Annotated in this window: 46 protein-coding genes, 1 tRNA gene and 1 pseudogene (1 of these 48 running past the window's edge); 27 read left to right on the top strand and 21 right to left on the bottom strand. The window is 34.0% G+C overall.

Going from position 1 to position 57,671, the window contains the following annotated elements; all coding sequences use genetic code 11:
• Positions 1 to 198: 198 nt before the first annotated feature.
• From IHE43_RS09475 to IHE43_RS09440, 8 genes are all read left to right on the top strand, one after another.
• On the top strand, positions 199 to 1,626 hold the full coding sequence (locus IHE43_RS09475) for an L-serine ammonia-lyase (RefSeq protein WP_192187705.1): 1,428 nt from the start codon (positions 199 to 201) through the stop codon (positions 1,624 to 1,626).
• A gap of 94 nt (positions 1,627 to 1,720) precedes the next feature.
• Positions 1,721 to 2,917 carry an SH3 domain-containing protein gene (locus IHE43_RS09470; protein ID WP_192187704.1) on the top strand — a complete coding sequence of 399 codons (1,197 nt, stop codon included), beginning with the start codon at positions 1,721 to 1,723 and terminating at the stop codon, positions 2,915 to 2,917.
• 61 nt (positions 2,918 to 2,978) lie between these two features.
• A complete protein-coding gene (gene panB / locus IHE43_RS09465; RefSeq protein WP_192187703.1) occupies positions 2,979 to 3,797 on the top strand; it encodes a 3-methyl-2-oxobutanoate hydroxymethyltransferase in 819 nt (272 codons plus the stop codon).
• A gap of 179 nt (positions 3,798 to 3,976) precedes the next feature.
• A complete protein-coding gene (locus tag IHE43_RS09460; protein ID WP_192187702.1) occupies positions 3,977 to 4,666 on the top strand; it encodes an RluA family pseudouridine synthase in 690 nt (229 codons plus the stop codon).
• Between the two features lie 75 nt (positions 4,667 to 4,741).
• A complete protein-coding gene (locus IHE43_RS09455; protein ID WP_192187701.1) occupies positions 4,742 to 6,070 on the top strand; it encodes an aldehyde dehydrogenase in 1,329 nt (442 codons plus the stop codon).
• A 121-nt stretch (positions 6,071 to 6,191) separates the two neighbouring features.
• On the top strand, positions 6,192 to 6,983 hold the full coding sequence (locus tag IHE43_RS09450; protein ID WP_192187700.1) for a hypothetical protein: 792 nt from the start codon (positions 6,192 to 6,194) through the stop codon (positions 6,981 to 6,983).
• 90 nt (positions 6,984 to 7,073) lie between these two features.
• Positions 7,074 to 10,757, top strand: a complete 3,684-nt coding sequence (locus tag IHE43_RS09445; RefSeq protein ID WP_192187699.1) for a response regulator — start codon at positions 7,074 to 7,076, stop codon at positions 10,755 to 10,757.
• 91 nt (positions 10,758 to 10,848) lie between these two features.
• A complete protein-coding gene (locus tag IHE43_RS09440) occupies positions 10,849 to 11,697 on the top strand; it encodes a neutral zinc metallopeptidase (RefSeq protein ID WP_192187698.1) in 849 nt (282 codons plus the stop codon).
• Between the two features lie 243 nt (positions 11,698 to 11,940).
• Here IHE43_RS09440 and IHE43_RS09435 read toward each other — a convergent pair.
• The 5 genes from IHE43_RS09435 to IHE43_RS09420 all read right to left on the bottom strand — a co-directional run bounded on the left by IHE43_RS09435 (position 11,941) and on the right by IHE43_RS09420 (position 14,434).
• A tRNA-His gene (locus IHE43_RS09435) sits at positions 11,941 to 12,014 on the bottom strand.
• Between the two features lie 76 nt (positions 12,015 to 12,090).
• Positions 12,091 to 12,807, bottom strand: a complete 717-nt coding sequence (bshB1, locus tag IHE43_RS09430) for a bacillithiol biosynthesis deacetylase BshB1 (protein ID WP_192187697.1) — start codon at positions 12,805 to 12,807, stop codon at positions 12,091 to 12,093.
• Between the two features lie 107 nt (positions 12,808 to 12,914).
• Positions 12,915 to 13,520: a chorismate-binding protein gene (locus tag IHE43_RS24030; RefSeq protein WP_370526724.1), complete on the bottom strand. Its 606-nt coding sequence runs from the start codon at positions 13,518 to 13,520 to the stop codon at positions 12,915 to 12,917.
• Positions 13,471 to 13,998: a hypothetical protein gene (locus IHE43_RS24025; protein WP_370526723.1), complete on the bottom strand. Its 528-nt coding sequence runs from the start codon at positions 13,996 to 13,998 to the stop codon at positions 13,471 to 13,473. The genes IHE43_RS24030 and IHE43_RS24025 overlap by 50 nt, the downstream gene beginning before the upstream one ends.
• Positions 13,999 to 14,002: 4 nt before the next feature.
• Positions 14,003 to 14,434 carry a PaaI family thioesterase gene (locus tag IHE43_RS09420; protein WP_192187696.1) on the bottom strand — a complete coding sequence of 144 codons (432 nt, stop codon included), beginning with the start codon at positions 14,432 to 14,434 and terminating at the stop codon, positions 14,003 to 14,005.
• 234 nt (positions 14,435 to 14,668) lie between these two features.
• On the opposite strand from IHE43_RS09420, the gene IHE43_RS09415 reads away from it, so the two are divergent.
• From IHE43_RS09415 to purL, 3 genes and pseudogenes are all read left to right on the top strand, one after another.
• Entirely contained in the window at positions 14,669 to 16,183 is a 1,515-nt protein-coding gene (locus IHE43_RS09415; protein ID WP_192188190.1) for a hypothetical protein, read from the top strand.
• Positions 16,184 to 16,466: 283 nt separating this feature from the next.
• Positions 16,467 to 18,314: an endonuclease gene (locus IHE43_RS09410; protein ID WP_192187695.1), complete on the top strand. Its 1,848-nt coding sequence runs from the start codon at positions 16,467 to 16,469 to the stop codon at positions 18,312 to 18,314.
• A gap of 345 nt (positions 18,315 to 18,659) precedes the next feature.
• Positions 18,660 to 22,342: pseudogene (gene purL / locus IHE43_RS09405) on the top strand (phosphoribosylformylglycinamidine synthase).
• Between the two features lie 157 nt (positions 22,343 to 22,499).
• Here the strand turns inward: purL and IHE43_RS09400 are convergent.
• Positions 22,500 to 22,784 carry a hypothetical protein gene (locus IHE43_RS09400; RefSeq protein WP_192187694.1) on the bottom strand — a complete coding sequence of 95 codons (285 nt, stop codon included), beginning with the start codon at positions 22,782 to 22,784 and terminating at the stop codon, positions 22,500 to 22,502.
• 245 nt (positions 22,785 to 23,029) lie between these two features.
• Here IHE43_RS09400 and IHE43_RS09395 point away from each other — a divergent pair, with 245 nt between their 5' ends.
• From IHE43_RS09395 to IHE43_RS09385, 3 genes are all read left to right on the top strand, one after another.
• Positions 23,030 to 25,435 carry a TonB-dependent receptor domain-containing protein gene (locus tag IHE43_RS09395; RefSeq protein ID WP_192187693.1) on the top strand — a complete coding sequence of 802 codons (2,406 nt, stop codon included), beginning with the start codon at positions 23,030 to 23,032 and terminating at the stop codon, positions 25,433 to 25,435.
• 141 nt (positions 25,436 to 25,576) lie between these two features.
• Positions 25,577 to 26,008, top strand: a complete 432-nt coding sequence (locus IHE43_RS09390) for a hypothetical protein (RefSeq protein WP_192187692.1) — start codon at positions 25,577 to 25,579, stop codon at positions 26,006 to 26,008.
• Between the two features lie 179 nt (positions 26,009 to 26,187).
• The gene (locus IHE43_RS09385) at positions 26,188 to 27,966 is read left to right on the top strand and encodes a long-chain fatty acid--CoA ligase (RefSeq protein WP_192187691.1); all 1,779 of its coding nucleotides are present in this window, start codon (positions 26,188 to 26,190) and stop codon (positions 27,964 to 27,966) included.
• A gap of 54 nt (positions 27,967 to 28,020) precedes the next feature.
• Here the strand turns inward: IHE43_RS09385 and IHE43_RS09380 are convergent, their stop codons facing one another.
• The 3 genes from IHE43_RS09380 to IHE43_RS09370 are packed head-to-tail and all read right to left on the bottom strand — an operon-like array spanning position 28,021 to position 29,392.
• On the bottom strand, positions 28,021 to 28,566 hold the full coding sequence (locus tag IHE43_RS09380) for a 3'-5' exonuclease (protein WP_192187690.1): 546 nt from the start codon (positions 28,564 to 28,566) through the stop codon (positions 28,021 to 28,023).
• A gap of 33 nt (positions 28,567 to 28,599) precedes the next feature.
• Complete coding sequence (locus tag IHE43_RS09375; protein ID WP_192187689.1) at positions 28,600 to 29,064, bottom strand: hypothetical protein; 465 nt, start codon at positions 29,062 to 29,064, stop codon at positions 28,600 to 28,602.
• Positions 29,027 to 29,392, bottom strand: coding sequence for a hypothetical protein (locus IHE43_RS09370; protein WP_192187688.1), 366 nt, complete (start codon positions 29,390 to 29,392; stop codon positions 29,027 to 29,029). Before IHE43_RS09370 ends, IHE43_RS09375 begins: the two co-directional genes overlap by 38 nt.
• Positions 29,393 to 30,318: 926 nt before the next feature.
• On the opposite strand from IHE43_RS09370, the gene IHE43_RS09365 reads away from it, so the two are divergent.
• Positions 30,319 to 31,194 carry a hypothetical protein gene (locus IHE43_RS09365; protein ID WP_192187687.1) on the top strand — a complete coding sequence of 292 codons (876 nt, stop codon included), beginning with the start codon at positions 30,319 to 30,321 and terminating at the stop codon, positions 31,192 to 31,194.
• 138 nt (positions 31,195 to 31,332) lie between these two features.
• On the top strand, positions 31,333 to 31,731 hold the full coding sequence (locus tag IHE43_RS09360; protein ID WP_192187686.1) for a helix-turn-helix domain-containing protein: 399 nt from the start codon (positions 31,333 to 31,335) through the stop codon (positions 31,729 to 31,731).
• A gap of 85 nt (positions 31,732 to 31,816) precedes the next feature.
• Here the strand turns inward: IHE43_RS09360 and IHE43_RS09355 are convergent, their stop codons facing one another.
• The 5 genes from IHE43_RS09355 to IHE43_RS09335 form a co-directional block, all read right to left on the bottom strand.
• Complete coding sequence (locus IHE43_RS09355) at positions 31,817 to 32,032, bottom strand: hypothetical protein (RefSeq protein ID WP_192187685.1); 216 nt, start codon at positions 32,030 to 32,032, stop codon at positions 31,817 to 31,819.
• Positions 32,029 to 34,110: a UvrD-helicase domain-containing protein gene (locus IHE43_RS09350; RefSeq protein ID WP_192187684.1), complete on the bottom strand. Its 2,082-nt coding sequence runs from the start codon at positions 34,108 to 34,110 to the stop codon at positions 32,029 to 32,031. The genes IHE43_RS09355 and IHE43_RS09350 overlap by 4 nt, the downstream gene beginning before the upstream one ends.
• Positions 34,100 to 35,887 (bottom strand): ATP-dependent endonuclease, encoded by a 1,788-nt coding sequence (locus IHE43_RS09345; protein WP_192187683.1) that lies wholly within the window; start codon positions 35,885 to 35,887, stop codon positions 34,100 to 34,102. Before IHE43_RS09345 ends, IHE43_RS09350 begins: the two co-directional genes overlap by 11 nt.
• A gap of 215 nt (positions 35,888 to 36,102) precedes the next feature.
• Positions 36,103 to 36,915: a hypothetical protein gene (locus tag IHE43_RS09340; RefSeq protein ID WP_192187682.1), complete on the bottom strand. Its 813-nt coding sequence runs from the start codon at positions 36,913 to 36,915 to the stop codon at positions 36,103 to 36,105.
• Positions 36,916 to 37,070: 155 nt separating this feature from the next.
• Entirely contained in the window at positions 37,071 to 38,492 is a 1,422-nt protein-coding gene (locus IHE43_RS09335; RefSeq protein WP_192187681.1) for an RtcB family protein, read from the bottom strand.
• A 93-nt stretch (positions 38,493 to 38,585) separates the two neighbouring features.
• On the opposite strand from IHE43_RS09335, the gene IHE43_RS09330 reads away from it, so the two are divergent.
• From IHE43_RS09330 to IHE43_RS09295, 8 genes are all read left to right on the top strand, one after another.
• On the top strand, positions 38,586 to 39,200 hold the full coding sequence (locus tag IHE43_RS09330) for a hypothetical protein (RefSeq protein WP_192187680.1): 615 nt from the start codon (positions 38,586 to 38,588) through the stop codon (positions 39,198 to 39,200).
• A gap of 981 nt (positions 39,201 to 40,181) precedes the next feature.
• Entirely contained in the window at positions 40,182 to 41,213 is a 1,032-nt protein-coding gene (locus IHE43_RS09325; RefSeq protein WP_192187679.1) for a YafY family protein, read from the top strand.
• 227 nt (positions 41,214 to 41,440) lie between these two features.
• Positions 41,441 to 41,899: a MarR family winged helix-turn-helix transcriptional regulator gene (locus IHE43_RS09320; protein ID WP_056193743.1), complete on the top strand. Its 459-nt coding sequence runs from the start codon at positions 41,441 to 41,443 to the stop codon at positions 41,897 to 41,899.
• Between the two features lie 61 nt (positions 41,900 to 41,960).
• Positions 41,961 to 44,351, top strand: coding sequence for a 3-hydroxyacyl-CoA dehydrogenase/enoyl-CoA hydratase family protein (locus IHE43_RS09315; RefSeq protein ID WP_192187678.1), 2,391 nt, complete (start codon positions 41,961 to 41,963; stop codon positions 44,349 to 44,351).
• A gap of 95 nt (positions 44,352 to 44,446) precedes the next feature.
• Positions 44,447 to 45,628: an acetyl-CoA C-acyltransferase gene (locus tag IHE43_RS09310; RefSeq protein ID WP_192187677.1), complete on the top strand. Its 1,182-nt coding sequence runs from the start codon at positions 44,447 to 44,449 to the stop codon at positions 45,626 to 45,628.
• A gap of 128 nt (positions 45,629 to 45,756) precedes the next feature.
• Positions 45,757 to 46,122, top strand: a complete 366-nt coding sequence (locus IHE43_RS09305) for a four helix bundle protein (protein ID WP_192187676.1) — start codon at positions 45,757 to 45,759, stop codon at positions 46,120 to 46,122.
• Positions 46,123 to 46,154: 32 nt separating this feature from the next.
• On the top strand, positions 46,155 to 47,960 hold the full coding sequence (locus IHE43_RS09300) for an acyl-CoA dehydrogenase family protein (protein WP_192187675.1): 1,806 nt from the start codon (positions 46,155 to 46,157) through the stop codon (positions 47,958 to 47,960).
• Positions 47,961 to 48,287: 327 nt separating this feature from the next.
• Positions 48,288 to 49,382, top strand: a complete 1,095-nt coding sequence (locus IHE43_RS09295; RefSeq protein ID WP_192187674.1) for a glycoside hydrolase family 18 protein — start codon at positions 48,288 to 48,290, stop codon at positions 49,380 to 49,382.
• 72 nt (positions 49,383 to 49,454) lie between these two features.
• On the opposite strand, the gene IHE43_RS09290 is transcribed toward IHE43_RS09295, so the two are convergent.
• The 4 genes from IHE43_RS09290 to IHE43_RS09275 form a co-directional block, all read right to left on the bottom strand.
• On the bottom strand, positions 49,455 to 49,943 hold the full coding sequence (locus IHE43_RS09290) for a hypothetical protein (RefSeq protein ID WP_192187673.1): 489 nt from the start codon (positions 49,941 to 49,943) through the stop codon (positions 49,455 to 49,457).
• An 84-nt stretch (positions 49,944 to 50,027) separates the two neighbouring features.
• Complete coding sequence (locus tag IHE43_RS09285) at positions 50,028 to 50,945, bottom strand: transporter (protein WP_192187672.1); 918 nt, start codon at positions 50,943 to 50,945, stop codon at positions 50,028 to 50,030.
• A 42-nt stretch (positions 50,946 to 50,987) separates the two neighbouring features.
• Entirely contained in the window at positions 50,988 to 51,509 is a 522-nt protein-coding gene (locus IHE43_RS09280; protein ID WP_192187671.1) for a DUF4251 domain-containing protein, read from the bottom strand.
• A gap of 36 nt (positions 51,510 to 51,545) precedes the next feature.
• Positions 51,546 to 51,971, bottom strand: a complete 426-nt coding sequence (locus IHE43_RS09275) for an META domain-containing protein (RefSeq protein ID WP_192187670.1) — start codon at positions 51,969 to 51,971, stop codon at positions 51,546 to 51,548.
• Between the two features lie 213 nt (positions 51,972 to 52,184).
• On the opposite strand from IHE43_RS09275, the gene IHE43_RS09270 reads away from it, so the two are divergent.
• Both IHE43_RS09270 and IHE43_RS09265 read left to right on the top strand, forming a co-directional pair.
• Positions 52,185 to 52,712, top strand: coding sequence for a superoxide dismutase family protein (locus IHE43_RS09270; RefSeq protein WP_056193722.1), 528 nt, complete (start codon positions 52,185 to 52,187; stop codon positions 52,710 to 52,712).
• A 104-nt stretch (positions 52,713 to 52,816) separates the two neighbouring features.
• On the top strand, positions 52,817 to 54,019 hold the full coding sequence (locus tag IHE43_RS09265) for an LETM1-related biofilm-associated protein (protein ID WP_192187669.1): 1,203 nt from the start codon (positions 52,817 to 52,819) through the stop codon (positions 54,017 to 54,019).
• Between the two features lie 35 nt (positions 54,020 to 54,054).
• On the opposite strand, the gene can is transcribed toward IHE43_RS09265, so the two are convergent.
• The 3 genes from can to IHE43_RS09250 form a co-directional block, all read right to left on the bottom strand.
• A complete protein-coding gene (gene can, locus IHE43_RS09260; RefSeq protein WP_192187668.1) occupies positions 54,055 to 54,693 on the bottom strand; it encodes a carbonate dehydratase in 639 nt (212 codons plus the stop codon).
• Between the two features lie 122 nt (positions 54,694 to 54,815).
• On the bottom strand, positions 54,816 to 56,468 hold the full coding sequence (locus tag IHE43_RS09255) for a SulP family inorganic anion transporter (protein WP_192187667.1): 1,653 nt from the start codon (positions 56,466 to 56,468) through the stop codon (positions 54,816 to 54,818).
• Between the two features lie 499 nt (positions 56,469 to 56,967).
• Positions 56,968 to 57,447 carry a Dps family protein gene (locus IHE43_RS09250; protein ID WP_192187666.1) on the bottom strand — a complete coding sequence of 160 codons (480 nt, stop codon included), beginning with the start codon at positions 57,445 to 57,447 and terminating at the stop codon, positions 56,968 to 56,970.
• Positions 57,448 to 57,554: 107 nt separating this feature from the next.
• Between IHE43_RS09250 and IHE43_RS09245 the strand changes: the two genes are divergently transcribed.
• Positions 57,555 to 57,671: the beginning of a LysR substrate-binding domain-containing protein gene (locus IHE43_RS09245; RefSeq protein WP_192187665.1), read on the top strand. The gene runs 825 nt beyond the window's last position; the window shows 117 of its 942 coding nt (coding positions 1–117); its start codon is at positions 57,555 to 57,557; its stop codon lies beyond the right edge, outside the window.

The raw sequence follows: 57,671 nt of genomic DNA, 5'->3' as shown, positions 1-57,671 counted from the left end.
TTCTAGTAATAGCTATTTACAAAAATACCTAAAAAAATCCCGAACTTTTTACGAAAGCCCTATATTAACTAATTAAATTTACTTCTTTGCCAAATTATTAATATTTAATATTTATTTTAACAAAACCGCAAGATTTCTAATTGAAATTAAAACATCATTGCATTATTCAATTATCTTTGTCTTAATAAAAATTGAACAATGGAAGAATGTATCTCTGTTTTTGATATGCTTAAAATTGGCGTTGGTCCTTCAAGCTCACATACTTTGGGGCCATGGCGCGCTGCTGAACGTTTTTTAGAAGAGTTAAAAAACGAATCTATTTTAGAACAAGTTACCAGAGTTAAAGTTGATTTATATGGTTCACTTTCACTGACAGGAAAAGGTCATGCTACTGATTTGGCCGTAATGCTAGGTCTGAGCGGACAAGATCCGGAATATATTCCGGTAGACAATATTGCCGGAATTATCAAAACGATTGAAACCAAAAATGAAATCAATTTAGGTAATCAGCTTACGATTCCGTTTTACTTTCTTCAGGATATTGTTTTCAATAAAGAATTTCTTCCTTTTCATGCCAATGGGCTAAAATTCACAGCATACAAAGCAGATAATTCTGAATATGAATCTACTTTTTATTCTATTGGAGGTGGTTTTGTCGTTAAGGAAGAACGTATCAATGCCAAAATAAAAGAAGAGATTAAATGTGCTTTTCCGTTTCCCATTCAAAATGCGGTGGAGCTTTTAAATTATACGATTTCAGAAAATAAATTGATCTCAGAGATTGTTTATGAAAATGAAAAATCGATGCGTCCTGAAGAAGAAATTCACTCTGAATTAATGCGCATCTGGAATACAATGTTAGAATGTATGTATATTGGCTGTCATACAGGAGGAATTCTTCCCGGCGGTTTAAATGTTCGCAGAAGAGCTTTTGACATGCATCAGAATTTAATTGGATTATCTAATTACTCCGATCCTCAATCCTGGTTGGAAGAAATCAGAAAAACGGAGGTTAAATTTCGCCAAATCTTAAAATGGGTAAGTTGTTTTGCACTTGCCGTGAATGAAGTAAATGCCTCTTTAGGCCGTGTTGTTACAGCACCAACTAACGGAAGCGCTGGTGTAATTCCGGCTGTTTTAATGTATTATTTGGTGATTGAAAACCATAATGCGGGCGAAAAAGAAATCAAACAATTTTTAATGGTTGCCGGAGAAATTGGAAGTATCTTCAAAAAAGGATCTACCATTTCAGCAGCAATGGGTGGTTGTCAAGCCGAAATTGGCGTTTCGTCATCAATGGCTGCAGCAGCACTTTGCGAATTAATGGGCGGAACTCCTGCGCAGGTTTTAATGGCGGCAGAAATTGCCATGGAACATCATTTAGGACTTACCTGCGATCCAATTGGTGGTTTGGTTCAGATTCCGTGTATCGAAAGAAATACTATGGGTGCCATAAAGGCTATAAATGCAGCCGAATTGGCCTTAGAAACCGACTCTAAAAATGCAAAAGTTCCTTTAGACAAAGTGATTAATACGATGTGGCAAACCGCAAAAGATATGAATTCTAAATACAAAGAAACTTCTGAAGGAGGATTGGCAATTGCTGTAAATATGGCCGATTGTTAAAATTCGAAAATAATTATTGCCACATATTAAAAGATTAGCACAGATTAAAAATCCTTTTCAATCTTTTAATCTGTGGCAAAAACTAAAATACTTCATGAAAAAAATCTACTTTCTAATTGCCTTATTCTCTTCGGTCTTATTGCATTCACAAGAACGCTATTTTCTAAATTCAGATACCAGACTTTATACAGCTGCAAATACTTCCGCAGCTTTTTTGGGTTACTTTAAATATGGTGCTGAAGTTCGATTATTATCCGAAAGTAAAAATGGCTGGTATAAAGTACAAGCTGATAATTTTAATGAAGGATTTATTGAAGAAAAATTCGTTACAACAAGATTAAATGCAAAAGACATAAAAGTTAAAGACAATGAAAATCCTATTATTGAAGGCGGTGATGCCTATTATGGAGGCAATCATTTATTTGTTCTTGTTGCAAGTTTAAAAGCACGAGCCCTGCCTGATAAAAACTCAAAAATTAAAGAAATTCTTTATACCGGCGATCCCGTTGCTGTTAATTATCTTCCGAAAAACCAGGAAGACTGGGTAAATGTAAATGGCAATTTTACTGAAGAAGAGGCAAAATATACTTTACGAAAATTTATTGGTATAAGACCCAATTTTGATGCTTTAGTAAAAGAATTTGATAAACTTGATGTTAATGCCATGGCGGATCGAAAAACGGTCAGCGAAAGAATGGTAGAATTGGCATGGAACAGCGATTACGCTAAATTAGCTCCTGCTTATCAGCGCTATTACGAAGTTGTCAAACAATTAAACGATCCAAAACTTATTACTGAAACCGACTTAAATATGGCTATTGCCAAAGGTTTAGCAAAGCATAAACTACCCGAAGAAATTGTTGCCTTTACTCAAAAAGCCGAATTTGTTTTAAAAGGAACCAAAACCAAATCGCTTTTTTTAACACAAAAAGATTTAGTAAAAACATTTGGACAGCCTTCTAAAAAAGCAAACATTGGAGACGAATGCGGTGTGTATTTAAGTGACTTGTTTTATTATTACCCGGATCTGGAAACTTCTGTTGAAGAAAAGAAAAATCAGGCAGAAATCGTCAAAGTTTATATCAATGAAAACAACAAATTCATCATAAACGCAAATTCGGTTTTAGATAATTCTGTGTCCGAAAAAGCTTTCATTGAAAAATATGGTGCCTATATCGAGGCTTCTATAAAGTCACCGCATAATTATTCTATCCTTGTGGAAGACAGTCAATTTAAAATAGAATTTAAAAACGGTAAGCTTTTCAGCATTGAAATATTCTTCTATTGCTGATTCTCAAGTTACAATTATTCAATACTTTTACATTATCAAAAAAAAATAAACAAAAAACAAAATGTCAGTAGCTAAAAAAGATTATAAAAGAATAACTACAAAATCGCTAATCGAAATGAAAAGTAACGGAGAAAAAATCTCTATGCTTACTGCTTACGATTTTACGATGGCAAAAATTGTTGATACTGCAGGAATCGATGTGATTTTAGTAGGTGATTCGGCATCAAATGTTATGGCGGGACATGAAACGACTTTGCCAATTACTTTAGACCAAATGATCTATCATGCTTCATCTGTAGTTCGTGCAATTGAAAGAGCTTTGGTTGTAGTTGATTTGCCTTTCGGAAGCTACCAGTCTGATCCAAAAGAAGCTTTACGATCTGCGATCAGAATCATGAAAGAAAGCGGCGGACATGCAGTAAAGCTCGAAGGTGGAAAAGAAATTAAAGAATCGATCAAAAAAATATTAAACGCCGGAATTCCAGTAATGGGACACTTGGGTTTAACACCACAATCTATTTATAAATTCGGAACTTACAGCGTTCGCGCCAAAGAAGACGAAGAAGCCGAAAAATTGATTGAAGATGCAAAAATGCTTGAAAAAGTAGGTTGTTTTGCTGTAGTTTTAGAAAAAATCCCAGCTGATTTAGCTGAAAAAGTAGCCAAAAGTATTTCGATTCCGGTTATTGGGATTGGTGCGGGAGGTGGCGTTGACGGTCAGGTTTTAGTAATTCATGACATGCTTGGAATGAACAATGAATTTAGCCCGCGTTTCTTACGCCGCTACTTAAACTTATACCAGGAAATGACCTCAGCAATTGGTAAATATGTTGCTGATGTTAAGTCAAGTGATTTCCCGAATTCTAGTGAACAATATTAATCTAAGGCTCTAAGTTGCTAAGATTCTAAGGGACTAAGTTTTTTTTTTTAGGCAAATACATCCAAAGCAACAAAGGCAAAGGTTTCATGAATTGCCTCCGGCTTTAGCTGGGGGTATATTTTTTAAGCCCTATAGAGGGGCTTTAGCCAAACTTTTCCCAATCTAAATTTCACATCAAAATGAAAATTCTCTCCGACAAAAACAATCTCCAAATCCTGCACGAAGACAACCACATCATTGTGGTAAACAAGCGTGTGGGCGATATTGTACAGGGCGATAAAACAGGTGATAAACCTTTATCTGATGTTGTAAAAGAATACATTAAAGACAAATACAATAAACCTGGCGACGTGTTTCTGGGAGTGATTCATCGTTTAGACAGACCTACAACCGGAATTGTTGTTTTTGCCAGAACAAGCAAAGCTTTAACACGAATGAACGAAATGTTCAGTAATCGTGAAACACAAAAAACCTATTGGGCAGTTGTGAAGAATAAACCTCAGGAAACAACTGCCAAATTGGTTCATTTTTTAAAAAGAAATGAAAAAAATAACACTTCAAAAGCACATTTAAAAGAAGTTCCGGATAGTAAAATTGCCAGTTTAGATTATACTGTTTTTAAAGAACTTCAGAATTATGTTGCTTTAGAAATTAATCTTCATACGGGTCGTCATCATCAAATTCGTGCGCAATTGTCTGCTATTGGTTCTCCGATTAAAGGAGATTTAAAATATGGTTTTGACCGAAGCAATCCTGACGGAGGAATCCATCTTCACGCCAGAAAACTGGTTTTTGTTCATCCTGTTTCTAAAGAAAATATTACGATAGTCGCACCAACACCTGATGAAACCATTTGGAATGCCCTATGATTTTATGATTTATTTGTTATTTTTTTAATTTTTATCAATTAACTTGCATAGAGAAAAAACAAGTTGATCAGAAAAATGGACTATAAAAACGACATCGGATATAGAAAAGAAACGCTCAAAAAGTTATTGTATAATATACAAAAAAGCGAAGATTTAATTGTAAAAGCTTTATACGATGATTTTAAAAAGCCGGAATTCGAAGCCGTTCTAACAGAAACAAATTACGTTATTTCTGATCTGAAAGACACCATCAAAAACATTCATAAATGGGCAAGACGCAAACGTGTTTTTCCATCGATTCTCAACTTCCCTTCCATCGATTATATTTACAAAGAACCTTATGGAAAAGTTTTGGTAATTGCTCCTTGGAATTATCCTTTTCAACTGGCTTTATGCCCTCTTATTGCAGCGGTTGCAGCAGGAAACAGAGTCATTTTAAAACCATCTGAACTTACTCCAAATACATCAGCAATTATTTCAAAAATTATTGAAAAGACATTTCATATCAATCATGTTGAAGTTTTTGAAGGCGGTGTTGAAATCTCTAATAAATTACTGGCTCAGCGTTGGGATTATATTTTCTTTACCGGAAGCGTTGCTGTCGGTAAAATTGTCGCCAGGGCAGCAGCAGAAAATCTAACTCCGGTAACTCTTGAGTTAGGAGGAAAAAACCCATGTATTATTGACGAAACGGCTAATTTAAAATTGGCCGCAAAACGAATTGTCTGGGGAAAATTCATCAATGCCGGACAAACTTGTATCGCTCCCGATTATATTCTGATCCAAAAAAACATGAAAGTCAATTTTATTACTTTTTTGATCGAAGAAATTATAAAAGCTTATGGTAAAAAAATGGAAAAATCTCCTGATTTTGCCCGTATCATCAACACTAAAAACTTTCTTCGGCTAGACAGCATGATCGAACGTGAAAAAGTGATTTTTGGAGGAGAAACGGATGCTAACAAACTATTCATTTCACCCACATTAATTGAAGAACCATCTCTTGATAGTCCTGTAATGAAAGAAGAGATTTTTGGTCCAATTTTACCTATTCTTACTTATGAAACAGAAACAGAAATTCAGAACGTCATAAGTAAATATGAAAAACCTCTTGCTTTTTATATTTTTAGCGAAAATCATTCTTTTGCTAAAAAGCTAATTGAAAATTACTCTTTTGGAGGCGGTTGCATTAATGATACTGTTGTTCATTTTTCAAATAAAAGATTACCTTTTGGAGGTGTCGGCCATAGCGGAATTGGTGCTTATCACGGCCAATTAAGTTTTGATATTTTCTCTCATCATAAAGCGATTGTTAAAAAAGGAAACTGGTTAGATCTGCCTATGCGATATGCTCCTTATAAAGATAAATTAACGTCTATCAAACGATTATTAGACTGGATGTAAACAGGTAGAAATCAACTTATGTATATTTTGTAGATTTTCATATGTAATTAATTAAATATATTATATTTACGTTTTAGTATTTAACCTAAATATAAAAGTATAAAGCAATTCTACCAGTAAAATGAAATCTACATCTGATCAAATCGAAGACATTAAAAATCATGGCTATTCCTTAGATTTTTCAACTGTTTTTAACCATGCATTCGAAAACTATAAAAAAATAGCACTTTATTCAGGGCTTATCATTTTAGTATTTTCATTCCTCTTTTTATTCGCATTTTTTAGTGTACTTGTTGCCTATTATGGTGTGGAAAGTATGAGTAAAGATTTTTTTGAGAATCTTGAAAATCAAAAATTATCCTATATCGAACAATTAATTTCTACACTGGGAATTTCACTTTTAAGCGGTGTTTTGGCTCCTTTTGGTGCCGGATTTCTAAAAATGGCAGATTGCGCTGATAAAGATGAGGAATTCAATGTTTCTACTATTTTTACTTATTACAAAGCGCCTTATTTTGCTCAGATATTCACAGCCACTTTCATTATCGCAGTCGTAGGAACTGCTATTTCAAATGTCCTCGAGAGTATTGGATTAGGACTTCTGGGAGGTGTCATTTCAATATCTATCAACTTTTTTACTTATTTAGTTATTCCGTTAATTGTTTTCGGAGATTTAAAAGCCTTAGATGCAATTAAATCAAGTATCATTGTTGTAAGTAAAAATCCATTATTAATTTTTGCTTTTTTCATTGTTGGCCTTATTGGAGCAATAGTGGGTGTATTTGCATGCTGCGTACCAATCTTGTTCACACTTGCTTTTAATACATCAATGAATTACGCGACTTATTATGGAATTTTTAATATGGATGAAGAAGATCCAATTGATGCGATAGGTCAATCGGATTTAGAATAAAACGAAGATTCTAAGTAAACAAAGAGCTTAACCTACTCTGTTTAGAAAATTCAAAATGCTATTTACTAAACCAAACATACCCAAACTACTATGGTAGCAAACTATAGTTTTTATAATTCATTGCTTTCAGGCATTACCCATTTTGGTAGTACCCTGAAAGCAGTTGTCACAAATTGGTATGTCTTTAATCCGGATATTATTTTTTATAACAATCCTAAACTTATTATTTTAGGGTTATCTCTTTTGGGTTTTTTAAGCATTCTGGTTTATCAGTTTTTCAGAATAAAGGCTAAAATTGGAAATTTCATTGAGAAAAAAAGAGAAAATGACACTGTCAATAAAGAGTACGAACTTTATGTTTTGTTTTTTGGAATTGCTATAATTTTAATTGAAATTATCAATGAAATTTTTAAAATAAGACCAGCCAGTTTATTAATTTCAAATGTTTCAATCGGCTCTATAGTTTTGGTTATCTATTTTCTTACAGATAAGGTCAAGTTTTTAAGAGAACGGGTTCAGCAAAACTTCATAATAGCCTTTTTTATTTACATGATCTATATTGGGAAAAATATTATTTATTTCCCTAATGATGTGGTACCCATTATCACTTTTTTGATCGCATTTTTCTTTTCCTATAACATATTAAAACCCATAAAAGTATATTGGTTTTTTGTTGGAATACTCTTTACTTACTTAACGATAACTATCGTTTTTAATTTAATTCCAATTAAATCGTCCATTTTACTAGTTAACTTTTCTATTTTAATTTTTATTATCAATCAGGTAAAATATGCCGTTTTATTAAATAACCGCGATAATTTTAGATTCACGAATGAAATTGTTCATAAAGGAAATTCTCTGACAATTGCTACAAATGAAAAAGGGGAATTACTTTTTTGCAGTGAAACAATTACTTCAATTTTAGGCTATCAGCCTGAGGATGTGAGGGGAATGGAATTTTGGAGACTTACTGAAGATCAGGAATTCAGCAAAGAAAATTATCAGAAAAACTACATTGATAATAAACTATACATCAGAAAATTAAAAAATAAAAGCGGAGAGTTTAAGTACATTCAGTGGAAGGATAAAAAATTCTCAGAAAATTTAATTATCAGTATTGGCCAGGATGTTACGGAACAAATAATTGTTCAGGACCAATATAAAAACCTTATTCAGACCGCTACAGATATTATTTTTGAAATAAGTGTTGATGGCTATTTTACGTTTATAAATGAATTTGGATTTTCGATTTTAGGATATGCTGAAAATGAAATCATTCTACAGCATTATTCTAATTTCATTCACGAAGATTATATTAAAAATGCAGTAGATTTTTACGAAAATCTGGAAAAAAACGGAAACAGTTACCCTACAATTGAAATCCCGATTATAAAGAAAGACGGAAGCGAGATATGGATCTCACAAAAAGTAATCGTACGTAAAAATGATCTGGACGAAATTATTGGTTTTGCCGGTATCGCCAGAGATATAACGGAGATGAAAAATATTGAAAATGAGAAAAAAAGACGTCTCGAAAAAATTGAAGCTTATAATAATTCGACCAAAAAATTATCGACAACAGATTTTCGTGAATATCATAATCTGCAAACGGTAATTGATTCTATTATAAAAGAAGCTGCAACAGTTTCAAAAGCAAACAGGGTAAGTTTCTGGAAGTTTACAGACGATGTAATTATTTGTAAAAATTTATTCAGTAGTGATGATCAAAACTTAAGTGATAAAAACATTCTGGACAAGGAATCGTATCCTATTTATTTTGAAACCTTAAAAAACAAAGCCATCATAAATGCTCCTGATGTTTTTGATAAATTAGAAACTTCTGAATTTCAGGAAATTTACTTTACAAAAAACAAAATAAAATCAATGCTTGATGTTCCTATTTTTTCAAATGGACAATTAGCCGGTGTTGTTTGTTTTGAAAGTACCGGAGAAAAAAGAGATTGGGACAATGAAGACATCAACTATGCAAGAACTATTTCTGATGTTATTTCGTTAGCTATTTCTTCTCAGATGCGACTTAAAGCGGAGAAAAAACTGGAACATAAAAGTGAACTGCTTTCGGCATTAGCCCTTTGTACAGAAAAGTTTCTATTGAGTAAAAGTTTGCAAAAGATGTTTCAGGAAACCTATGACATTATAGGAAAAGCTTCAAAAGTAGATCATATTTTTTATTATGAAAAAGATCTGGAAACCAATACTATTAGTCAGCAATACAAATGGTCAAGAGAAGGAATTGAGCATCAAATAACCACATTGCAAGTTTTTTCTGAAGAAAATTTAAAGGAAATTATTTCCCATTCTCAAAATAGAAAAGTTTTAAACACGCGAACCAGCGATCTCGAAGATACTTTTTTTAAAAAACTGTTAGTTAACAATAATATTAAATCGATATTAATTTTACCGCTGTTTACCAACAATATTTTTTCAGGTTTTATCGGATTTGATGATTGTACTAAAGAAAGAAAATGGACTGACGATGAAATTTATATTTTTCAGACGCTGGCCAATAATATTTCCTCGGCTTTGGACCGAAACAGAAATATAGCTAAAATTAAAGAAAGCGAAGACGCCATAAAAGCCAAAGAACTGGCAGAGGCAGCCAATAAATCTAAATCTGATTTTCTGGCCAACATGTCGCACGAAATTAGAACGCCTTTAAATGGAATAATCGGATTCACTCATTTATTAATGAAAACTAATCTTGAAGAAATTCAGGAAAAGTATATGACAACCATCAATCAATCGGCTCATTCCTTACTTGAAATCATCAATGACATTCTTGATTTTTCTAAGATTGAAGCGGGAAAACTGGAGCTTTTTATTGATTTATATGATGTTCAGAAAATACTCGGACAAATATTTGATCTGATTATTTACGAATCCAATCAAAAAAATCTTGAACTTGAATTAAATCTTGATCCATCTGTACCAAAATACATCTGGACAGATATTGTTCGTCTCAAACAAATTTTGATTAACCTTTTATCCAATGCAATTAAGTTTACAAATGAAGGTTCAATCAAACTTAATGTGACCGTTCTGGATAAAAAATCAGATGAAAATTATATCATTCGTTTCTCTGTAACTGATACCGGAATTGGAATATTGGAAAAAAATCAGAAAAAAATATTCAAGGCTTTCTCACAGGAAGATAGTTCAACAACGAGAAAGTTTGGTGGAACTGGTTTAGGGTTAACCATTTCGAATCAATTATTAGCTTTAATGGAAAGTCGTTTACAACTTAAGAGTAAAATAAACGAAGGCAGTAATTTTTATTTTGACCTGAATTTGAAAACTAGCCATAAAAGTATCAATGAAAAATTCAAGCAAATTTCAAAAAACAGAAATCCGGAATATGCTTTAAGTTACAATTCAAATCAGAAAAAAATAAGCATTTTGATTGTTGAAGATAACAAAGTAAATATGCTCCTGTTAAAAACGATTGTAAAGAACTTAAATATGAATTCTATTATTTTCGAATGCGAAAACGGTTATGAAGCCGTCAAACAAATCGAAAATATAAATCCAGATCTTGTTTTTATGGACATTCAGATGCCAATCATGAATGGTTATGAAGCGACAAAAGCAATCAGAATTACTGAAATTGGTCAACACATTCCAATAATCGCTGTCACTGCCGGAGCTGAAAAAGAAGAACGAAACAAATGTTTATCAGCCGGAATGAACGATTATATCTCAAAACCTATCATAAGAGGAACCGTTGAAGAAGCGATGCGAAAATGGCTAAAATAATTTGAAACTAAATTGTTTCTGTTAATGTGTAATTCCCAAAAAAAACATAAATTCGTATGAAAGAAAACTTAAAAAGCTTAAATAGAAAGATATGAAATGGTTAGGCAGAAGACAAAGTGATAATGTTGAAGACCGAAGAGGTGTTTCTGGAGGAAAAGTTGCCCTTGGAGGTGGAGTTATTGGTATAATCATTTTACTGCTGAATGTTTTTGGAGGTGAAACCGGCCAAACTGTAGGATCTGCATTAGAGCAAATGCAGGGTGGTCAGCAACAAACTGAAGCTGTAGCCCCATTAAGCAAGGAAGATGAAGAAATGGGGAATTTTGTTAGAGTAATCCTGGCAGACAACGAAGATATCTGGAGCAAAATATTTAAAGAACACGGTATGACGTATAAAAACCCAAAACTGGTACTTTTTAGAGGTTCTGTACAAACGGCTTGTGGTGGTGCATCATCTGCATCAGGACCTTTTTATTGTCCGGGTGATCAAAAGGTATATATGGATTTAGGCTTCTTTGAAGAGTTAAAAACTAAATTTGGCGCCAAGGGTGGCGACTTTGCTATTGCGTACGTTATCGCGCATGAAATTGGGCATCACGTACAGACATTACTTGGAACCTCAGCAAAGATGAGAGAAGCTCAGGAAGGGAAAAGTGAAGCCGAAGCGAATAAGCTTTCAGTAGCACTAGAATTGCAAGCTGACTTTTATGCCGGAGTATGGACGCATTATAATAAAGAAAATTTAGATACCGACGATATTGACGAAGCTTTAAGCGCTGCGAATGCTGTTGGTGATGACGCGATTCAGAGTAAAATGAGCGATCAGGTTGTTCCGGATTCGTTTACGCACGGAACATCAGAACAAAGAATGTACTGGTTTAAAAAAGGTTTCAAAACCGGTGATATTAAACAAGGAACTACATTTGAAGAAATTCGATAATTCACAAACCAAATATAATAACCAAATGTAAGCATGACTTAACCGTCATGCTTTTTTTTTGATAAATCAAAAAAAGTAAATTCCAATAAATAAATTCCAAATTCCAACTTTCCTCGTTCACGCTTTTGAAATAAAGATTTATTTAAAAGTAGTTTTAAAAATTTGGAATTTAAAATATTGGAATTTGTTTTTGTAATCAAAAACAAAAAAAGCCTTGAATTTCTTCAAGGCTTTAAATTTCTGGGTGGCTGACCGGGTTCGAACCGGCGACCCGCGGCACCACAAACCGCTACTCTAACCAGCTGAGCTACAACCACCATTTTGCTTAGCGGTTGCAAATATACAACTAATGTTTACTTCCGCAAATAAAAAAATGAAAAAATATTCATCTTTTTAAATCAAATCATCTAAGCTATTGACTGCCAAACATCTTTCAACAGTAAAACCTTCGGCAAAATCCTTCCCTACAAGTCTTCCTAAGTCCTTTGCACGGTAATTTAAGCTTTCAAAAAAGTTTTTACTTGTAATTGGTGTGGCAGGCTCTTTTGAATCTGGATCATAAAATTGTGTTTTATAAGCCGCAATTGCTTCTACCTTTTTGTCCTCAAAGCCCGTAATATCTACAACGAAATCTGGTTCGATGTTTTTCCACTGAATATAATGATAAACCACTTTCGGTCTCCAGGCTTCTAGTTTTTCACCATCAATTGAAGTCTCTATTTTCATCAATCCGGATAAAAAACAAGCATCAGAAACCAGCTTACTTCCTTTTCCGTGGTCAATATGACGGTCATCAATAGCGTTACATAATACAATCTCCGGTTTATATTTTCGAATCATTTTAATAACCTCTAACTGATGTTTTTCATCGTTTACAAAAAAACCGTCACGTAAACCTAAATTTTCACGAACCAAAACACCTAATATTTTTGCTGCAGCTTTCGCTTCTTCATCTCTGGTCTGAGCTGTTCCGCGTGTCCCTAATTCTCCTCGGGTTAAATCTACGATCCCCACTTTTTTACCCAGAGATACTTCTTTTAAAATTGTTCCGGCACAACCCAATTCTACATCGTCTGGGTGTGCGCCAAAGGCTAGTATATCTAATTTCATTTTTGTTTTGTTTCTGGTTTCAGGTTTCAGGTTCAGTCACAGTGCCAGTCACAGTTTTCAGTCACAGTATAACACTGAAAACTGTGACTGGCACTGAAAACTTTTCTCTAACAACTACTATTCTTTTTTATATTCAAAACTCTTTTCATCGTCATCGATTTATTGACGCTTTCCTCCCACTCTTTTTCAGGAATACTTTCTTTGATAATACCGCAACCCATGTACAAAATAGCTTTATTGTCCTTGATTTGCATGCTACGTAAATTTACGAATAAATCAGAACTATTGGCATTGCGTGCAAAACTACTATTCAATTCACCCAAATATCCAGTGTAAAAAGTTCTGTCGTAGTTTTCATTTTCAATTATAAATGCTTTTGCTTTTTTCTTTGGCAAACCGCAAACGGCTGGCGTCGGATGAAGTGTATCAATTACTTCCTCTAAAGTTGAATTATCATTCAAAACTCCGGAAATATCTGTTTTAATATGCCAGATTGATCCGGCCTTTATGCTGTAAGGTTCTGTAACCACAACTGAAGAAGCTACTTCACGCAATCTTTTTACAATAAAATCGGTTACGTATTGCTGTTCGTCTTTTTCTTTTTGCTGCCAGGAAATCTCTGTTTCTAAAGTTGCTTTCTGTGTTCCTGCCAAAGCTGTTGTTTCAAAAATATTTCCATTTGCTTTCAGTAATTGTTCTGGTGTTGCTCCCATCCAAAGCCCAATTTCCGGATGAAAAAAAACAGTATGCAAAAGTCGACGGATAAAGATGAATCAAACGCTTAAAAGTGACAACAAAATCGAAATCGATCAAATCAACTTTTTCACTTCTGGATAAAACCACTTTTTTGAACTCGTCGTTTTTAATGGCTTCAATTCCTCTGGAAACCAAATCCTCATATTGACTTTTAGCTTCCGGGTCAACAGATAAATCATCAATTTCGTTGAAACTAAAACCAACAAATGTTTGTTCGGCGCTAATAATTCTTGATTCTTCTTCCGGAATTATAAACAGCTGTTTTTCATCAAAAGAAGCAAAAACAAAACCTTTCTCACTATAATCTGTGACTTTGTATAAGGTATCATTCTGCTGCAAAAGCGCATAAATACTTGAGGAATTAGGTTTGGAATAGATTACAAAAGGCAATTTCTGCTCTTGGTGTTTTCTTATAGTGGAGAAAAAGTCGTTCATATTTTTATTCGGTTTTCTTTTTATCCAAAACCATATTAGTTAGTTTGCAAAGCGAAATTAAGTTTCCTGCTTCATCGGTAATTTTAATTTCCCACAAATGAATACTTCTTCCTTTATGAATAATTCGTGCCGTTCCGAAAACCCAGCCTTCGCGAATACTTTTTAAGTGATTTGCTGAAATTTCGATTCCGCGTACTTCCTGTTCTTTTGTATCGATAAAAAAGAATGATGCTGCGCTTCCAACACTTTCGGCCAAAGCCACTGAAGCTCCACCGTGCAGCAATCCCATAGGTTGATGAACACTTGGATTTACCGGCATCTTTGCAGTTAAAAAATCTTCTCCTGCATCTATATATTCAATTTTCAGCGTTTCCATCAAAGTGTTTTTAGAAAACTGATTGCAACGCTCTAATATTTGCTCTTTGGTATAATTCATTTAGAATAGGCTTTAAAATCGTAAAATTAAAGAAAAGATGAGATACAAATTAGAAAATCCAATTCTAATATTAAAAATCATTTATGAACCTGTCCCTTTTTTGCTATTTTTACAAAAACAATCAAAATCTGCTGGTAATTTTTTGCCACAGATTGCACAGATTCTCACAGATTAAATATGTACGCAAAGAGTAACGATCCTTTTAATCTGTGGCAAAAAACTAAACCAATTCAAATGCGTCAATACTTTGTCCTTTTCATTTTCGGCCTAATTCTGGCTTTCAGTTCATGCCGAACTGATTTTGATACTGTTGCAAGCACAGGAGATTTAAAGTTTTCAAAAGACACTGTTTACCTGGATACTGTTTTTAAAAATATCGGCTCGAGCACCTATCAACTGAAAGTATACAATAAAAGTAAAAACGATATTTCAATTCCGGTTATTCAACTCAAAAAAGGATTGAATTCGAAATACCGCATGACCGTTGATGGAATGACCGGAAACAATGGGAAAATTTTCAACAATGTTACGCTTTTAGCCAAGGATAGTTTGTATATTTTTGTAGAAACCACAGCTGATATTACAGATGCTAATCCAGCTGATTTTCTTTATACTGATGAAATCCAATTTGATAGTGGAGCAAATCTTCAACAAGTTGCTTTGGTCACTTTGATTCAGGATGCTGTTTTTTTATATCCGAAACAAAATCCGGATGGAACCAAGGAAAAAATTAAAATAGACGGTAAAGATGTTGATGGTTTTTATTTGGATGATAATGATGCTGTAAACGGAAATGAATTACTTTTCACAAAACAAAAACCTTACGTAATCTACGGATACGCAGGAGTTCCTGAAAATAAAACAGTTACTTTTGAAGCCGGAACACGCGTATACTTTCATGCAAACTCGGGACTTTTTGTTGACAAAAAAGCTTCATTAAAAATAAACGGAACTGCATCATCAACTGAAAAACTGGAAAAAGAAGTTATTTTTGAAGGCGACCGATTAGAATCGCTTTACGATGCTATTCCGGGACAATGGAATTCGGTTATTCTGGCTGACGGAAGTACAAATCATTCGATAAATCATTTAACACTTAAAAATGCTGTAATTGGTTTGTCTTTCAAAAATCAGGATGCCACAACTGTTTCCATTAAAAATACGCAGATTTACAATTGTGTTGAATATGGAATATTGGCTCAAAATGCTAAAATCACAGGAGAAAATATTGTAATCAATTATGCAGGATTAGCAAGTTTATCCTGTGTTTATGGGGGCAATTATAGTTTTACTCATTGTACTTTTAATAACAACTGGCAAAACAGTACGCACTTCGCAGTAAACATAAGTAATAGTTTAGCCAGCGCAACTCCGGAAACAAATCCGTTGACTCAGGCAACTTTCAACAACTGTATCATTTATGGTTCCAATACCAACGAATTCAATTTGAGTAAAAATGCCAATACCGCTTTTGTTTATCAATTGAATAATTGTTTGCTGAAATTCAATAGTTCAACTACAAATCCGGATTATCAATTTAAAACAGATGCTGTTCATTATAATCAGATTATTCTAAATGAGAATCCGAAGTTTTATAATGTTTCTCAAAATAAATTCAACATTGATAATACTTCTGCCGCTTTCGCGAAAGGAAATCAGACCTATATAATTCCGTTGGACATTTTAGGAATTACAAGAACGACTCCACCGGATTTGGGTGCTTATCAGAGTGCTGCTTTCCCTAAATAAAGGGAACTTGCCACGAAGGCACTAAGACACGAAGTTTTTTGTTTCACGCAGATTTAAGCAGAATTAGGCAGATTTTTTATAATCACTTTAATCTTCTAATCTGTGGCTATAAAAAACTTCGTGGCTTTGCGCCTTAGCGGCAGAAAAGCGACGCGTAAGAAAATATATCTAAAAATAAACATTCCTTAACGCAGCGTATTCTTAAAAATAGTAAATTTGATTCAACAAACAATTAAGATTCTTAAAATCAATTTGTTATCAAACCAAATCAAAACTATTTTTTATGAAAAAACTCTACTCTTTTTTCTTATTACTCGTTATTACAGCAAGTTTTGCTCAAATTCCGAGCGGATATTACAACACTGCAACCGGAACGGGTTATACCTTAAAAACACAATTGTACAACATCATTAAAGGGCATACTGATAACGGTTATGCCGGTTTGTACACGACGTATCAAACTTCTGACGTTGATAATTTTTATGAAAATGACGGAACTGTTTTAGACATGTATTCTGAAAATCCTTCCGGAACAGATCCTTACAATTACAGCACAGGAAGCACACAACGTTGTGGAAACTATTCTGTAGAAGGCGATTGTTATAATAGAGAACATATTATTCCGCAATCCGTATTTAATGAGCAATCTCCAATGGTTGCCGATGCCCATTTTATTACACCAACAGATGGAAAAGTAAACGGAATCCGCTCCAACTATCCTCATGGAACTGTAAGTTCAGCAACTTATACCTCTCAAAACGGAGGAAAATTAGGTTCAAGTTCTGTATCCGGCTATTCAGGAACTGTTTTTGAACCTGTAAATGCTTTTAAAGGCGATATTGCCAGAATGTACCTTTATTTTGCAACCCGTTATGAGACTACGGTTGCAGGATACTCTTATCCTATGTTTGACGGTTCCAGCAATAAAGTATTTACAACTGCTTTTTTAAATCTTCTTTTGGCCTGGCATACGCAAGATCCAGTAAGTGCAAGAGAAATTGCCAGAAACAATGCCATTTATGCACGTCAAAATAACAGAAACCCCTATATTGATCATCCGGAATATGTGAATCAAATTTGGGGTGGTACACCTTCCGGAGATACTCAGGCACCAACTACTCCAACGAGTTTGGCTTCAACATCAAAAACTGCAACTTCAATCACAGTTGCCTGGACAGGTTCAACAGATAATATTAGTGTTACCGGTTATGATGTTTATGCCAACAGTGTTTTAAAAACAACCGTTTCAGGAGTAACAGCAACGATAACCGATTTAACTGCTTCAACAAGTTATTCCATTTATGTAAAAGCAAAAGATGCTGCCGGAAACGCTTCTGCCTCCAGTAACACAATTGCCGTAACGACCAACAGCAGCGGAACCGGAACAGCAACCGATTTGCTTTTCTCTGAATATATTGAAGGTTCAGGAAACAATAAAGCGCTTGAAATCGCTAATAATACAGGAAGTTCAGTGAGCTTATCTGCTTACACTATAAAAAAACAAACCAATGGTGCAGGTTCCTGGAGCACTGGTTTAACCTTGAGCGGAACTTTAACGACAGGAAGTAAGTTTGTAATCGTAAACAGTTCTATCTCTTCAGCTTGTTTTTCTACAAGCGCGGCTAATATTTCGACTACAGCAACTGAATTAACTTTTAACGGAAATGACGCTGTAGGTTTATTTAAAAATGGTGTTTTGATTGATATCATCGGAACTTTCTCTGGCGGAACAGCTAACTTTGCAATTGATGTGACTTTAAGAAGAAAATCGACTGTGACTTCTCCATCAACAACATTTAATTTAAGTTCGCAATGGGATTCTTATACTACAGATACCTGCAATAATCTGGCAAGCAAAATGGTACAACCAGTTGAGGAAGAAGTTACTGTTCTGGATTCAGATGAAATCGTACTTTATCCAAATCCATCAGACGGAAATTTCTATGTTGGTTTTTCTACTTTAGACGAACCTTACTCCATTGAGATTATTTCTTTTGCAGGACAAAAAGTTTTTGAAAAACAAAACACTTCGGATCCTGCAATATCAGTGCATCATCTTTCTAAAGGAATTTATCTGGTAAAAATCATAAAAGGCTCAAAAACGACTATTAAAAACATAGTAATCAAATAAAGTTTCACCATATAAGTAATATAAGAAATTGAAGTATATTTTGCTCGCGAAGTCATGATGGCTTTGCGAGCATTTTTTTTAGCCACAGATTAAAGGGATTAAAATGATTTTTTTGTTTTATGTCATTTCTAAGAAAACTCCCACGATAGTCCAAATCTTTGTCGAGCTACTCGCGGAGATTTCTCCTACGTCGAAATGACAAACAGTACGATTAATCATTTTTAACTAAACTTTGTGCCTTTGTGTCTTTGTGGCAAAAAGTTTAAAAGAGTTTGTTTTCAAATTTGCGCTTACTATTTATTTACACTAAATTTGCATCTTCAATACAACAAACTACACATCACAATGATCCATTTCTTTGAAAACCAAAGCAAAACTGTTTTCGCGGTACAAACGCAAAACGAAATTTCGGCTCAAGACATTTCAAAATTAAACTGGCTTTTTGCCAACTCTAATAAGATCGAAAAATCCGCCTTGACGGATTTTTTTGTTGGTCCCCGTGCCACTATGATCACACCCTGGAGTACAAATGCTGTAGAAATTACTCAGAATATGGGTATTCCGGGCATCATCAGAATTGAAGAATTTCACCCTGCAACGGCTGATTTTACTGATTTTGATCCGATGCTTTTTCAAAAATTCAATCAATTAGATCAGGAAATTTTCACTATCAACGTACAGCCGGAACCCATTCTGGAAATCGATGATATTGCAACATATAACAAAGTTGAAGGTTTGGCTTTAAGCCAGGAAGAAGTAGATTACTTAGACAATCTTGCTGTAAAACTAGGAAGAAAACTAACGGATTCTGAAATTTTTGCTTTCTCACAAGCGAATTCAGAACACTGTCGTCACAAAATTTTCAACGGAACTTTTGTAATCGATGGCGAAGAAAAAGAAATTTCTCTTTTCAAATTAATCAAAAAAACATCACAGGAAAATCCTAACGATATCGTATCTGCTTACAAAGACAACGTTGCTTTTGTAAAAGGACCAAAAGTGCAGCAGTTTGCACCAAAAACAGCTGACAAACCAGATTATTACGAGATAAAAGAATTTGATTCAGTTTTATCTTTAAAAGCAGAAACACACAATTTCCCAACCACTGTAGAGCCTTTCAATGGGGCTGCAACAGGTTCAGGAGGAGAAATTCGTGACCGTTTAGCCGGTGGACAGGGTTCTTTGCCATTGGCAGGAACAGCAGTTTATATGACTTCCTATTCTCGTTTGAAATCCTTCGACTCCGCTCAGGATGACAGGACTTGGGAAAACGCAATGGAAGAAAGAAAATGGCTGTACCAAACTCCAATGGATATTTTGATCAAAGCATCCAACGGAGCTTCTGATTTCGGAAATAAATTTGGTCAACCGTTAATTACAGGTTCGGTTTTAACTTTCGAACATTCAGAAAACGATCGCAAAATTGGTTACGATAAAGTAATCATGCAAGCGGGCGGAATTGGTTACGGAAAATTAGATCAGGCAATCAAAAAGAAACCACAAGAAGGCGATAAAATCGTAATTCTTGGAGGAGAAAATTATAGAATCGGAATGGGTGGTGCTGCAGTTTCTTCTGCAGATACAGGAGCTTTTGGTTCAGGAATCGAATTAAATGCCATTCAGCGTTCCAACCCTGAAATGCAAAAACGTGCTGCCAACGCCATTCGTGGTTTGGTAGAAAGCGACAATAACCCAATTGTTTCGATTCACGATCACGGAGCTGGAGGGCACTTAAACTGTCTTTCTGAATTAGTGGAAGAAACGGGAGGTTTAATCGATTTGGATAAATTACCGGTTGGAGATCCAACACTTTCTGCAAAAGAAATTATTGGTAATGAATCTCAGGAAAGAATGGGATTGGTTATTGGTCAAAAAGACATTGCTATTTTACAACGAATTGCCGACAGAGAGCGTTCGCCAATGTATCAGGTTGGAGATGTAACTAACGATCACCGTTTTACATTTGAATCAAAATCAAATGGTTCAAAACCGATGGATTATGCTTTGGAAGATTTCTTCGGAAGTTCTCCAAAAACGGTTATGACCGATAAAACTATCGACAGAAAATATGCGGATGTTGCTTATGACGGCGCCCATTTTGAAAGCTATTTAAAAGATGTTTTACGTTTAGAAGCTGTTGCCTCAAAAGACTGGTTAACAAACAAAGTGGACCGTTGTGTTGGTGGTAAAGTAGCGAAACAACAATGTGCAGGACCTTTGCAATTGCCTTTGAATAATGTTGGCGTTATGGCTTTAGATTATTTAGGAAAAGAAGGAATCGCCACTTCTATTGGCCACGCTCCTATTGCGGCTTTGATTGATCCGGTTGCAGGAAGCAGAAATGCTATTGCAGAATCGTTGTCCAACATTATCTGGGCTCCGATTAAAGACGGATTAAAAGGAATTTCATTATCTGCCAACTGGATGTGGGCTTGTAAAAACGAAGGTGAAGACGCTCGTCTGTACGCTGCTGTTGAAGGTTGTTCAGAATTTGCAATTGAATTGGGAATCAATATTCCGACAGGAAAAGATTCACTTTCAATGAAACAAAAATATCCAAATGACGAAGTAATTGCACCGGGAACGGTTATTATTTCTGCTGGAGGAAACTGTACTGATATCAGAAAAGTTGTAGAACCTGTTTTACAAAAAAACGGAGACTCAATTTATTATATCAATTTGTCTCAGGATGATTTCAAATTAGGAGGTTCATCTTTTGCACAAATCAGAAATACAATCGGAAACGAAACTTCTACTATAAAAGATGCTTCCTTCTTCAAAAATGCTTTTAATACGATTCAGGAATTAATCGGCGAAAGCCAAATTTTAGCAGGTCACGATATCGGAAGCGGTGGATTGATTACTACTTTATTAGAATTGTGTTTTGCTGATGTTAATTTGGGAGCTAAAATTGATTTTAGTCCCGAAGCTTCGGGATTCGCAGAAAAAGACCTATTGAAAATCCTTTTCGCTGAAAACATCGGAATCGTTTTCCAGGCTAAATCTGATTCAGTAGTTGAAGCTAAATTAAAAGCAAACAATATCGAATTCTTCAAATTAGGAACAGTTCAGGAAACTGCAAGTTTGGAATTTGGAATTTATAATTTGGATATTGCGAAGTACAGAGACATTTGGTTTGAAACTTCTTATTTATTAGATCAAAAACAATCTAAAAACGGAAGAGCTCAGGCACGTTTTGAAAATTATAAAAATCAGGTTTTAAATTATACTTTCCCAGCGCACTTTACAGGAAAAAAACCAGTAATCGACGCTTCGAAACCAAAACCAAAAGCGGCTATTATTCGTGAAAAAGGAAGTAATTCTGAGAGAGAAATGGCAAATGCTATGTACCTAGCCGGATTTGATGTAAAGACGTTCACATGACCGATTTAATTTCTGGTCGTGAAACTCTTGAGGATATTCAGTTTATTGGAGCTGTTGGAGGATTCTCTAACTCAGACGTTTTAGGTTCTGCTAAAGGTTGGGCCGGAGCTTTCTTATACAACGAAAAAGCAAAAACAGCGTTGGATAAATTCTTTAAAAGAGAAGATACTTTATCTGTGGGAATCTGTAACGGTTGTCAATTATTCATGGAATTGGAAGTAATTAATCCGGAGCATGAAGTACACGGAAAAATGCTACATAACGAAAGTAACAAACATGAAAGTATTTTTACTTCTGTAAAAGTACAAGAGAATAATTCAGTTATGTTATCTAGTTTAGCCGGAAGTACTTTAGGAGTTTGGGTTTCTCACGGAGAAGGAAAATTCAAATTACCATTACCGGAAGAAAACTACAACATTGTTTCTAAATATGCTTACGAAGGCTATCCAGCAAACCCTAACGGATCTGATTATAACACTGCCATGATGTGCGATAAAACAGGAAGACATTTGGTTATGATGCCTCATATTGAGCGTTCGACTTTCCAATGGAACTGGGCACATTATCCAAAAGACAGAAACGACGAGGTTTCACCTTGGCATGAAGCTTTTGTTAACGCCAGAAAATGGATTGAGAAAAACTAATTTTTTTTAGCCACGAATTTCACGAATTTACACGAATTGAATTGTGAAAATTTTTAAAATTGCTTCGCCTGCTTTATTGCGTGGTCGCGGTGAAAAACATAAAACTTACTTATAAAAAAATGCCTCAGCACTATCCCTATAGCTGAGGCATTTTTTTTTACTTTTTTAGAGCCGAGACAACGCCTGTAACAACATTCGAAGCACCAAAAGCAAACAATCCTGAAGCAACTGCACTTTGACCTGAAAAAAATTGATTATCAAGTATTGCATTGCTAAATAATGTTCCTCCCGCAAATCCCGCTATCAGGCCTATGCCAATAAGTGCAATTGCCCACCAAGGCTCCGGATCCGGAGGCGGTGGTGGATTTTTCCAAAAACGTCTCCACCAGCCCGGGTACTTCGTTCCGCACCAGCCCATTGCTAAATACAAAGCTGTTTCCATATTAATTAGATTTTAATTATGCCTACTCGTCTGCTTTTCGGCTTACGCATTTTAATAGCATAAAAGTAGTTTTCCCATAAATCAAATCAATAATGGTTTTTCCTGTTTTTGTAAGGGGAAAAACACCTTTTTTCCTCTCGGTTACTATTTTCTTAAAAGAACCTTTAATCTTATCTAAGACTAATTTAATGATATCTTAAGATCGTTTTGAGAGCTCCGTTTATACGGATAAATATCTTTGTCTTATGAAAAAATGGATACAACAATTATCACTGTTTACACTATTATTTAGCATTAGTCAATTTTCTTTTGGTCAAAAAATTGCTGCAATAAAAGGAAATGTTTCTGATGGGAAACTTCCGGTAGAATTTGTAGATGTAATTTTAAAAAATACAAGTGATTCTACAAAAGTGGCCAATTATGCCGTAACAGATGTTTCAGGAAATTTTGATTTAGAAAATGTAATTTCAGGGGAATATGTATTGCATTTTAAATTAATCGGGTTCAAGACTATAACACAAAAAGTAAAAATTGCTGATGCTCCTGTTTCCATTGGAACTGTTGTTTTACAAAATGATGCTAATTTATTAGATGACGTTGTTGTCAATTCTCAAAAAAAACAAATTCAAAAAACAGACGAAGGTTTTATATTTAATGCCGTTTCGAATATTTCGCAATCTGGAGGAACCGCCACAGATATGCTTAAAAGTATACCAACTGTTGCTGTAGATGCAGAAGGCGGTATCACATTAAGAGGAAAATCACCAATGATTTTGATCAACGGAAAAAACTCTGCGATTACCAATATGGATCAAATTGCGGCGAGCAGTATCGAAAGTATCGAAATCATAAGTAATCCCACTGCAAAATATGATGCGAATGCAGAGAGTGGAATCATCAATATCAAACTCAAAAAAAATAATCAAAGCGGCGTTAATGGAGCTGTCGTTTTAGGTGGTGGTTTTGGTGCCAAAGGAAGAGCAAACAGTTCCATACTTTTAAATCAGAAAACAGAAAAATGGAACTTTGGTTTAGCATATGATAATCGTTTTGCCGGCCGAACCAAAGAAATAAATGCAGATCGCACCAATTATTTTATTGATGACGAACATTATATCCATCAACATAGAAATGACGAACGTACCGAAGGTTTGCAGAATTTAAAATTCAATATTGATTTTTCTCCCAACGAAAAAAACACTTTTTCATTTGAAGCGCTTGGAAACATGGAAAGTCAGGATAATGATGAGACCTTGTATACTCATGTAAATACAAATACGAATCAATTTTTCTCGAATAACAAACGACATTCTTTAGAATTAGAACGGTCAAAAGTAGCCGAACTAGCCTTCAATTATGATCGAAAATTTTCTGACGCCAGAAAAAGTTTAAATGCAAGTATTACTTCTTCTTTCAACAAACACAAAGAAAATACGGATATTGACACTTATAACTATGATGAATATAATGAGCAAATGGGTGACATTTTTTTACAAAGAACACACAATTATGAACATGAAAACATATCGAATGCCCTTGTTAATTATGCTTTGCCAATTTCGGCAAAAACAATGTTGGAAACAGGTTACAAAGGAACTTTCCGTTTCTTTACTTCCGATTTTGAAAGTGCTGATATGATTAATGGTGAATATGTAATTAATCCTATTGTCAGCAATACTTTTGATTATAACGAACAAATAAACGCGGTTTATGGAATGCTGAATTCGTTTTCAGGAAATGCAGAAAATCCGAAATGGAAATACAATTTAGGATTGCGTGCAGAAAATGTTTCCAACAATGGAGCAACACAAAATAATAGTGATCGCTTTAACAATGATTATATCAAATTTTTCCCTTCAGCTTCTGCCCAATTAAATTTAGCATCAGATGAATTTGTAAAAATTGGTTACAGCAAACGTATTAACCGTCCGGACCTGGATGATTTAAACCCGTTTATGGATATTACCGATGCTTTGAATCCTCATAGTGGAAATCCGTATTTGAAACCTGAAATTATTCATATTGCGGAGATGAGTTATAATAAAGACTGGAATGATTATTCGTTCTCCACAAATGCTTTCTACAGAAATGCCACCAATACGATCAGGCAATACGCAGAACTTCACGATAATGGTGTTATTTTATTAATGCCAAAAAATATTGGAAGTACCATTACTTATGGATTAGAAACTATTTTCAGCCTAAAACCAATTGGCTTTTATGATGCCAATATTAGCGTAACGGCTTTTCAGCAAAACATAAACGCCTCTAATCTTGGAGAAGATGTGGTAAACAATGCTTTTAGCTGGTACGGAAAAATCATCAATAATTTTGTTCCCTGGAAAGGCGGAAAACTTCAGATCATCGGGAATTATAACTCGGCACTGGCAACTCCGCAGGGAAAAAGAATTCCGATTTATAATGTTGATATGGGGTTTCAACAAAAACTCGGAAAAGGAAATGCCCGTTTAGGATTAGTCATTACTGATATGTTTAACACGCTCGAAAGCGGTTACAAAAACAATACGGCCTTGTTTAGCAATAACAGAACGAATAAATCAGATACCCGTGCCTTGATGGTTACATTTGCTTATACTTTTAAATCTGATTTTAAAGAAAAATTGCTGGAAAATCAGTTTTCAACGGAATAAATTTCGTGAAAAATAAAAATTAAAAAAAAGTTCATTCTTGTATTTAGGATTCATTTTTTCTATGAAAATTTGAACTATATTCGCTAAAAAGTTCATGCCACTGAATTTTTGAAAACCCAAAAACACTTAAACCTACATAGAATGAATTTTATAAAACTACTTTTATTTAGCTTATTTTTAATTTCCGTAAACACTTATTCACAAGTTGAAGTAAATAAAATTTCTCACAATGGTCGTGATCGCTATATCACTACTACTATTGGTTATCCTGTTCCCGGAGTTTATATACCAATGAACCAAAAAGAACCAAGTACCGTATTAAATCCGGACGGAACCGGAGTTATTCAGGCTGAGGATTTATCCAAAAGTAAAATGAACTGGGGAATTGAATGCACTGAAGAAGGAATTCCTATTTTTAGAGAAGGCTTCAATAGTGCTTCTTACACTTTTTGGTACAGACCAAATGATAGCGATATTTGGGTTAACTCTCAATTTTCTATTCACTTTGCCAAGAAAAAAATGTTTTTGATGGGCGAAAGAGTGAAAGAATATGTAGATTATAATGTGCAATAATCTGCAAAAAATACAGATGTCAAATTAAATAATTTTTAGTTTTTTTGAAATTTACTACTAAAAAGAAAACGTTTTCGTTGATTTTCAAGAGTCCTTATAAATTTTCCCATAAAATTTCACAAAATTAAAAATTATACCTATTTTTTATTTAATTTGCAGTAAAATTCAATATATTAAACATGGTTTCAATCACACGCCTTTTTGATTTTCCCTATTATCAACAAGAAACTTATAACCTTCCGGTTGCTTTGGCAACGAAAAAAAACGGAGTCTGGGAAAAAACATCTAGCCAGGAATATATTGCAAAAGCCAATGCTGTTTCGAGAGCATTATTACGCATGGGCGTTCAGAAAGATGATAAAATCGCTTTAATCACCTCAAATAACCGTACCGAATGGAATATTATGGATATTGGTATTCTGCAGACTGGTGCTCAGAACGTTCCCATTTATCCAACTATTTCTGAAGAAGATTACGAATATATATTGAACCACAGCGGCAGTATGTACTGTTTTGTGTCTGATGATGAAGTACTTCAAAAAGTAAGACTCATACAAGCTAATGTACCGACTTTAAAAGAAGTGTATTCTTTTAATGAAATTCCGGGCTGCAAACACTGGAGCGAATTATTGACTCTTGGTGAAGACCAAAGCAATCAAAATGAAGTTGAAGCGAGAAAAGACAGTATTCAAACTGATGATTTAGCGACAATTATTTATACTTCAGGAACAACAGGAAGACCTAAAGGGGTTATGCTTTCGCACAGAAACATTGTTTCGAATGTTTTAGACAGCGCGCCAAGAATTCCGTTTGATCCGGGAAAAAGCACAGCTTTGAGCTTTTTGCCTATTTGCCATATTTTTGAAAGAATGATTTTGTATATCTATCAATATTATGGTGTTTCGGTTTATTTTGGAGAATCAATTGATAAAATCAGTGACAACCTAAAAGAAGTTCATCCGACTGTAATTACGGCTGTACCAAGACTTTTAGAGAAAGTTTACGATAAAATTTACGCAAAAGGATCTGAATTAACAGGCATCAAGAAAAAACTGTTTTTCTGGGCTATTGATTTAGGTTTAAAATATGAACCATACGGAGCGAATGGTTTCTGGTATGAATTTCAATTAAAAATTGCCCGTAAACTAATTTTCAGCAAATGGAAAGAGGGTTTGGGAGGAAATTTAGATTTGATGGTTTCCGGAAGTGCCGCTTTACAGCCACGTTTAACAAGAGTTTTTGCTGCTGCCGAAATTCCGGTTATGGAAGGTTACGGTTTGTCTGAAACATCACCGGTAATTGCCGTTAACGATCAAAGAAACAAAGGCTTTAAAATTGGAACTGTTGGAAAAGTAATTCGCAACGTAGAAGTTAAAATTGCTGCCGACGGAGAAATTCTTTGCAAAGGACCAAACGTAATGTTAGGCTACTATAAAGATCCTGAAAAAACTGCCGAGGCTATGCAGGACGGTTATTTCCACACAGGAGATATTGGTGAAATTGACAGCGAAGGTTTCTTAAAAATTACAGACCGTAAGAAGGAAATGTTTAAGACTTCCGGCGGAAAATATATTGCACCTCAGCTGATTGAAAATGCCATGAAACAATCTCGTTTTATCGAGCAGATTATGGTAATTGGAGACGGTGAAAAAATGCCGGCTGCTTTTATCCAGCCTAACTTTGATTTTGTAAAAGAATGGGCAAAGCTTCATAAAATAACTTTAGGAAGTACAAATGCAGAAATAAGCGCTAATCCGGACGTAATCAAACGTATCGATGAAGAAGTGGAAGGAATAAATGAGAAATTTGGAAACTGGGAAAAAATCAAACGTTTTGAATTAACCCCTGATGTTTGGTCTATCGACGGCGGACAACTTACACCTACGCTGAAATTAAAACGTAAGATTATTAAAGAAATTTACAAAGATCTTTACGCTAAAATCTATGGTCACGATTAAAATTCCAAAATAATTTAACCAATGAAAAAGGCTGTCTCCCAAGGACAGCCTTTTTTAATTGCGCAAACACCAATTTAAAATTTTGGCAATATTCTTTGCATCATCAATTCCTCTATGATGTGTTCCTTCCAGAGGAATATCCAATAAATGCAAAGCGCCATTCATTCCGGTTGGTTTTTGCAGACCAAATTTTTCTCCAAACCAGACTTTTACATTAATATGTTCGTCGGCCATTGGATAGGGAATTCCGAATGATTTACATTGCTTTTTAAGCATATTGAGATCGTACTGACCGTAACTTGCCCAGGTATATAAATCAGGATTATATTCGGCAACTAATTTTTCCATTGCTTCCTCAAAACGTACTCCGTTTTTATCCAGTAAATCCTGGGTAATAGTTGTCAATTCCGTACAAAACGGACTTACACTCGATCGTTGTGGCCTGATCAAAATACCCTGATTTTGAGTTATCGCACCCGTTTCTGAATCCAGAACCGCTAATCCGATTTCGATAATTTCATTTTCCTGCCCCTGTGGGACCGCACTTTGCCAACATGTGGCTTCTAAATCAATAATGATGATTTTATTTGTTGTTTTCATTTTTTACTTTTTTAATAATTTATAATTCTCTTTCTAAAAAAGAGCCATTACTTCCCGAAAGTTTTTCTTGATTGATGAATAGCGTTTCTTCCATTTAGAATTATCGCTATCGCCTTTAATTTCTTTAGCTCCTTCAAGTTTGTACATTTCGTGAAACTTTTTAAAAGGACGCGGTTCAAAATCAACTAAAATTGCAGCCATATTGATTGCATCAATATTTGCCGGATCTGTTTCGCCTTTAAAGAAGGTTTCGATAGGTCTGAACTTATCTTTTTGCTCCTTAAACTTATTCTTTTTGGTATGATCAAAATCTAAAGAAAATAAATTTCTAAAAACATTTAAGTCATCCTTAGTTGGATTGTTCTCGAAAATAAGCCAGCAAAAATCACGTAGTTTTCCACGAGAAGGGCTATGCAAATAATCAAAGTATTTTCCTTTTTTCTCGATCTCGTATTGAATCTTAATCGCTTTTTTGTATTCTTTTAATATATTGCTCATAGTATATTTTTTTAGGAATTTCTGGAAACCTTTGGTAAACACAATAATTCTGATAATTAGGTTCTACCTGTATTTTAGTTCCGTATAATTCGTATGTTCTTTTAATTTTATTTTTTAAATCTGCTTCCTGACACGAACTCTCATTCGCAGGAATTGTATGTTCAAGCTGGGCATAGAATCTTTTAAATAAAGCTCCATTAATAATGGCTAAAAATCTAAAATCAATTCTGCCTGCAATTGTTTCTCCGCTTATTAATCCTGCATTTATCTTGTTTATAATGCTTGGTAAAATATTTTGATCTTTAGTAAACTTGTCTATCTTTTTCATATGTAATTCTTTAATTATTCGAACCTTTGTAGCTCTGAACCTTTGCTCCTTTGTGCCTAAACAAAAAAAAAGCACCCGATAAAAGGTGCTTCATAACAAATACGATAATACAAATTATCCTATCCCTATAGTGATGCACCGATATGTTAATCCATTCCAGACCCGAACTGGCGTCTAAAGATTTGGCTTTACTGATGTTACTTTTAAAATTCATTTTGTATGTATTATATATTAAAATCATTGTGTTGTATAAATCTTTTGTTCTGATTTGTTAGGCAAAGATAAAGTCGAAAAAATCAATTATCCAAATACTTTTTAACATTATTTTACTGACTACCAATTAGTTATATTAAAAATTAAAACAAGGAAATTCCTGTCCGCATGCTGGTGCAGAACTCTTTTTTATCAATTCACTGTTTCTCAATCAGATTACTTTCCAAGTTATAATTCGCTATTTTGTTTACTCATAAAACATTTGGTCAATTTATTTTTTTAATCGTTTTTAGTTATATGTTATTTTTCTTTCATTTTCTTGTCATACTGAGCGGAGTCGCAGTACTTTTCTTGTCACAATGACGATGTCGAAGTGCCTTAAAACAAAAAAAGCGTCCCAATGAGGACGCTTTTTATCTATTTATTTTTGAGTTTGAAACTACAATACATTTCTAAATCATTAAATACATATGACATCCTGAATCATTAGCCGGAGAAAATCCCGCTAAACGATCGCTAACTTTTATGGCTGACAGGTTCATATGAATGTTTTTTACTTTTAATTCTACGACAAATATAAATCATTTTTCGATTTAATATAACTTTTCCTCCTATAAATGTTAAAATTAACACAAAAAAAACATTGTTGATTTCAACATATTTTCATTTTGAAAGAAAGTTTTGACTATTTTTATCTCACTTAAATGAAACCTATGAAAGAATATATTGACAGTATTGTCTGGTCTGAAGTTTGGGAATTTTCGAAGCAATTTATTTTACCCAATATTGGTTGGTTTCTATTCTGGGCGGTTTTATTTATTATTCTGGGCCTTGTTTTAGGAATCGTTTTCAACGTCTTTTTGTACAGGAAAAACATTTTCAGTCGTGACCGGAAATATTACAACTGGATTGCCAAACTCTGGATTCCGTATTTTATGATTGTTTTCCTTTATTTCTTTGCTATGATTGGTCTTTTATATGGAGGAAAATCTGTTTTGCGATCAGAAAACAAAAACATAACCGCGAATATTTATTCTAAAACAATCGGGACTACTTTTTCATCTGAAAAGGAGAAAAAAGATTTTCTGCATTCGCTTCAGTTGCTATCCAATTCTTCAGAAGATGTCAGCAAATCTTTGACCCAGGCATTGGCGCTTTATATCAAACAAAAAAACAGCGGTTTACAAACTGTAGATAACTTTAAGAATTCGTCGACATCGTATTTACTTCAAAAATACGAGTCGGAAGTTTACAGCGCCTGCGTGTACGGCTTTATGAAAGTCGTTGACGACAAAGCCGACATGAAAAACGTAAAAGATATTGATTACACTAAATTCAAAACGCTTTTACAAAAGCTAGATCAAATAGAACCTCAACGAATTGAACGTTCCATACAATCTGAAATAGGACGCAAATTACAAGCCGGATTGGATCTTATTTTTAATGAAATACTGAAACACGAATTGCTTTTTTTCTTTTTGTTTTTAATTATTCCTTTTGTGGAGTATTTTATTTATTTGAGGTTTGTGAAGCGTAAGGATGATGATTTTAATGGGCCAAAGCCTGTTGAGAATGTGATTGCTTCTTAATTTCGATTAACGATTTAAATAAGTAAGAAAAAGTGTATATTTACACCGCATAAAAACACTCAAAACGGTATCTTATCGAATAAATCGTGTTTCTTACGCATCACTATCTTTTTGAAAAATTTTAAATACCTTTGACTTATGAGCACAACAATTAAACCAAAACACATTGGCAGAAATATTAGCCGAATGAGAGAACTTCGTGGTATGAAACAAGAAGCATTAGCGCAGGCAATTGGCACCAACCAGCAAGCTATTTCGGGCATTGAATCAAGTGAAAATGTTGATCCTGCTAAACTTAAAGAAATTGCAAAAGCACTTGGTGTAACCGTTGAAGCAATTGAAAACTTTTCAGAAGAATCTGTTTTTAATTTCTTTAATAGTTTTTATGATAATAGTACTGCCGGAAATGGAATATTTAATCATCCTAATCATTGTACTTTCAATCCTCTTGATAAAGTTGTGGAGCTTTATGAACGTTTGGTTTTGGCTGAAAGAGAAAAGGTTGAATATTTAGAGAAATTGTTGGGAGGGAAGTAATATTCTTATCTAGGATTTATATACAAAATGCGCAAAAGTGATTTTGCGCATTTTTTTTTTATTAATAGGGTTTGGATATTAATTTCTACTTACTAATTAATTCTATAATTTTTTTCATCTCATCAGCTGAATTAATATTACCCCAATTTTTTTTATAATTTTCACAAATAACACCAACGGTTCCTTCTATTGATAAAGTTACCATTGTTTTTATTTCGTCATTTACAAACTCTAATTGTTTATTGATAAGTTTTTGTTTATAAACAAAACCTAAATCTTCAATTTGTTCCCTTGTTATCATAATTTTATTTTTTTTACTAAATCATCATTAACAATCCAATCCGCACTTCTAAATTTTGCTAAATCATCTTTTACATTTTCTTCTAAAACTGCAAAGCATAACAAATGTGTTGGACGAGAAAAACCAACATACATCATTTTCAATGCTTCAATTCCTGTTGGCGTTTCACAACTTTGTTTTTGCTTATATAATGGGATAGTTTTTAATTGCTGTTTCTTAATTGATTTATTTGAACTGGCTTCTTTTAATTTTAGAGTTTCATAAATAGGTTTTTTATAAGCTGTTTCAACATACATTGTAGCACAATGTGTTTGGCCTTTTACAGCATGAACTGTTGCAATCTCAATTCCTAAATTATCTTCAACAATTTTTTTATTCTTAATTTTCTTTTCATCAGTAAATTCAAAAATAAAAAGCTGTGTCTTATGATTTAATTTTAAATCAAACCATTCTTTTAATTCATTTTCAATAAATTTTTTAACCGAATTAAAAACAAGTCTATAGTTTTTTGAAGAAACTAAATCAAAACACCAATAAAATAATTTATCTTTAAAATCTTCATAAACCCCATTATTCGAATATTCCTTAATATATCCAATTAAATCATTTTTAGTATAAAAATGATCAACACTTCTTCCTCTTATTTTTTTTAATATTCTTTTATCTTCAAATCTCAATATTGTAATTAAAGCGTTAAGTATCGATTTTCTAACCGCCTCTAAAGTTTCTTTTTCTTGATTAAAAAGTTGCAAATATTTACTCAATGAATCAAAATCTTCTTTTTTAGCTTTGCTTAATTTATTATATCCAAAAACAGTATGAAGACATAAATGACCATCACCTTCGTTTGTTCTTTCTCCTGTCCAACCAATAATTTTAAAACCCTTTTTCTTTTCTTCAATATTATGAAGGTTATGACTTTTTATTATTTCCTCAAATTTACTTTTTAATTGTTCCTTAGTTTCTTTTGTAAATAAAACTAAATGAGGATGGATTTCTTTTTCTCCCTTTGATAATTTTCTTTCACCAACAACTTTAAAATTCTCTTCTTCATTTCTATATTTAAAGCAATTCACCAATTCAGCATTTTTAGAACTTAAGCGATTTGAGCCATTTAGGTATTTAATGTTTCTTGGTTCCCAATCACATTTATCTCTAACTCTATTATAAATTGATTGACTTGGGTCGCCAATTCTTTGAATTATCGTTTTAGATTCCTTATCTAAAAAAACATCATCAATAATATCAATTTGATACTTCTCCAAATCTTGCATTTCATCCACGAAAACATATTTAAAACGATGCTGAAGTTGTAGCTTTATATTCGGAAAATTATGTAAATACCATTTTGCCAATAAAAAAGAGTCTTTATATGATAAAATACCATTTCTAAGCAAACCTTCTTTCCAATTTTCAATCTCTAAATAATGATCATTAGCACATCCTCCAAATTTAAATAATGTTGTATCCTTCTCTCCATATAATATTTTTCTATTTATTAAATCAAATTTTAAATAAAAAATAAAATCTATAGTATTTTCATTTTTCTCTATTGTAGTAATGTTTGACCTATTATGATTTGCTTTACCATATAAAAGATTCTTAAGCTTTTGAGAAACATCTTCTTTTTTTTTCCATTGAAGCTTATTATAAAAAAAATCAGCCACTTCTTTTTTATATATTTCATCATCATTTTTAGCTATGTATGAATCATATTTTATAAAATTTGCGGGATTAGCTAAAAACTTATTTACAAAACTTTGGATAGTTCCTATAAAGTTTGGATACTCAAATAAATTTGGACAATGTTTTTTTAATTCTTTCTCAATTTCATTAACTGTGGAATTAGTATGTGCTAATACTAAAATTCCTGAACCATCTTTAAATGGAAGTTGTTTAGATAAACAATAAAGTTTTGCCATTAAAGCTGTTGTTTTTCCACTACCTGGAACTGCTAATAAATCACAAGTTTCAAGATTTTTAATAAATGGAATCCTCTCTTTTTTATCAAATTCATTTCCTTTTATAAAAATATGCTCAGCCTCATTAATGTGTATGTCATTTATTTCAACTTTCATTGCAGACATATTTTATAGCTTTAATAATATATTCCATTTTTTTGTCTTTCGCTAAATTCTCTTTTGTGATTAGCACATCTTTTTCAATCTTTTCTGCTAACAAGGAAGCAACTTCAACTTTATCGATTGGACTATGCCCTTTATCCTTTCTTAATTTTGATATAAATTTGGTTTCTTCAAACTTACCTGCTTTAAATTCATCTGTACCAGAATGAATTTCAGAAACAGATTCTTTAAAAGATTTAGAAAGTGTTTCAGATTGGTACAAACACCATTCTAAAGTCCAATCACTTGTGCAAGAAAGTAATACTTTTGTATTATTGAAACTCTTTTCAAATTCTTGTACTTTTTTTTCTTTAGCTTCTTTTTTAATTGTACAAAATGAATTGTCTTTAGCTTCTGGTCTATTATCTAAATCTGTTATTATTGCAACAGGAATATTTAATTTTTCAACTGGATTTTGTCTTAAAAATATTTTTGCAAACTTTAAGTAAGCCGTAGAACCGACATTTACAATTGATATTTCTTTTTCTGTTAAGTCATATCCTAGTTTTTTAGCTATAATAGGTAAAAGTATTTCTTCCGACCAACCTTCAACTAAAATAACACCTTTTGCAAAAAACAAATTAGATTTCGTAACGTCTAGAAATCGTTCTAAAAATTTATAATCACCTTTATCTAATTTAGTGTATTTATCATTGTTAGTTCTTTTATTTTCTTCATTAGGAACCTCCCCTAAAGGCAAAGCCAAGTTGTTATTACAAAATATCAAATTATGAAGCTTAACTTTTGATGCTAGATTTGGACTATGAGTAGATAATATGAATTGAACTTCCGTTTCTTTTTGAAGTGCTTCAATAATCTTCATTTGTGCTTGTGGATGTAAATGCGCTTCTAGTTCTTCAATCATGCACAATTTCAAACCATCCCAATTTTCTTTCTTTAGATGCAATAATTCAGCCGCCATATATAACCGATTCATTGTCCCTAAACCTAGATTTTGATTATTTAATACTCCAAGAGATACTTTTTCCAGAATACTTTTAATATCACTTTCTCCGAGAGATATAGTTGATGTTTTCTCTTTATCCGTAAATGAAACTAAAAAATCATCAATAATTTTTTTCAATTTTTCATTTCCATCAGTTTTAAACCAATCTTCAATCCTTAAGTTCAATTTTTTGAATTCCTTCTCAAAGGGATGTTCATCTTTTTTTGATTTCTTTTTAAAGAACTCGTGTTCCTTGAGAATTTGAGATAATCTTGAATTCTTCTTTGCAGTTAAATCACTATCAGCATCTCTTAATGCTTTTAAATAAGTAGTTTTTAAATACTCTCTTGCTTCAGCATTTAATGGATAGCCAGTATCATCCATTCCTGCTTTAACATCAGTGACTTGAATTCTATCCTGTTTTATTTCAACTTGATAAATCAATCTTAAAATAGGTGTTGCATCTTTACCAATACCTTCCCATCCAAGCCATTCAATAAAATTTTTAGCTTCATTTGGCTTTATATCTTTAAATTCAAGTTCAATTCTTATTTTATCAGAACCTCGATAAAAATCAGATTCCTCAACTTTAATCCATTCGTAAGCATGAGTTTTTAAAACCAATTTAATTGCATCTATAATAGAAGTTTTACCTGAATCATTTTCTCCAATCAAAACGTTTAACCCTTTATTAAAAGGAACTATTAAATTAGGTTGACTCAAATCAAATGGCTTTTCAGAACCATACTTTCTAAAATTCCAAAGTCTTAATTCAGATAGATACATATTTTATTAATTTATTAATTCTTAAACCTCATTCAATTCAAAGGTGTGTTATATTTTGTAAATAATTTTACGGATTTCCATAAATACGTCTTTTGTTCAAATATAAATAAACAAAAAGCCTTTAAACCCAGTAAAAGTACCTGATTTAAAGGCTATACATAAAGTCGTTCACAGACTTAGTTTCTTAGTATGAATCGATCAAATTAATCTATTTTTCAAACCAAAAAATCCGAACACAACCGTTGTTTAAATCGATCAATAGGTTTCAAATCGACATTGGTATCTCCGTTGAGAATATCAAAAGGATCGTCTAAACCGCTAATTAATAAATACAAATAGCAAAACAAAAACGTAATCGCAGAAGTTACCAGATAATCGGCCGAGGGGCTTTTGAATTTAGTAATGAGTAAAAGCGACATCACGATAAACAATATACTTTGCAGCAAAGTATAAGCCGGTTTGATAAAGTTGTTTCTCGAAATCGAATAGGCACGGGTAAGCTGTTTTCGCATCGCATTCGTATTTTCCTGTATACCTTTTATGGCTTCTTTGTCGACACCTCTTTCGGCAAAATAATAGGCAATCTCATTTGATTTTCGAATTAAAGGAAAGATAACGGTAGAATCTTTTCCGTGGGAATAGATCCATGCAATAATGCCATCCGTAATCGCGATCATCTCCTCGCGTAAAAAAGTACTGTTTAATTCTTCCTTGCACAAATCAGAGGTTCCAGTTCTTGGCGCCTTGAAAGCCAGATAAATCCAATCTTTGATCGCTTCAAGATTTGAAGCGACTTCGCCCGGGATTTTTTCACTTTCTTTAAAATCGGTCATGGTTGCAGCCAATAATAATCCGAATACAAAAAAGGCTCCGGTAAAAATAATCGTAATATCAGACAGCTCTATCAAATCGTGAAAATCCTGCCCGTAAAGGGAAAGATTTTTGAATACAAAATTTTTAATTAATAATATCGCCAGTGCGGCAATAAGTGACTTTAAGATTATAGTTCTCTGCTGTATAAATTTCATTAATTTTTTTTGGGGCAAATTAAAGTATTTTAATGCCACGAAGGCACTAAGGCACAAAGTTTTTTAAGCGATGTTTTAAGTTTTCAAGGCACTGTGTTAGACGCACTGCTGTGCGTCTCTACACTGAAAACTGCGACCGCGACTGAAAACTAAATTCAATCTTCTCTGCTCCCGTCATCCGCCATTCTGACCATTTTGGGTGTAAACTTTGCTACAACATCAACCAAATCCTGTTGCGCTTCCATAACCTGATTGATATCTTTATAGGCCATTGGCGCTTCGTCTAAACCAGCTCCAATAAGTGTTACGCCGTGATCTTTTAAGATGGACTGCATTTCGGTTTTCGTGATATTTTTAATGGCCTGAGTTCTGCTCATTTGTCTTCCTGCGCCGTGTGAAGCCGAATTGATCGCGTTCTCTTCTCCTTTTCCTCTCACCAAAAATCCCGGCGCGGTCATACTTCCCGGAATGATTCCCATAACGCCTTTTCCGGCTGGGGTCGCTCCTTTTCTATGTACAATTACTTCTTCTCCATTCCAGGTTTCTTTCCAGGCAAAATTATGATGGTTTTCTACTTTGGCTAAAATCGTTGCTCCCAAAGCTTTCTCCATTTTGTTATGGATAATTTCATGACAAGCCGAAGCATAATCGCCTGCCAAATTCATTGCCATCCAATATTCCTGACCTAATTGCGAATTCATATCCAAATACGCTAAGTTTCTTGCTGCTTCCGGAAGTTTACAAACCTCTTTGGCTATTTTAGTATAATGTCCGGCAATGGTTGCACCCATTCCACGGGAACCGGAATGTGTTAACAAAGCGACATATTTCCCTTTTGGGATATTCAAAACCGCATCGTCTTTGGCAAATTCCATGATACCGAATTCCACGAAATGATTTCCTCCGCCAGAAGATCCCAATTGCGACCAGGCTTTATCTTTCAAGTGCTGAACAAACGGATTCATATTAAAAGTATCATTTTCTAAAATCGCGTGATCTGATTTGTATTGCCCCTGAAAACCATGACCTGCACCAAACTTAGAATGTGCCACTAATTCCCTTTTGAATTTAGCTTCATTTTCGAAGTAAAAATCTTCCGGAATATCATAAACCGACAAAGCCATTCTGCAACCAATATCAACTCCAACACCATACGGAATAATGGCATTTTTAGTGGCTAAAACTCCACCAATAGGTAATCCGTATCCCTGATGCGCGTCTGGCATTAAAGCTCCGGCAACCGTAACCGGCAGTTTCATGGCAACTTCCATTTGTTTTCTGGCACCGTCTTCAATATGTTGCAATCCGTAAGCAGAATATTCATTTGGATTCTGATTTAAAACAATAAAATCCTCCGGTTTTTCATTCGCTTTTTCGATTAAGGCAATAGCGAGCTTGCTAAAAATAGCATCATCTGTATAATTTTCAGGTGTATCCAAAACGCTTTTGAAATTCGTTATCATTTCATCGCGTTTTAACCCATGTCTTTTGCTATTTATTTTTAATGCGATCCCGATTATCTTTCCTTCCGGGAATCCTAATTCCATTAATTCAAATCCGTTGATTTGTGTTTTCATAACATTTTGTATTTTGATAGAGCAAAGGTTTTATTTTACTACGCAATTATTTTGCGCAGTAAAAAAAGAATCTCTATTTTTGAGAAAAACTACATGAATCTTAAAGATAAATATACCGAATTGCTCGCAAATATTGGTTTCGGAGAAAATGAGATTCAGCAAAACTGGCTCGATTTAGAAAAAGCCTATTCTAAAAAATCAAGACATTATCATAATCTGACGCATATACAAGATATGATTGCCAGTTATGAAACCTATTATGATCAGCTACAATTTCCAAATGAAGTTTTGTATTCCATTTTTTATCATGACTACTTTTATGTAAGCAGTAAAAAAGACAACGAACTAAAAAGTGCTGAATATGCGGTAAAGATTCTTCCGAAGGAAACCACTTTGAATTCGGCATTGGTTTTTGATGCGATTTGTGCGACGCAACAGCATCAACATAATGAAGTTGAAGATATTAACTGGCTAATTGATTTTGATCTTAAAATTCTCGCCAGAGATTGGGACGATTATAAAATCTATTTTGAACAAATTAGAAAAGAATACCGCATTTATCCTGATTTTCTTTATAAACCCGGACGAGCGAAAGCGTTGAAACATTTTCTGGAAAATGAGTTTATTTTTCAAACGGATGAATTCAGGAAATTGTATGAAGAAAAGGCACGAGTTAATATTGAAAAAGAGATAAAGATATTAGGTTAAGGTTCTGGATTTTTGAATCTAGCAAATTCGCAGAGTTTTTTGTTTCACGCAGATTCTGCAGATCTAAGCAGATTTTTTCGAATCTTTTTAATTGATTATTTAAAGCTCCGGAGGAGCAACATGTTTATAGCTTAATAAGTAATTGTTGAAGCAAAGCTCCAGCGGAGCGATATTTAGGTTTTAACAGAATTACAAATATGCCACCCCAATGGGGTTTCTGTCGATACGTTTTATTATTTCTATAAACATGTTGTCCCGCTGGGACTTAAATATTATTTGAAAGCTATGGAAGAGCAATATGTTTATAGCTTAATATTGAATTATTGAATCAAAGCTCTAGCGGAGCGATATTAGGTTTAACAGAATTACAAATATGTCACCCCGATGGGGTTTCTGTCGATACGTTTTATTATTTCTATAAACATGTTGTCCCGCTGGGAATTAAATATTATTTGAAAGCTCTGGAAGAGCAATATGTTTATAGCTTAATATTGAATTGTTGAAGCAAAGCTCCAGCGGAGCGATATTCGGTTTAACAGAATTACAAATATGTCACACCGATGGGGTTTCTGTCGATACGTTTTATTATTTCTATAAACATGTTGTCCCGCTGGTTTCTATAAACATACTGTCCCGCTGGGACTTAAATACTGTGATGGTAAATAATATTGTAATAACAGAAATGCCATTATGGAACAAAACGCGTGAGGGATAGAGGCGATATCCTTTTGTGAAGTGGAACGGAACAAAAGATAAAGCCGAAAGCCCGATTCGCCGCGGCGAAACACGCCCAAAAACTAAACATAATTATAAGTAATTGAAATACTGGAAATTTGAATCTCGCAAAGACGCCAAATCGCAAAGTTTTTATAGCCACAGATTAAAGGATTAAAATGATTTAAAAAAATCTGCAAAATCTGCTTAAATCTGCGTGAAACAAAACCTTTGAGCCTTAGCGCCTTTGTGGCAAAACGCCAAACTATGTCACAAAACAAAAACGCCTTAATACGCTACAAAACAATTGACAAATGTCTGCAGAATAAATACCGGCAATGGACTCTGGAGGATTTAATCGAATGCTGTTCTGAAGCTTTGTTTGAATATGAAGGACGGGAAAACCCGATCAGCAAACGAACGATTCAGATGGATATTCAGCTGATGCGCAGTGAAAAACTGGGTTATAATGCACCAATTGTCGTTTATGATAAAAAGTATTATAAATATGAGGACGAGGAATTTTCGATAACGGATATTCCGCTGACGGAAACGGATATGAATGTTTTGACCGAAACGGTTTCGATGCTGAAACAGTTTAAGGATTTCTCTTTGTTTAGCGATGTATCAGATATTTTACAGCGTTTGGAGGATAAAATCTATGCGGAAAAGTCGCATACGAAACCCGTTATTTATCTGGATAAAAATGAGAATCTTAAAGGACTGCATTTCTTAGACGAGATTTATCAGGCGATTATCAAAAAGGTCGCCATTGTGATTACGTATAAATCGTTTAAATCGAGGGAAGAAACCAAATTCCATTTTCATCCTTTTATACTGAAGGAATTTAATAACCGATGGTTTTTGGTCGGAAAGAAAAAAAGCGCACAACCGATTACCAATTTGGCTTTGGATCGAATTATCGCAATCGACTATGATTTTAACCTTCCTTATATAGAAGAAGATTTTGATGCCGATTTGTTTTACAAAAATGTAATTGGCGTTACGGTTAATCAGGGTTTACAGCCACGAAGAATCGAACTTTGGATTGATGTCGTAAATGCTCCTTATGTTTTGACAAAACCACTGCATTCATCACAGCGGTTGATTAAAGAAAATGAAGACGGAAGTATCATTGTGCATTTGTTTATTTTACCAAATTATGAGATGGAACGTATGTTATTGGGTTTTGGAGACGGAATCGAAATTCTTCATCCGGAAAACCTTCGAAACCGAATGCAAAAAATACTGCAAAAGGCACTTTCTAAATACGAATTGGATAATAATTCTGCATTATAAACATCAATTTTTACATTATACGGAATTTAACCTCGTTTTAAAGTCATAAAACAATTTTTATAGCAACAAATTTGTTAAAATCTCAGAAAAGAATAGTATATTTCAAATTAAAAATAACCATAAAACACTGAAAACCAGAACAAAAAATTTATTAACCAAAAATTTATCTTAAAATAATATGCATGCATAGTATTTTTTGATTATATTTGAAATCGATATAGTTACCTATGAAAGACAAAACAATAGATTATATTTTGAGAGCTACATGGCAGGCTGTTTCAAGAATGTATAACGAAGAAGCTGCAAAGTACGATGCCACAATGGCTACCGGGTTTGCTCTTTTGAGTATCGACAAGGAAGAAGGAACGCCATCTACAGCCTTAGGGCCAAGAATGGGAATGGAAGCCACCAGCTTGACCAGAACATTAAAATCAATGGAAGACAAAGGTTTGATTGTTCGCAAAAAAAATCCATCTGACGGACGTGGTGTTTTGATCTACCTGACTGAATTTGGAAAAGAAAAAAGAGATTTATCTAAAAATACAGTTCTGAAATTTAATGAAACGGTTAGAAAACATGTCTCAGACGAAAAGCTAAAACATTTTATCGAAGTTTCTGAAATTATCAACGAATTGATTCAGGACAAAAACATATTTACCCAAACAGAAAACAAGGAAAAGGAATAAACCAAATTCATAAAATGGAGACGGCGTATTTCAATTCAAAATAAAAAACAAAATATTAACTATGAAACGCACAATTAAAAAAGTTGCTGTAATTGGATCCGGAATTATGGGTTCAGGAATAGCTTGTCATTTTGCCAACATTGGTGTTGAAGTTTTACTGCTTGACATCGTACCACGCGAGTTGACAGAAGCTGAAGCTAAAAAAGGATTAACGCTTGAAAGTAAAGTTGTTCGCAACCGTGTAGTAAACGAGCACCTGGCGAATTCATTAAAATCGAAACCGTCTCCTATTTACAGTCAAAAATTTGCAAATAGAATCACAACTGGAAATACGACTGATGACATGGCAAAAATTGCCAATGTTGACTGGATTATTGAAGTTGTTGTAGAGCGTTTGGATATCAAAAAATTGGTTTTTGAACAAATCGAGAAATTCCGTACACCGGGAACTTTGGTTACCTCAAATACTTCTGGTATTCCAATTCATTTTATGAGCGAAGGAAGAAGCGAAGATTTTCAACAACACTTCTGCGGAACCCACTTTTTTAACCCTGCTCGTTACTTAAAATTATTTGAAATTATTCCGGGTCCAAAAACTTCAACTGAAGTATTGGATTTCTTAAACGAATACGGTTCTAAATTCTTAGGAAAAACTTCGGTTGTGGCTAAAGATACTCCGGCGTTTATTGGAAACAGAATTGGTATTTACGGCATTCAGAGTTTATTCCACCTGGTAAAAGAAATGGGATTAACGATTGAAGAAGTAGATAAATTGACTGGTCCGGTAATTGGTCGTCCAAAATCGGCTACTTTCCGTACCGTTGACGTTGTTGGTTTAGATACTTTGGTACACGTTGCCAATGGTATTTATGAAAACTGCCCGAACGACGAACAACACGAATTGTTTAAACTTCCTGATTTCGTTAACAAAATGATGGAAAATAAATGGTTTGGAAGCAAAACCGGACAAGGTTTTTATAAAAAAGTAGACAAAGATATTTTGTCTTTAGACTTAGATACATTAGAATACCGTGCTGCTAAAAAAGCAAATTTTGCTACGCTTGAACTAACAAAAACTATTGATAAACCAATCAATCGTTTTAAAGTTTTGGTTAAAGGAAAAGACAAAGCGGGAGAATTCTACCGTAAGAGTTTCGCCGGAATGTTTGCTTATGTGTCAAACAGAATTCCTGAAATCTCAGACGAATTATACAAAATTGATGATGCCATGAAAGCCGGTTTTGGATGGGAAAATGGTCCATTCGAAATCTGGGATGCGATTGGTGTTGCCAACGGAATCGAAATCATGAAAGCAGAAGGTTTAGCGCCAGCTGCATGGGTTACTGAAATGTTAGTTTCCGGAAGTGACAGTTTCTATACTGTAAAAGAAGGTGCTTCTTATTTCTATAATATCCCAACAAAATCTCAAACGAAAGTTCCGGGACAAGACTCCTTTATTATTCTGAACAACATTCGCGAAAGCAAAAAAGTTTGGAGCAATAGTGGAGCTATCATCCAGGATTTAGGAGACGGAATTTTGAACTTAGAATTCCAATCTAAAATGAATACTATTGGTGGCGATGTACTTCAGGCCATCAATAAAGCAATTGACTTATCTGAAAAAGAATATCAAGGTTTAGTTATTGGTAACCAGGCAGCGAATTTCTCTGTTGGAGCTAATATCGGAATGATTTTCATGATGGCAGTTGAGCAGGAATATGACGAATTGAACATGGCTATCAAATTGTTCCAGGACACGATGATGCGCGTTCGTTACTCTTCTATTCCGGTTGTGGTTGCCCCACACGGAATGACTTTTGGTGGTGGATGCGAAATGAGCTTACACGCTGATAAAGTGGTTGCTGCTGCAGAAACATATATGGGATTGGTTGAGTTTGGTGTTGGTGTGCTTCCTGGTGGTGGTGGATCTAAAGAAATGGCGTTGAGAGCTTCAGATTTATTCCGCAAAAACGATGTGGAATTAAACGTTCTTCAGGAGTATTTCTTGACAATCGCTATGGCAAAAGTATCGACTTCTGGTTATGAAGCTTTTGATACCGGACTTCTTCAACATGGAAAAGATGTTATCGTAGTAAACAAAGATCGTCAGATTGCTGAAGCTAAAAAACATGCTTTATTAATGGCTGAAGCGGGTTATACACAACCAATCAGAAGAACTGATGTTAAGGTTTTAGGTAAACAAGCATTGGGAATGTTCTTAGTTGGAACTGACCAAATGGAAGCTGGAAAATACATTTCTGAGCACGACAAGAAAATCGCAAACAAACTGGCTTATGTAATGGCTGGTGGTGATTTATCTGAAGCAACTTTAGTATCTGAACAATATTTATTAGATATCGAACGTGAAGCTTTCCTGAGTTTATGTACTGAGAGAAAAACACTGGAGCGTATTCAATATATGTTAACTAAAGGAAAACCACTAAGAAACTAGAAAATAGAAGAAAGATGCAAGAAGCAAGACTTTAGAAATATCTTTTCTCTTGCCTCTTGCCTCTTTAACTTCTAAATCTTAAAAAACAAAAACAAATGAAAACAGCATATATCGTAAAAGCTTACCGTACTGCGGTAGGAAAAGCACCAAAAGGGGTTTTTAGATTTAAAAGACCTGACGAATTAGCAGCAGAAACTATTCAGTTTATGATGGATGAACTGCCTGATTTCGACAAAAAACGTATTGATGACGTTATGGTAGGAAATGCCATGCCGGAAGCAGAACAAGGACTAAATGTTGGACGTTTGATCTCGTTAATGGGATTAAAAGTGGAAGATGTTCCTGGTGTGACGGTTAACCGTTATTGCGCATCCGGATTAGAAACTATCGGAATGGCGACTGCTAAAATCCAATCAGGAATGGCAGATTGTATTATCGCTGGTGGAGCCGAAAGTATGAGTTTTATTCCGATGGGAGGTTACAAACCAACTCCGGATTATAAAGTTGCAGCTGCAGGTCACGAAGATTATTATTGGGGAATGGGTTTAACTGCTGAAGCGGTTGCCAACCAATACAAAATCTCGAGAGAAGATCAGGATGAGTTTGCTTACAACTCTCATATGAAAGCTTTGAAAGCGCAGGCGGAAGGGAAATTCGACAAACAAATCGTTCCAATTACTGTTGAACAGACTTTCATCAATGAAAATGGAAAAAAAGAAACTAAATCATACGTTGTAAAACAAGACGAAGGTCCAAGAGCCGGAACTTCTATTGCTGCTTTATCTGGATTAAAACCAGTTTTTGCTGCCGACGGAAGCGTAACAGCAGGTAATTCATCGCAAATGAGTGATGGTGCTGCTTTTGTTTTAATCATGAGTGAGGACATGGTTAAAGAATTAAACCTTGAGCCAATTGCCAGATTAGTAAATTTTGCTTCGTCTGGCGTTGAGCCAAGAATTATGGGTATTGGTCCTGTAAAAGCTATTCCGAAAGCATTAAAACAAGCTGGTTTAGAATTGAAAGATATTGACTTAGTGGAGTTAAACGAGGCTTTTGCTTCTCAGTCTCTGGCTGTAATTCGTGAGTTAGGTTTAAATCCGGATATCGTAAACGTAAACGGTGGAGCGATCGCTTTAGGTCACCCTCTGGGTTGTACAGGAGCTAAACTTTCTGTTCAGCTATTCGACGAGATGAAACGCAGAGGTAGTAAATACGGAATTGTTTCTATGTGTGTAGGGACTGGACAGGGGTCTGCGGGGATTTACGAAGTTTTATAAGACTGTTTTTAGAGGAAAGAAGCAAGAAGCAAGACTTAGTTTTGGAATTAATAAATTCTGAAAACTCATTTTTAAAAAGTAGTAAAAAACTTACTTTTAGTTTTTCTTTCTTATCTTGCCTCAAAAACATGAGACACAATTTTAAGAATTTGAAAATTTGGATTTTAGCTATGGAAATTACAAATGATATCTATAGACTGACCGCCACTTTTCCAAAATCAGAAATTTATAGTTTGGTAAATCAAATGAATCGATGTTCTGTTTCAATGCCTTCAAATATTGCTGAGGGCTCAAACAGAGGAAATAAACACTTTCAACATTATTTGAATATAAGTTTAGGTTCGTCATTTGAATTGCAAACACAATTGTTAATAGCTTGTCAAAATGACTATGTAACAAAAGAAAAAACAGAAAAATTAGAAAACAAAATAATTGAATTTCAAAAGATGACCACAGGTTTTATAAGTAAGTTAGACAACAATCTTTCTTCTTGACTCTTGCATCTTTTAATCTAAACAAAAACAAAATGGCAGATACAATCGAAAAAAACGTAACCCGTGGTGGTCAGTTTTTAGTTAAAGAAACAAAGTGTGAAGACATCTTTACACCAGAAGATTTTTCGGAAGAGCAATTAATGATGCGTGACTCTGTAAAAGAGTTTGTAGACAAAGAAATTTGGCCTAATAAAAATCGTTTTGAGAAAAAAGATTACGCATTTACTGAAGAAAGCATGCGTAAAGCAGGTGAGCTAGGACTTTTAGGAGTTGCGGTTCCTGAAGAATACGGCGGATTAGGAATGGGATTCGTATCTACTATGCTAGTTTGCGATTACATTTCTGGTGCGACAGGGTCTTTCTCTACTGCTTTTGGTGCACATACAGGTATTGGTACAATGCCAATTACACTTTATGGAACTGAAGAACAAAAGAAAAAATACGTTCCTAAATTGGCTACAGGAGAGTGGTTTGGGGCTTATTGCTTGACTGAGCCAGGTGCAGGATCTGATGCTAACTCAGGAAAAACAAAAGCTGTTTTATCTGAAGATGGAACACATTATAAAATTACAGGACAAAAAATGTGGATTTCGAATGCAGGTTTCTGCAGCGTTTTCATCGTTTTTGCCCGCATTGGAGATGATAAAAACATTACAGGTTTCATCGTAGAAAATGATCCGTCAAACGGAATTTCTATGAATGAAGAAGAGCATAAATTAGGAATCCGTGCTTCTTCTACTCGTCAGGTTTTCTTTAACGAAACCAAAGTTCCTGTTGAAAACATGTTGTCTGAAAGAGGAAACGGTTTCAAAATTGCAATGAATGCCTTGAATGTTGGACGTATTAAATTAGCTGCAGCATGTCTTGATGCTCAGAGAAGAGTTACTTCTGGAGCTGTAAAATATGCTAATGAAAGAATTCAGTTTAATACTGCAATTTCATCTTTTGGAGCTATTCGTTCTAAATTAGCTGAAATGGCAACTAATGCATACGCTGGAGAAAGTGCTTCTTACAGAGCTGCAAAAGATATCGAAGACAGAATCGCTGCTCGTGAAGCAGAAGGTACTAGTCATCAAGAATCTGAATTGAAAGGTGTTGAAGAATATGCTATCGAATGTTCTATTTTGAAAGTAGCAGTTTCTGAAGATGTTCAGAATTGTGCAGACGAAGGAATTCAGATTTTTGGGGGAATGGGATTCTCTGAAGACACTCCAATGGAAAGTGCCTGGAGAGATGCTCGTATCGCTCGTATTTATGAAGGAACAAACGAAATCAACAGAATGCTTTCTGTAGGTATGCTGATTAAAAAAGCAATGAAAGGTCATGTTGATTTATTAGGACCAGCAATGAAAGTTTCTGAAGAATTAATGGGAATCCCATCTTTTGATACTCCAGATTTCTCTGAATTATTTGCTGAAGAAAAAGGAATTATCGCTAACCTGAAAAAAGTATTCCTGATGGTTGCCGGTAGCGCTGTTCAAAAATATGGTCCGGATTTAGATTCTCACCAACAGTTATTGATGGCTGCTTCTGATATCTTAATCGAAATCTACATGGCTGAAAGTACTATTTTAAGAACTGAAAAATTAGCCAAAAATCAAGGTGAAGCTAAAGTACAAGAGCAAATTGCTATGGCAAAATTATACTTATACAAAGCGGTAGATATCGTGAACTCCAGAGGAAAAGAAGGAATTGTTTCTTTTGCTGAAGGTGACGAACAACGCATGATGTTAATGGGATTAAAACGTTTTACAAAATACACAAACATGCCAAATGTAGTGGCATTAAGAGAAACGATTACCTCTAAATTAGTTGCAGAAAACGAATACTGCTTCTAATACAAAAATAGTTTTTAGCTTTTAATTTGTTTAAACCCGCACAAGTCCGAAACTGTGCGGGTTTATTTTTTTATTTTTTTCACCATATAAGTAATATAAGTTCATTTAAAAGTAGAAGTGCACAGCGGTCGTCTAAACCACAGCGCATATAAAATAGTTTTTGCCACAGATTACAGGATTTACACAGATTTTTTAATCATTTTAATTTTTTAATCTGTGGCATATTTTTTTATTAGTATCTAAATGGTATGTTAATCTAAAAAATCGATAGTGAATTTTCGATTCTAATGTTTTATATTTAGCATTCAAAAAACAAAAGACTTTAAAATGAAACAAATTAACCTGATTGCCTTTTTATTATTGTGCAGTTTCAGTACCACCGTTTTTGCGCAAAAAAATAAAAAAATGGACATCATCGCTTACTACACCGGCGATGACAAATTGATTAACGAATACGAAGTCAACAAACTGGATCAAATTATCTTTAGTTTTTGTCATTTAAAAAACGGAAAACTAAGCGTTGATTCTCCTAAAGATTCTATAACAATTAAGTATCTGGTTTCTTTAAAAGCCAAGAATCCGCAACTCAAAATTGTTTTATCCCTTGGTGGCTGGGGTGGCTGTGAACCTTGTTCTGCTGCATTTTCAACTGCGGAAGGAAGGTTAACTTTTGCAAAATCAGTAAAAGAAGTAAGCAATTATTTTAAAGTAGATGGCTTAGATTTAGACTGGGAATATCCAGCTATTGAAGGACTTCCGGGACATTTATACCAAGCTGCTGATAAACCAAATTTCACAGAGCTAATCAAAATTTTACGTTCTACTTTAGGGAAGAAATATGAATTGAGTTTTGCTGCCGGTGGTTTTCAAAAATACCTTGACGAATCTATCGATTGGAAAGCTGTATCACCTTTAGTAAATCGCATAAACATTATGAGTTACGATTTGGTTAACGGGTATTCTAAAGTTACCGGACACCACACTCCATTATACAGCACAAAGCCAAATGAAGAATCAACAGACAGAGCCGTTACCTACTTACTAAATCAGGGAATTCCTGCTGAGAAATTAGTTATTGGTGGCGCTTTTTATACCAGAACATGGAAAAATGTTGAAAATATAAACAATGGTCTATATCAAACCGGAGAACATATTCCAGGTGCTGATTTTAAAAACTTTGCAACCACTTATACAGAAGCAAATGGCTGGAAATATTTTTATGATGAAAAAGCACAAGCGCCATATTGGTACAATGCAGGAACAAAAACATTTGCAACATCTGACGATCTTAAATCTGTCAAAGCTAAAACAGAATATGTAAAATCTAAAAAATTAGGCGGAATCATGTTTTGGGAACTTACTCTGGATAGTCCGAAAAACGGAATGGTAAATGCTATTTATGAAGTTAAAATGGCAAAATAAATAGTTTTAAAAATAAGAAAAGCGGCAGTTATAGATTTCTACAACTGCCGCTTTTTTTATAATAAATATAAATTACATCTGAACTTTTGTTTTATCCAATTCCCCTATAAAAGGAATCGATTCCTGAATTTGATTGCGAATGACAGTTTGCAAATAAACCTCTAACTGAATAAATTTTGCTGCATTTATTGCTCCTATCGCCTTCTTTGCCTGACCATACGTTTTAGAATACAACTTCTCATAATCCTGATTATTTTTTAAAGTCCCTTTTGCAAGCTCATCTGCTTTTTCATCTGTAAGCGTTGCATAATTAGTAGCATAGTCATTAATCAGTTGTAACTTTTTCTGACCAAGTGTCTTACGTTCAGTTTCATAATTATCATAGACTTTTGCAAAAGCAACATTCTGAGTATCAGACAAATTCATATATTGTTTTACCAGGTCACTTTTAGATTTTCCATAAATACTCTGAACTAATTCAACATCTTCTTTATAAGAAGATTGAGCATACGATGAAAACGAGGCAATTGCCACAACAAGAATAACACTTAATTTTTTCATAGTTTTTGATTTTTTAAATTAATTATTTTAGACTTATGCGCGTTAAATATACTGACTTTAAACACATTACACCATTCCCTTTCCTTAAAAGAAAGAATATTGATAAGCGGCTGTCAAAGCATAATAATTCAATCCATTATTCGTATAGGCACCAACATGATATTGAAACCTGATGGATTGCCCTTTTGCAATTGGTGTTGAAAATGTTGTCCCTATTCGCCAATTATCAATTTTTCCTGCATCAGAGACTCCATCTATTATTGTTTTGCCCCCAACAAACCAATTCGTATTAAAACCAACCCACATACTATTCTTGAAATAATAACTGGCGTGCATCTGCAAACTGCAAGTCGGCTTTTGTTCCATTTTTTTGCCTAAAAAATCATTGTTATCAGTATAAAACCAAATACCACCATAGACTTCTGCATAAAAATGTGAAAATCGTTTTGAGATTCCAATTTCAGGCTTAAATCCCCAACGATTTGTACCTATATTAATTCGTTTATCATCATAATATTTTCCTGTGGGAAATGACGTTACCAAACTCACCCCTAAGATGGTCTTTTGCTCATACTTTCTAAATTCAGATTTTTCAAGTGCAGGAGAGCCTAATAAATTAACACCAAATCGAACTTTCATGTCACCAAAACCAGTTCTTGAACCTGTTATATTCTCCCCGCTTACATTAACAGATCCACTCATATAAGTGTAAGGCAATGCAACTTGTACACGCGCTAATTTGTTTGACAAACCAAAGGTTCTAACATAAGTTGCGGCGAGGTTATGGCTTTGAATAGTGAAATCAGAAATTGGTAATGATGGTTCTGTCAGGACATTTCCGTCTATATAGGCATATCCAACTGCAGCTACATTTAATTTTGTAGGTACATTAGCGTAAACTCTCGGTTCTAAATCCTGACTAAAAGCTGAAAATATTCCCATGAAAAACAACATCATTAAATGATGTTTCTGAATCAAAACATAAAAAGTATTTTTTGGCATAGATTGAATTCTGGAATAATTATTAAAACTACAACGCTCTTCTTATTTTTTATTTTCAGCAACTTTTGGAGCTTCAATTTCGCCATCATAAGAAATCGATGCTCTGTTATTACTATTGACAGAAAGTGTTGCTCCTCCGTCAAAGAAAATATTAAAATAAAGCGTATAAACATCATCTTTACCTTTAACAGTTGCTTTGACATTAACCGATTTTTTCTTTTTTTCAATTTTTATGTCTTCGGGAATGCCCTCGAATTTAATTCCGCCATCTCCTCCGTAGGCAACATTAAAAGCGCGGCCAAAGAAAGGCAAATCACAAGTTGTCTTTTCAGTATTAAATTTCAAAAAATAGCTATTGTAATCTAAATTCAACATTCGTCCGCCTTGTGGCGTGGCTTTCTGCGCTTCAAAAACAAAATTTTTAGAATCAATTAATGCTTCAATTTCTTTTTGCTTTTGTAATTCTCTGTCTGCTTTTAATTCTTTCTTTGTTTTTTCCTGAGCCAAAACCGGAAAACTTAAAAAGCACAATAACACTAGTAAAATCAATAGTTTACGTTTCATAAAATAAATTTTTAATAGAGTTAATAAAGTAGAAATTTACTTTTTCGTAAATCGCATCATAGCAATATCGCCAGAAATAAGATTCAGCGTCTTGCCATCATCAGTTACATCATAGGATGTTATTTTTTGTAAAGTGCTCATAAACACCTGTTCTCCCTGTCCGTCCTGGCACATCATTTTGGTCATCGCCATAGGTTGGGTAAAATCAATTTTATTACCATCGAGAACCAATTTTCCGTTAAAAGAATTACAACTACTGTTCCCGGAAATATGATTTTCTTTCAGGTCAAAATTTATGGTTGGTTTTTTATTTGGATACAAACCATCAAAAGCTATTCTTGGCCCCGAAATATAATTTAATTCCCAATTTCCTTCTAGTTTAGAAACTGAATCCACTTTTTTGCATTTACACGAAATTAAGATAGTGCTTAAAAAAACAAGGATAAAAATATTCTTCATCATAATGTTAAGTGTTATATATTAATGAATTAGAAAATAGGATTTGGGAATTTTTTGGTTAAAAACCTCTACGAATTTAAACAATATTTTTGTCTTCAGCCGCAAACTGCTATTAAAATACGATTAATAGTTTTAGATTTTTTTAACTTAAGACGTTAAGTTATATCGTATTTTTTATGTTAAATTTACTTAATCTTTAATTCAAAAGCCTCACATATGAAAAAAATAATTGTTTCTTTCGCTATAATTACTGCCTTAATTATTGGCTGTAAGACAAATACAAAATCGAATGATGCCAAAACTTTAACTGTAAATTTAGAGCCAAAAAGTAATAGCACAGTAAGCGGAACAGCCACTTTTACAGAGAAAAACGGAAAAGTAACTTTCGTCGCAAAAGTTGCCGGATTACAACCGGGAGTTCACGCGATTCACATTCATGAAAAATCAGATTGTACTGCTGCCGATGGAAGTTCCGCTGGTGGACACTGGAATCCTACGTTTAAAAAACACGGAAAATGGGGAGTTGGCGAATACCACAAAGGTGATATTGGAAACTTTACAGCTGATGCAAAAGGTAACGGAACTATTACACTAACAACTGATGAATGGTGTGTAGGCTGTGGTGATGAAACCAAAGATGTTTTAGGAAAAGGTTTGATCGTACATCAGGGAACAGATGATTTTACAACACAACCAACCGGAAATGCCGGTGGCAGGGTTGCCTGTGCAGGAATCATTAAATAAAAATACAATAACCACTATTTTTTCACAAATCTAGTGGTTATTTCATTTTAAAGTAATTTTAAAACGAGAAAAAAATATAGCTTTGTAGCTTCAAACAAAAGTTAATGATTAACCCATCGGCACCAGGTTGGATAGATAAGTTTTTTAGCGAACAAAAGTTTTCAGAAGCTATTCCTTTTGAAACTAATGAATCGTTTTACGATAAAGTCAGAGCCACCGGGTTCATTTATGGGCATATCATATCCATTGATTCCCAAATTCCAATTCCGATAAAAGGCTGGTTTAAAACTGAAATTTCTAAAATTGCCTTGTTAAACACTTTATATGGTGTCTTCTGTTTAGAGAAAAGAAATTCTGAGCCTAATAATTTTACCGCTGAAGTTTTAAAATTTTATAAAGAAATGAATCCGGAAGGGTTTAGTTTATTTAAAATTTTACTTCCAAAAGATACACCTTCCCTTTCGTTAGAAAACATAATCGATCAGAGAGTACAGACTAACGACAGTATTATTAGTAAAAACTTTTCGCATCTGGTAACCAACGCATTATTGTTTATTGATGTATTAGCTTTTAGACAATATTTAGAACATGGCGCAATTCCCGAGAAGTATTTAAAACGAATTGAAGAAACCGTTCTTGGTATTGTTGGCCTGGCATTAAAAACCAAAACAATAAAATCACAACATGATGATTTATTAATTAAGCTTTTTGAAGCTTCAATTCGATATTCAAAATTTTCAAAAGTTACGGTTGATACTTTAGAGACTTTACAACTTGATAATTTCACCAATAAACTGGAGCATTATTATCTTATTGATATGGCCGGAATGGCTTTATGGAGTGATGGCGTTGTAGAAAATGAAGAAGCTTACTTTTTATATTCGTTAGGATCAATGATGAGGGTTTCGGATGATTTTGTAACGCATAGTATCGACACTACCAATTCGTTTATAACGACACATAAAAAGAAAATCCCGTATTTCAATTATTCAAATCCGGTGAAGCATTTTTACGACCAAATGACACACACCGTCGTAAAATTGATTATAAGAAACAAAAACAGACTGGTTAAGGAAATAGTTCAGAGTAAGGAATTAATGGTGCTGCTGGCTTATTCTACTACCAGAGATCTGGATGCCAAGGAGAAGAAAAAAGTAAAAAAACAGCTTTTGGATATCTGTAAAACGATTCCGTCACTTACTATCTTTTTACTTCCCGGCGGAAGTTTATTATTGCCGATTTTAATAAAGTTTATTCCAACAATGTTACCTTCTGCTTTTAACGAAAATCTGGACGAAAACGAATAAAAAAAATCGCCTCTAAAAAGAGGCGATTTTTATTTTTATAGATTGCTTAGCTGGTAAACGTCATCCAATTCCTCATTTGAACTGATATTTACATTCAAATCGGTTATAAAACCAGAATTTAAACCGTAAACCCATCCGTGAAGCATTAACTCCTGACCATTTTTCCAGGCTCCCTGCACGATAGATGTTTTTGCTAAGTTGTAAACTTGCTCTTTAGCATTGATTTCAACAAAAGCATTAAAACGTTCTGTTTCATTTTCAATTGAATTTAAGTATTTGTCATGTAAACGGTATTCGTCTTTAATATGACGAATCCAGTTGTCTATAATTCCAACAGACATATTTCCCATTGCGGCTTTTACACCACCACAACCGTAATGTCCACAAACAATAACGTGTTTTACTTTTAGAACATTTACTGCATAATCTAATACACTTAACATATTCATGTCAGAGTGAACAACCATATTAGCAATATTACGGTGCACGAAAACCTCACCTGGCTTAGCGCCAATAATTTCGTTTGCCGGAACACGGCTGTCAGAACATCCAATCCATAATAATGGCGGAGTCTGTCCTTTAGCTAAATCCGCGAAATAATTCGGGTCTAATGCTAATGATTTTTCCACCCACTGCTTGTTGTTTTCTATTAATTGCTTATAAAACTCTTTCATTATTTTTTATTTTTTGAGTGGCATTTCGATGTGATTAAACGTATCAAAAAAGAACTTCTGTAAAGTTATCTAAATTTTGATACTTTAAACACTTTAGAAATACCTTACTTTATTTAATTGTTTTAAATTTCTTTTTTTACTGTTTCTTTCTTAACCAATGCTCTCTTTGCAACATCATAATAATGTTCGATCGAAACGTGATTGTCTTTATCAGGCGTATTTTCTAACTGGTATGCCTTTTTAAAGCCTTTCAATTTTACTTTGATATTTTCATCAATGGCGCGGGTTTCTTTAAATTCACGAATTAAATCCAAAACATCGTGCGCTATATACTCGGTATCGTGTGCGTTGATAATCACTTTTGAGTTTTCAGGGATTTCATTCAATGTTAACTTGATAGCTGCTTTGTTTAAGAACGAAACTTCCTGGGCTAAGTCGATATGAATAACATCTCCGTCTTCATATTCTTCTTTTTTAAAGCTGTAAGCTCTTTTTAAGTTTCCTCTTAAAACAAAAATAATACTGATGATGATTCCTATTCCCACACCCCAAAGTAAATCAATAAACACCACAAGCAATAAAGTTGCTATAAATGGAATAAATTGGTAAACTTTATCTTTTTTCCAGAAATGTATAACAGTCGCAGGTTTTGCTAACTTGTACCCAACCAAAATCAATACGGTTGCCAAAGTAGCCAACGGAATTTTGTTAAGAATTACCGGAATAGACAAAACACTAATTAGTAAAAGCACACCATGAATGATGGCTGACATTTTAGATTTTGCTCCTGCGTTATTATTAGCCGAAGATCTAACCACAACAGATGTCATTGGTAAACCACCTAATAATGAACTGACAATATTACCAATTCCCTGTGCTCTAAGCTCAACATTGGTATTGGTGTAACGTTTTTGAACATCCATTCTATCGGCAGCTTCGATACATAATAATGTTTCAATAGAAGCTACAACGGCAATTGTTGCACCAGTAATCCATACATTCCCTTGAGTAATTGCAGTAAAATCAGGCAAAATTAAAATTGCTTTAAACTCTTCAAAAGATTTTGGAACTGGCAAAGAAACCAAATGATCTTTTGCTATTGCAAGTGAACTACCAGATGAGATAAATATTTCGTTTAAAACTATTCCGGCAACCACGGCTACAAGTGCTCCTGGAACTAATTTCAACTTTTGCAAAAATGGAACTTTTGTCCAAGCGATTAAAATTACAAAAGAGACTAGTGATATTACAACGGCTCCTAATTGAATATGATTTATGGCGTCATAGAAGAATGAAAACGTATTGGTTCCATCGTGTTGAATAAAAGCCTGATCACCCTCAAAATCAGCATCGTAACCAAACGCGTGTGGTAATTGTTTTAAGATAATGATGATTCCGATACCCGCTAACATTCCCTCAATAACATTGGTTGGAAAATAATTTGAAATACTTCCGGCCTTTAAAAAACCTAATGCTAACTGAATTAATCCTGCAATAAAAACTGACAGTAAAAACACATCAAAAGCTCCAAAACTTGTTATTGCTGTTAAAATAATAGCCGTTAAACCAGCTGCTGGACCAGATACACTTATGTGAGATTGGCTTAAGTAACCTACTACTATACCACCAATAACACCAGAAATAATTCCAGAAAATGCGGGAGCACCCGATGCTAAAGCTATACCTAAACACAAAGGAAGAGCCACCAAAAAAACCACTAAACCTGAAGCAAAATCAGATTTAAGGTTGGCAAAAAGATTAATTTTTTTTGACATAATACAATACTAAAAATTGATAACATTAAAGATCTACTGCATTTACTATAAATACAGTTAGTTTAAAATAATCGGAAGTATTATACCAAGTTGGGAGGTGGAGCAAATATGCTCGGCGAAATATTGTCTAGTTTTACAATATTCTCAGACACGATGGTCTTTTTTTCAATGTATACAGGCATTATAACTTCATGTTGAAATATTGCCGGATAAACAGCAGCCTTAAGTTCTTTGTGTGAGTGCTCCTCTTCAGAGAAACTGAAGAACATAGACGTATCATTACTTTTCTTCATCAACGTCACAATAGTTGGCGTTGCTAAGAAAGCAATAAATATGAATAATAATATGCGAGCAACTAATTTCATTGTCGCAAAAATAGTGTTAAAGAAATAAAATCAAAGCCTGAAGCAAAAAATTTTATAGAAATTTAACATTCATAAAAAAAGCAACACCATCCAAGGGGACAATACTGCTTTTTAATCTATTTATAAACAATGATTTACAGCTCTTCTTCAAGCCATGCATTCATCATCCAAATCGTTTTTTCCTGTTCTGCAATGAAGTCACTCATCATAGAATTTGTTCCCTCATCATTGATTTCAGCTGACTGATTTAAGATTTCTCTTTCAATTTTAAGCAAATCAGACAAAGAATTAACTATCAGGTGAACTGCTTTTTCATCATTGGAGATATTTTTTCCAACAGTTAATTTGTTGTTTTTAATGTAATCTTCAAAAGTATGTAAAGGAGTTCCTCCAATAGTCAAAACTCTTTCGGCTATCATATCAATTTTTAACTGAGAATCTGTGTATAACTCTTCAAATTTTACATGTAAATCGAAGAAACGTTTTCCTCTAATATTCCAATGTATTCCTCTTAAATTTTGGTAGTAAACCTGAAAATTGGATAATAAGACATTCAATTCCTTCACTAATAATTCTGACTCTTTTACAGGTAATCCTAAAATATTCGTTTTCATTTTTTATTATTTTACAGTAAGTTACTACAAATTTAAAGGAACTTGTATAAAAAAGTTATAAAAAAAAATTATATTTTCTTATTTTTGCATCACAAAATACTATCAAAATGACTATTACTCAATTACAATATGTGTTAGCTGTTGCCGAACATAAAAATTTCACACTTGCCGCTGAAAAATGCTTTGTGACTCAACCCACTTTAAGCATGCAGATTCAGAAAATT

Source organism: Flavobacterium sp. MDT1-60 (assembly GCF_014844035.1).
Lineage (GTDB): Bacteria > Bacteroidota > Bacteroidia > Flavobacteriales > Flavobacteriaceae > Flavobacterium.
Note: the sequence above shows the minus strand (reverse complement) of the source record. Positions and strands in the feature narration are given on the sequence as shown.

Bases quoted from the DNA above. Each gene is read 5' to 3' on its own strand.
- IHE43_RS09305 (WP_192187676.1), top strand. From the start codon at position 45,757: ATGAGACACAATTTTAAGAATTTGAAAATTTGGATTTTAGCTATGGAA.
- IHE43_RS09410 (WP_192187695.1), top strand. From the start codon at position 16,467: ATGAAAAAACTCTACTCTTTTTTCTTATTACTCGTTATTACAGCAAGT.
- IHE43_RS09445 (WP_192187699.1), top strand. From the start codon at position 7,074: ATGGTAGCAAACTATAGTTTTTATAATTCATTGCTTTCAGGCATTACC.
- panB (WP_192187703.1), top strand. From the start codon at position 2,979: ATGTCAGTAGCTAAAAAAGATTATAAAAGAATAACTACAAAATCGCTA.
- IHE43_RS09285 (WP_192187672.1), bottom strand. From the start codon at position 50,945: ATGCCAAAAAATACTTTTTATGTTTTGATTCAGAAACATCATTTAATG.
- IHE43_RS09275 (WP_192187670.1), bottom strand. From the start codon at position 51,971: ATGATGAAGAATATTTTTATCCTTGTTTTTTTAAGCACTATCTTAATT.
- IHE43_RS09320 (WP_056193743.1), top strand. From the start codon at position 41,441: ATGAAAGACAAAACAATAGATTATATTTTGAGAGCTACATGGCAGGCT.
- IHE43_RS09355 (WP_192187685.1), bottom strand. From the start codon at position 32,032: ATGATAACAAGGGAACAAATTGAAGATTTAGGTTTTGTTTATAAACAA.
- IHE43_RS09455 (WP_192187701.1), top strand. From the start codon at position 4,742: ATGGACTATAAAAACGACATCGGATATAGAAAAGAAACGCTCAAAAAG.
- bshB1 (WP_192187697.1), bottom strand. From the start codon at position 12,807: ATGAAATTAGATATACTAGCCTTTGGCGCACACCCAGACGATGTAGAA.
- IHE43_RS09390 (WP_192187692.1), top strand. From the start codon at position 25,577: ATGAATTTTATAAAACTACTTTTATTTAGCTTATTTTTAATTTCCGTA.
- IHE43_RS09360 (WP_192187686.1), top strand. From the start codon at position 31,333: ATGAGCACAACAATTAAACCAAAACACATTGGCAGAAATATTAGCCGA.
- IHE43_RS09450 (WP_192187700.1), top strand. From the start codon at position 6,192: ATGAAATCTACATCTGATCAAATCGAAGACATTAAAAATCATGGCTAT.
- IHE43_RS09365 (WP_192187687.1), top strand. From the start codon at position 30,319: ATGAAAGAATATATTGACAGTATTGTCTGGTCTGAAGTTTGGGAATTT.
- IHE43_RS09335 (WP_192187681.1), bottom strand. From the start codon at position 38,492: ATGAAAACACAAATCAACGGATTTGAATTAATGGAATTAGGATTCCCG.
- IHE43_RS09255 (WP_192187667.1), bottom strand. From the start codon at position 56,468: ATGTCAAAAAAAATTAATCTTTTTGCCAACCTTAAATCTGATTTTGCT.
- IHE43_RS09380 (WP_192187690.1), bottom strand. From the start codon at position 28,566: ATGAAAACAACAAATAAAATCATCATTATTGATTTAGAAGCCACATGT.
- IHE43_RS09370 (WP_192187688.1), bottom strand. From the start codon at position 29,392: ATGAAAAAGATAGACAAGTTTACTAAAGATCAAAATATTTTACCAAGC.
- IHE43_RS09350 (WP_192187684.1), bottom strand. From the start codon at position 34,110: ATGAAAGTTGAAATAAATGACATACACATTAATGAGGCTGAGCATATT.
- IHE43_RS09290 (WP_192187673.1), bottom strand. From the start codon at position 49,943: ATGAAAAAATTAAGTGTTATTCTTGTTGTGGCAATTGCCTCGTTTTCA.
- IHE43_RS09270 (WP_056193722.1), top strand. From the start codon at position 52,185: ATGAAAAAAATAATTGTTTCTTTCGCTATAATTACTGCCTTAATTATT.
- IHE43_RS09265 (WP_192187669.1), top strand. From the start codon at position 52,817: ATGATTAACCCATCGGCACCAGGTTGGATAGATAAGTTTTTTAGCGAA.
- IHE43_RS09415 (WP_192188190.1), top strand. From the start codon at position 14,669: ATGCGTCAATACTTTGTCCTTTTCATTTTCGGCCTAATTCTGGCTTTC.
- IHE43_RS09295 (WP_192187674.1), top strand. From the start codon at position 48,288: ATGAAACAAATTAACCTGATTGCCTTTTTATTATTGTGCAGTTTCAGT.
- IHE43_RS24030 (WP_370526724.1), bottom strand. From the start codon at position 13,520: ATGGGAGCAACACCAGAACAATTACTGAAAGCAAATGGAAATATTTTT.
- IHE43_RS09460 (WP_192187702.1), top strand. From the start codon at position 3,977: ATGAAAATTCTCTCCGACAAAAACAATCTCCAAATCCTGCACGAAGAC.
- IHE43_RS09345 (WP_192187683.1), bottom strand. From the start codon at position 35,887: ATGTATCTATCTGAATTAAGACTTTGGAATTTTAGAAAGTATGGTTCT.
- IHE43_RS09375 (WP_192187689.1), bottom strand. From the start codon at position 29,064: ATGAGCAATATATTAAAAGAATACAAAAAAGCGATTAAGATTCAATAC.
- IHE43_RS09250 (WP_192187666.1), bottom strand. From the start codon at position 57,447: ATGAAAACGAATATTTTAGGATTACCTGTAAAAGAGTCAGAATTATTA.
- can (WP_192187668.1), bottom strand. From the start codon at position 54,693: ATGAAAGAGTTTTATAAGCAATTAATAGAAAACAACAAGCAGTGGGTG.
- IHE43_RS09315 (WP_192187678.1), top strand. From the start codon at position 41,961: ATGAAACGCACAATTAAAAAAGTTGCTGTAATTGGATCCGGAATTATG.
- IHE43_RS09300 (WP_192187675.1), top strand. From the start codon at position 46,155: ATGGCAGATACAATCGAAAAAAACGTAACCCGTGGTGGTCAGTTTTTA.
- IHE43_RS24025 (WP_370526723.1), bottom strand. From the start codon at position 13,998: ATGAACGACTTTTTCTCCACTATAAGAAAACACCAAGAGCAGAAATTG.
- IHE43_RS09325 (WP_192187679.1), top strand. From the start codon at position 40,182: ATGTCACAAAACAAAAACGCCTTAATACGCTACAAAACAATTGACAAA.
- IHE43_RS09280 (WP_192187671.1), bottom strand. From the start codon at position 51,509: ATGAAACGTAAACTATTGATTTTACTAGTGTTATTGTGCTTTTTAAGT.
- IHE43_RS09420 (WP_192187696.1), bottom strand. From the start codon at position 14,434: ATGAATTATACCAAAGAGCAAATATTAGAGCGTTGCAATCAGTTTTCT.
- IHE43_RS09440 (WP_192187698.1), top strand. From the start codon at position 10,849: ATGAAATGGTTAGGCAGAAGACAAAGTGATAATGTTGAAGACCGAAGA.
- IHE43_RS09470 (WP_192187704.1), top strand. From the start codon at position 1,721: ATGAAAAAAATCTACTTTCTAATTGCCTTATTCTCTTCGGTCTTATTG.
- IHE43_RS09475 (WP_192187705.1), top strand. From the start codon at position 199: ATGGAAGAATGTATCTCTGTTTTTGATATGCTTAAAATTGGCGTTGGT.
- IHE43_RS09385 (WP_192187691.1), top strand. From the start codon at position 26,188: ATGGTTTCAATCACACGCCTTTTTGATTTTCCCTATTATCAACAAGAA.
- IHE43_RS09395 (WP_192187693.1), top strand. From the start codon at position 23,030: ATGAAAAAATGGATACAACAATTATCACTGTTTACACTATTATTTAGC.
- IHE43_RS09340 (WP_192187682.1), bottom strand. From the start codon at position 36,915: ATGAAATTTATACAGCAGAGAACTATAATCTTAAAGTCACTTATTGCC.
- IHE43_RS09310 (WP_192187677.1), top strand. From the start codon at position 44,447: ATGAAAACAGCATATATCGTAAAAGCTTACCGTACTGCGGTAGGAAAA.
- IHE43_RS09330 (WP_192187680.1), top strand. From the start codon at position 38,586: ATGAATCTTAAAGATAAATATACCGAATTGCTCGCAAATATTGGTTTC.
- IHE43_RS09400 (WP_192187694.1), bottom strand. From the start codon at position 22,784: ATGGAAACAGCTTTGTATTTAGCAATGGGCTGGTGCGGAACGAAGTAC.